The sequence below is a fragment of the Pseudomonas sp. 18.1.10 genome (assembly GCF_024655625.1).
Classification (GTDB): domain Bacteria; phylum Pseudomonadota; class Gammaproteobacteria; order Pseudomonadales; family Pseudomonadaceae; genus Aquipseudomonas.
Genome location: NZ_JANLGL010000025.1, coordinates 1 through 47,086, shown reverse-complemented (window position 1 = coordinate 47,086; position 47,086 = coordinate 1). Strand labels below are relative to the sequence as shown.

Genomic DNA, 47,086 nt, shown 5'->3' with positions numbered 1-47,086 from the left:
CGGATCAGGTGGTCAGGCGTATTTCAGCACATTTGAAAACTTGTTCGGAGATTCCCTAAAGCCTGGAGTGTTAAATGAACAATAAAAGCATTTATGGTCTTTCTCTAATTGCCCTTGGCATGAGCATGGGGCAAGTTGCAGTAGCTGTGGAGCAAAAGCCTGAAGGGTTCATTGAGGGGAGCACCTTTAGTATTCTCAATCGGAATCTCTATCTCAATCGTGATTATCGAAAGGGCCAGTCAAGCCCCACGGGCAATGGTTACTCAGCCGAATGGGCTCATGGCATTATTGGCCGATTCGAATCAGGCTTTACTCAAGGTACCGTAGGCTTCGGCATTGATGCGTTTGCAATGGAAGGCCTCAAGCTCGATTCAGGTGATGGTCGCTCGGGAGCCCGAAGCTCAGTCGATGTCTTGCCGCACAATAGCAAAGGCCAACCTGAAGACTCCTACTCAAAAGTAGGCGGGGCCGCAAAAGTGCGTTTCCTGGATACAGTCGTCAAGGTAGGCGACGTATTTCCATCGACGCCTGTCGTTGCCTATGGGGATTCCCGACTTCTCCCGGAGAGTTTCCGTGGTGCAACGTTCACTAATACCAGCATCAAAGGCCTGACCCTTCAGGGGGGCCGGCTGCATGCGATGAGCCAACCCAATTCCAGTAGCATGCGTGACGGCTTTTCAACTTTTTACGCCGGTGCAGTAGATGCTCCATGGATCGCTTATCTAGGGGGCGATTACACGGTCAATGAGCACGTAGGTGTGAGTCTTTACACCAGCCAATTCAAGGATGTGTGGAACCAATACTACGCGGGCACCACATTGAGCTATCCACTCTCAGAAAGCGTATCGCTAATCGGCGGCTTTAATTACTACCGAGCGGTTGATGAGGGTAAAAAACTTCTGGGAAGCTTCGATAACAACATCTGGAGCGGCAAGACCGGGGTCAAATTCGGAGCGCACGCCGTGACCGTTGGTTACCAGCGCAATAATGGTAACGACGACTTTGACTACCTTCGCCAGTCCGACTCAATTTTCTTGGATAACTCTATCCAATACAGCGATTTCAACTCACCGAAAGAGCAATCCTTGCAGCTGCGCTACGATCTAGATATGCAGGCTTTCGGCATCCCCGGTCTCAGCTTCATGACCCGCTACGCTAAGGGCTGGGATGCGGACTATTCCAACGCGAACAGCGTGTACATGCGTCGCGGCGCGGATGGTGCCCCATTGCAGGACCAAAAGCGTTGGGAGCGAGACATAGAGGCCAAATACGTCATCCAGTCAGGCTCTCTGAAGGACATGTCTTTGCGTGTTCGCCAAGCAACGACACGAGCTACCGATTTCGAATCTGATTTGGACGAAGTCAGACTGATTGTCGAATACCCATTGCAACTGCTTTAACGGACGCTAGCCATCGGCATCAGGTGTCCAATTGCCAAATACACCCCCGTCTCTTTGTTTCTCCTTTGGTTTAGAGACGGCTTAGGCGCCCTAGTGGCGCCTTTTTTTGTGGATTGACATAAATGTTGGTATGACCCGGCAGTTATTACAATGCTGATACAGCCCCTCATGCGCTCTCGCACAATCTATTGCATAAACAGGTTCTGCACGAGCAGGTGGTGTTGCTAACTGTGGCGTCTGAAGACAGCTGCGCGTACCAGATGATCGGCGGTTTGAGGTCTAGGCTTATGACGAATAATTTTTCCGGGTTAACCCGCACTTTGGTCTTATCGGGGAGCCTGACCTAGCCGTAGCCTTGAGTTTCTTACACTTGAATGAGCTGGATTTCTGCACGAAGCAATCCACCTACTTCCTTAGCCGCGAGACGGATATCCCGATCAAGCGTATCGGAATGGCTCGTCGGCGAGAAAGCTTGTTCACTTTTTTACTGAAGCACGTCAACAGCAACCTCAAATACTTCCATTTGCCGCTGACCGAGTGGTCGAACTGGGTGCGCAGGTTGAGATATAGAAGCAAACAAGGCCGCAAATGCGGCCATGTTTTATTCAGGGTGTTACTCGTGTGAGTGTCCGTGCTCAGCGGTCTTGGATGTTGTTCCTTTCTCACCGCCACCGCATGCGGTCATCAGGCCAATAAAGCAAATCAGGAGCATCGAACGAATCAGCGTTGCTGGGGTTTTCATGGAATGACTCTTCAAAAAATGGATGAGATAAATGGTCTTTATCTAGGTTGATCGCTGCATTTTCGGCAATAGAACAGCCATCGCTGCTTCGGATTACTGTTTGACGCTCAAGTAATCGCCGGCCGTTCTCAGTGAGATGGTCACGTCGCTATTGCTGCGGTTACGCCAAAACCAACCATGGGTGCCGTCAAAAATGGCGGTGAATTCACCTTTGTCACTTTTGACTTGCTTGCCCTTGGTATAGCTGTGGAAGTAACCCTTTTCACCGTTGTAAGGCTCGCCATGGGTGTCGTAATTCACAGGCCCACCAGCCGCTGTCCATTCATAGCTGACCGTCTTGCCCTTCAGCACTTTCAGTTTGATTTCTGTCCCTTCACCTGGCTTGAGCGTGACGCTCATTTGATTTGTCTTCAGAGCTGGGGGAGGTGTCGCCACTGGCGGAGTAACAGGTGTCGCAACAGGTTCAGCCTGTGCAACCTGCGAAGCTGGAGCTGGAGCTAAAGTTGCTGGTTGAGGTGGTGCTGCATCCGCCAAAGCCTCCTGGGCCAGGATGATCTTCAGTTCGCCCATTTGGGTCAGCCCCAGTGCTCGGCCCACACCCGTTGGATCAACGGCATATTCCGAAGGCATGACAACGGTCACCAGCAGGACGACCGCAGTCAACAGTGCAATGACAGTCGAACGCACCAGTTTGCGAGTGCTGGGCAATTCATTAACAGTTGGAAGCGGAGTATTGAACATGGTCAGAATTCCTTACGCAGAGACAAACAGGCCGGTGATCTGGTAACCCATCAGCAGGAAACCGGCACTCATCATGGCGACGTTGGCGGCGTAGGCGTGGCGCCAGAAACCGCCGGTGCGCCGCCAATACCCCATCAAAATGAGAATCGCGCTAAGGGCCAGCAATTGGCCGATCTCAACACCTACGTTGAAGGCGATCAGGTTCGGAATCAGGCCATCAGACGAGATCTCGTACTCCTGAATCTTCGTTGCCAGCCCAAAACCGTGGAGTAGTCCGAAGATCAACGTGGCCACCTTGGTGTTGGGTTGGAAACCGAACCAGCGCTGGAATGCACCCAGGTTATCGAGCGCCTTGTACACCACCGAGAAACCGATGATGGCGTCGATGATGTAGGAGCTGATGCTGATCTCGGTCAGTACGCCAAGCAGCAGCGTGACCGAGTGGCCTACAGCGAACAGCGTGACGTAGAGCCCCACGTCTTTCAGGCGGTAGAGGAAGAAGATCACCCCGAACAGAAACAGCAGGTGGTCGTAGCCTGTCATCATGTGTTTGGCTCCCATGTAGATGAAGGGCAGCAACAAGACGCCGGAACTTTCCTGGATGAAGCCCTTGTCTCCTTCCGCGACGGCGTGAGCCATCGCCTCGGGCATCCCGAGGAAAAGTGCAGTGACAAGTAAAAAAAACAGCAGTAGCGGGCGGTGCGATGGCGCAGTGAATGCGACAACGCCGCTCATCGAGTGCGAATGCATAGATCAATCCTACGTTGCAGGGATCAAAGGCCGCGGTGCGGCCATGGTCAGGATGCGAACGAAGGACGGGGTGGACGCTCGATCAAGAAAATCGGCGGACGAGGAACGGAATATCGGCGTGCATCAACTCGTATGGACAGCTTCGGCTGTGCAGCCAAACTCAACGCGGACGTGAGCTGTGGCGTTTCGTGCTGATGGTCAGGGGTCAACGGCGAGTGGTAGTGATCCGAGTAGCTCGCGCTCGACATCTCTGCCTGCTGCTCATTGGAGTGATGGGCATCTTGCGCAATCTCCCAGGCTGGCTGTTTCGATGTCACCGACAACGTATAGGTATGCCCGGCCCAAGCCACAAACATGGCCAGAGCAAGTGCGATTACCACCGTCATTGTCAGTGTTCTACTGAACATAGTGTTCGGCTTTCAACTCGTTTTGTGGGGCTTTGATGCGTTTGACCGCATCCCCCTAGGGGGGATAGGATGCCAGCCTAATTCATTGAGGCCTGAGGCTCAAGTCATGAGTGAGCAAGAACACGAACACAGCCATGCGCATACCCACCAAAGTCATGAAGCAATCATCAAGCGGCTCAAGCGGGCGGACGGCCATTTACGCGGCATCATCACCATGATCGAAGAGGGTCGTCAGTGCGTGGACATCGCCCAGCAGCTGCATGCTGTTGAAAAAGCGGTGTGCCAAGCGAAGCGCACGCTCATCCAGGATCACATTGATCACTGCCTGGAGGACACCGTCTCGGCGTTGAACAATGGCGAGCGCGCACCACTGGAAGCCTTCAAGCAAATCACCAAGTACCTTTAGGTCTGACATGCCCAACTTCGCTGAACTCTTGCAGCAGGTGGTTCACACGCCTGGCTGTATTTTCCGAGCGCTATTCTGCTCGGTGCCTTACATGGCCTGGAGCCGGGCCATTCAAAAACCATGATGGCGGCCTTCATCGTGGCTATCCGTGGCTCGGTCAAACAGGCCGTTTTGTTGGGCTTGGCCGCGACGCTTTCGCACACCGCAGTGGTGTGGTTGGTTGCAATCGGCGGAATGTACCTGGGCAAAGGTCTGGATGCTCAAACCACAGAACCTTACTTCCAGCTCGCGTCCTCCGCGCTGATCATTGTGATTGCGCTCTGGATGTTGTGGCGTACCTGGCGTGGTGAGCAGATGTTCAAGTTCGAGCAAGGTGATGATCACCACCACGACGAGCATGACCATGGTCATCATGATGAGACCCACCGAATCGATACCAGCCATGGCCGTGTTGAGCTGTCAATCTTCGAAGAAGGCATGCCACCGCACTGGCGCCTGAAGACATTGACCGGACACGCCTGGGCAGCCTCAGATGTTCGCCTGATGACTACCCGTCCGGACGGCAGCACTCAATCGTTCTCTTTCGTCGAGCGCGAAGGCTTCCTGGAGTCGGCAGTCGATATCCCGGAGCCTCATGAGTTCAGTGCCCGCTTGAGTCTGGGCCATGCGGGTCATTCCCATGATTATGACCTAGAATACCAAGAGCATGATCACGGGCACGCGCATTCCGAACTGGAAGGCCTGGAGTTGTCGATTGATGGCTATCAGGATGCGCATGAGCGCGCCCATGCCAACGATATCCGCAAGCGCTTTACCAACCGTGAGGTCACCACGGGACAGATCATTATGTTCGGCTTGACGGGGGGGCTCATTCCTTGCCCTGCGGCCATCACCGTTCTACTGCTCTGCCTTCAGATCAAAGAAGTCGCCTTGGGTGGCGTGCTCGTCCTGTGCTTCAGCATTGGTCTGGCGCTCACACTGGTTACCGTCGGTGCAGCAGCCGCTATTGGCGCCAAGCAGGCCTCGAATCGCTGGCCTTGGATGGGCGCCGTTGCGCGTCGTGCACCTTACCTGTCCAGCGTGTTGATCATCGGTGTTGGTCTGTACGTCGGCTTTCATGGCTGGATCGGCCTGAACGCATGAGGCGACGTCCGAGTGTTTGAACTCACCAGCTACGTTGGTCTGTTCCTGGCGGCATTCGGTGCCGCCACGTTACTGCCAATGCAATCTGAAGCTGTGCTGGTCGGGATGCTGCTTTCCGACCAGTACGTCGTTTCTACGCTTTTGGCGGTCGCCACCTTCGGCAACGTGCTCGGATCGGCGCTGAACTGGATTCTAGGTCGCTCTATTGAGCGATTGCGCCACAAGCGCTGGTTCCCGGTGAGCGAGAGCAAGCTTGAAAAGGCCCGGAACTCCTACCTGCGCTACGGGCGCTGGTCGTTGCTGCTGAGCTGGGTGCCGATCATTGGCGATCCGCTGACAGTCGTCGCCGGAGTCATGCGCGAGCCACTTTGGAGTTTTCTGCTGATTGTCACCCTGGCCAAGGGCGTGCGTTATCTCGTGCTGACCGCCGTCACACTGGGGTGGGTATGACGACTGCTCATACAGCCCAGAATTCCTTACTCAAGAGCCGAAGCAGTAGTCTGGATCTGATCAAGTGGCTGGCGATGCTGACCATGGTTATCGATCACTTACGCTTGGTGTGGCCGGAGATGAGTAATCTGTTCATTCTGGGGCGGCTGTCTTTTCCGCTGTTCTGTCTCGCCATTGCGGCCAACGTGGCGCGCTCCAAACCGGGTGAGTGGCTGACTGCTGCGAACGGACGCTACCTCGCCTTGATGCTGTTGTTCGCCGCCATTTCAGAAGTGCCTTATCGCTACATCAGCACCTCGGGATCATTCAACGTGTTGGTTACCCTGGCGTTAGGGCTGGTGATTGCCTGGGGGTGGCAACATCGCACTTTGTTGAGCGGCGCTATGGCGTTGATGGCCGCTGCAGTTGCCTACGTGCTGGATGATCCTCTGATGTACGGCTTCTACGGTGCACTTGTTCCAGCGGCTGTCTTAGTAGCAATAAAGAACCCAGGTGTTCTTTGGCTGCTGCCAGCGGCTCTATGCCTGTTGAGCAATACCCGCAGTAGCATCGTAACCAGGGCGTTGGACTTGGAAATCTATTCAATGCTGGCTTTGAGCACCGCATTCGCGGCCCCCTTGATCGGACTTTGGCTTCTGCGTCAGACCTTCTCCTTCAAGATCTGGCCGGTCGGGCAATGGGGCTACTGGTTCTATCCGGGGCACCTTGCCGCTCTGCAAGCCCTACGGCTCCTAGTCTGAATGTCCGACAGCTAGCCTTAGCAAATCTTAGGAACTTACAATCATTTGTTGGGCCATCGGCGATGTTGATCATCGATCACGTATGGATGTTCGTGATCCGCACCTTCCTGGCCGTCGACGTGCGTGTGATCGCCCGGCAGATTCTCATGGGTGTGCTTGATAGAGTCTTGGTCATGAGCTGGACGCCAGATCACGATGCTGACCACCAGCGCACTACCTGCCACGACAGCGAGCCCAACAAACGACGCAGTGAGGCTGATGTTCGCACCCAACCATCCCGCCAATGGGTAGGTAATCAACCAGCAAGCATGGGATAGCGCAAATTGGGCGGCAAACAACGCTGGGCGATCTTCGGCATGTGCCGAGCGACGCAACAGTCGACCGCTCGGGGTTTGAGCCAAGGAGTAGCCCACCCCAAGCACCACCCACAGCGGTAGCAGGAAGTTATAGGTGGTTAGGTTGATGCCAACTGCTAAGCCTGCGACCAATACTCCTCCACCAAACAACATGGCCGTTCGGTCTTTGATATTTTTCAACAGTCGAGGCAAGACCAGGGCCGCCACCATGGAACCGCCACCAAACGCGGCCAGCGCCAATGCCGTAGAACTCTGCGGCAGAGCGAAGCGCGACTGCACCAGCACCACCGTATTGACGATGACCATAGCACTGGCGGCCGCAACCGTAAGATTGAGAGCCAACAGCCCTCGCAAGCGAGGTGTGGCCAGAAATATGCGCATGCCACGGGTGGTTCGTTCGTAGATGCTGCGTCGTGGTATCTGCTTCGCCTTAGGCAGCAGCACTGTGGCGACTAGGGCCGCTGAGGCAAGGAACCCAATGACCGTGCCGGCGAACAGGCTATGGAAGCTGATCACCGTCAACAGTGCAGCGGCAAGCATCGGGCTCGCGACACTTTCAAGATCATAGGCCAGACGTGATAGCGACAAGGCACGGGTGTAGTCGTCTTCATCCACCAGTATGTCTGGAATGGTCGCCTGGAACGTCGGAGTGAACGCTGCCGAAGCGGACTGAAGGACGAAAATCAGCACGTAGATTTGCCAGACTTCCGTCACAAACGGAAGAGCCAGTGCGACCAGTGCTCGCACCAGATCCAGAGAGACCAGCATTGCCCGGCGGGGTAAACGCTCTGCAAAAGCGGCTGCGATTGGCGCAACGCCAATGTAGGCCGTCATTTTGATCGCCAACGCCGTACCGAGCACAGCGCCCGCATTGGCACCTGCAAGGTCGAACGCTAATAGGCCTAATGCAACAGTGGCAAGACCCGTCCCAATGAGCGCAATCACTTGAGCCAAGAAGAGGTGGCGGTAGGTACGGTTGGCTAGGATTTTCAGCATGAAATATCTCAAATAGCGAAGTGCGTAACCATGTGGTTACCGAACTTTCCACGAAGAGACGCAATCAGCTGGTTTCGTCTCTGTTGATTGCTGCATCCTCCCAGGGGGGATGTGGTTCGATCCTAAACCATAGACCTAGGCAGCTCAAGAGATAGGCGCTACGCCATCTATCGAATTATTGAAGTGCCGGGCCGCCCATACGGCTTGTATTGGTACTGCGCGGCGAGGCGACGTGCTGAATGTTTCGAATGCAGCATTCAGATGCTGCAACGCTGCTGGTCGGATGGATTCCCTCCCTGGGTTGTATGGCCAATTGGAACGTGTGATTATATTGTTCTAATAGGTAGGGGGGGTATGGTATGAGTCACATGAGATCAAGCAAAGACAATCTTCTTAAGCGCGTAAAGCGAATCGCTGGGCAAGTCCAGGCGATTGAGCGAGCACTCGACTCTGATGATGACTGCTCGAAAACCCTGCTTTTGGTCGCTTCTGCCCGTGGCGCTATCAATGGGCTGATGGATGAAATTATCGAAGACCACGCTCGTGAACACGTCGCGAATCCGACACTCAGCAATGACGAAAGAGCGAAAGGTGTCGACGAGCTGCTCGAAGCCATTCGCCGCTATTCCAAATAGGATTTGCCCAGATGAGTAATTCGTACGCCGAGTATTCCCACGACCATATGTTCCTTGGGAAATCACATGAAGAAAACGCCAAGCGAACCTTGTGGGTGGTGGCCCTGACCGTCGTAATGATGGTTGCTGAAATCACCGCAGGTTATCTCACTGGCTCAATGGCGTTGCTTGCCGATGGTTTTCACATGGCAACGCATGCAGGAGCACTCGGCATAGCCGCAGCTGCTTACGCTTACGCTAAAAGACATGCCTCAAGTGCTCGCTACAGTTTTGGAACTGGCAAGGTGGGAGACTTGGGTGGCTTCGCTTCTGCTCTGATTTTGGGACTGGTTTCCTTGGGAATTGCTGGAGAGTCGCTGTTTCGTCTCTTTCAACCGACTCAAGTGCAATTCGGGACAGCGACTCTAATCGCGATTGTCGGACTAGCAGTGAATGTGGTGAGCGCGCTTTTGCTGTCTGGCGGTCATGATCATCACCATGGGCATGACCACGATCACGATGAATCTCACCATGCGCATGGCCACGACAATAATTTGCGCTCTGCTTACGTTCACGTCATTGCAGATGCACTGACATCAGTTCTGGCCATCGCAGCCCTTCTTGCTGGTCGATACCTTGGTTGGGTATGGCTCGACCCTGCAATGGGGATTGTGGGTGCCGTTGTGATTGCACGCTGGGCTTGGTCGTTGATGCGGGTGACTTCGGGTGTATTGCTCGACCAGACAGATGATCATGTCGCTGAAGAGATTCGTGAACTGGTTGAGCGACCGGGAGATGCTTCGATCATTGATCTTCATGTCTGGCAGGTTGGGCCGCAAGCCCGCGCCGCGATTGTGAGTGTTCTGGGCAGCCCAGCAGTCAATGCAGAAAACATACGAGAACGGCTTGCGACGGTTCATGAGATCACTCATCTGACAGTTGAGTACCGCACGAAGTTGGGCGCTGACGCACCCGATCAGATCGCCGTTCTGGCTTAGCAATGAAACCGCAGCACGCATAAGTTCGACGAGGAATTGAACAATGGCAAAGGACATCGAAAATCCCTGTATTTCTGTTTGCCAGCTGAACAGCGAACTGTGCGTTAGCTGCGGTCGCACCAAGGAAGACATCAGAAAATGGAAACGAATGAAGCGTCCAGAAAAAATGGCCGCTGTACAACGCGCGACCCTGCGTCTGAAGAGCCTTCAAAAAAAGAACTCTTAAGCCACCGTCATTTACGTTTTCTACTGTTTCAGCCGAGACAGATGTCCTGATTCGGGAAGGTACGCTGAGGGTGCAACGCCATCTCCGAACTTAACACTATCGCGATCAACTGCGCAGTGCTTGTCAGCATGCGGAGGATGGGGTCATCTCAAATTCTTATTGAGGACTGCGGTTCGGGGTTATCTGATTAGGCACAAGCATGCCTTTACGACGGCTGTTGATCGTCTTTAGCCATGGCTTGAGAATGAAATCGAAGGAGCATGTCCCGCTGCATGGTCATGAACGCTGACCATGCTGTGACGGGAGGGATGGGGTGGGATTAGTTTTGAGGGTACTCAGCAATGACCTGATCTGTGCCAGCTTTGGTCAGGCCGATTATCTGGTAGGCCTCATGCACTCCGTCGACTTCCATTCCTGGAGAACCAGGTGGCATGCCAGGAGCAGCGATCCCGAGAAGGTCGTCGCGTTTACTCATCGCAATTATTTGCTCAGCTGGCACGTGGCCTTCAACAAACTTCCCGTTGATCATCGCGGTGTGACAAGACGAGAGTCGTGGAGCGACACCCAGATCTAGTTTGAGAGCACTCATGTTGGTTTCTTCATGATCGATGACGGTGAAGCCATTGGCCTCAAGATGCTGAATCCATTTTTTGCAACATCCGCAGTTTGCATCACGATGCACATCGATGGTGAGGGCCTGCGCCGCTTGAGCCGTTGAGCCAATGAACAGCGCGGCGAATGTTGCGATACGCAGAAATCGACTTGAAAGTCGGAAGCTACCTGTCATGAATATTTCCTTTTCCCTCGGAGACGGCGAGATGTTCCATGAAGCAATAGAACCCCACTCAAGCGTTTATGCCGCTGCAAAGGTTACATTGAAGGATCTACTTTAGAGTCGGGGAGCCAACTCCCCGATCATTTGAATCCGTAGGGCTAGTGCTCAAATCGCTCAGAACCACATCCGAATACCAGCTACAAATCGGGCCTCGTTTGTTTTTTCCCCTTCATCGCTGGCCAGGTCAGCCGTTTTACCGTATGAGCGATTCCAGCTAACACCAATGTAGGGTGCGAATTGACGAGTAATTTCGTAGCGCAACCGCAGGCCTAGTTCGGTGTTGGCCAATCCAGATCCTATGCCGCGCTGAGGATCATTTTTCCCGTACAAGTTTACTTCGGCGGTCGGCTGCAAGATCAGGCGATTGGTCAACAGGATGTCGTAATCGCCTTCAAATCGAGCAGCGGTTTGACCGTTCTCACCAATATAAGCAGTCGCTTCAGCTTCAAAGTTATAGAGGGCCATGCCCTGAATACCGAGCGCTCCCCAGGTTTGAGGTGACCCGGGTTTGAAATCTTGTCGAATACCGGTGACGACATCCCACCATGGACCGATGGCGTGTCCCCACAGAGCCTGAAGTTCAGCGTTTTCGGTTACGCCATTTGTACGTTCACCTTCCGAACGCAACCAGAGGCGGTCGACGTCACCGCCGATCCACCCTTTTGCATCCCAAGCCAGCGCACTGCCGTTGTCAGCGTCTTGGTACTCAAATTTATCCAGGAGGATGAACGAGTTAATTTTTTTATCGTGCACACCATGGCCTGGTACGTCTGGAAAAGCGGCGGCCCGGTCAGCGTCGGTAAGTACGGGGATCGGGGTTCGGCTTGTGGTAGTCGCCCCTCCATCCATGCTTTGCATACCGTCCATTTGCCCGTTATCCATGCTCATCTTGCTGTGATCCATCGCGGCATCTTTCGCTTTGGCTGGTTTGGATTTTTGTGCAGTTGAAGGCTTTGCGTCCGCACTTGATGGCATCGCCATCGACGGATCCATCTCTTCAGCGGCTTGAGCCATAAAAAAGAATGCTGGACCGGTGGAGACTGCAAGTGCCATCAGCGTTGGGCGTAAAAACTTACTGGTCATGATCTCAATCTGCCTTTTTGGTTTTTTGGTCATGATCCATCGACTCATGGCTCATCTTGCTATGGTCCATTGACCCGTGATCTAGCTTCGAATCGTTTGCCGCTGCTGGCTTGTCCGTTGCTGTAGCAGGAACAGTGGTTGAATGATCGCTGCCATTTTCCTCTGCCAGCACCGTGGACGAGAGTCCACTCAGCAGGACAGCGGCAAAGAGGCAACCCACGAGGGAATTACGATTTAGGTATGTGCTCACAGATCGTCTCCTTTACTCATCAACCCGTACTTCACGGAACATGCCCATTTCCATATGGAAAAGCAGATGGCAGTGATATGCCCAGCGGCCTAAGGCATCAGCGGTGACTCGATAGCTGCGTTTGGTACCTGGTGGCATATCAATCGTGTGCTTGCGCACCATGAACTTGCCGTTCTCATCCTCGAGGTCACTCCACATGCCGTGAAGGTGGATGGGGTGGGTCATCATGGTGTCGTTCACCAAGGTGATGCGCAGACGCTCGCCATACTTCAGGCGCAGCGGTTCGGCGTCAGAGAATTTGATGCCGTTGAACGACCACGAAAACTTCTCCATGTGACCGGTCAGGTGAAGCTCGATGGTACGATTTGGCTCGCGGCCGTCAGGATCTTGGAAAGTGCTTTTCAAGTCGGAGTAAGTGAGCACTCGACGACCATTGTTCCGCAAGCCTATGCCAGGATCGTTCAGCTTTGGCGTTGGACTCATGGCTTGCATGTCAACCAAGGGATTGTTGGTTTCAGAGGCTGGGTGAGTCTGCATTTCTCCACCCATACCGCCCATGCCAGCCATCCCTGACATATCGCCACTGCCCATTCCTGCCATCTTGCTGTGGTCCATGCCAGCCATGTTGGACATGTCGCCTTTGTCCATGCCAGCCATCTTGCTGTGGTCCATGCCAGCCATGTTAGTCATGTCACCGCTGTCCATGCCGGTCATCCCGGTCATGTCACCTTGGTTCATCCCTGCCATCTTGCTGTGATCCATGCCGGCCATGTCGCCGCCGCCCATTCCACCCGAGCTGCCATGGTCCATACCAGCCATACCGCCCATCCCCATGTCATCCATAGTTACTATAGGACGTGGGTCAATCGCAGGTATCGGTGCCTTTAGGCCGTCACGCACTGCAAGTGTTCCGCTGGCGTAACCTGTGCGATCCATAGACTGAGCGAAGATGGTGTAAGCCTCATCAGTAGCAGTCTCCACAATAACGTCATATGTTTCAGCTACCGCAATACGAAACTCGTCGACGCTCACCGGCTTGACATGTTGACCGTCTGCGGCAACCACGGTCATCTTCAACCCAGGAATGCGGACGTCGAAATAGCTCATGGCGGAGCCGTTGATAAAGCGCAGACGGAGTTTCTCACCCGGTTTGAAAATACCAGTCCAGTTACCGTTGGGTGCCTGGCCATTCATGAGATAGGTATAGGTATCCGCGCTGACATCGCCGAGGTCAGTAGGACTCATGTTCATCTCAGCCCACATCTTTCGATCTGCTACCGTCGAAGACCAACCTTTGCTGCTGACATCGTCTATGAAGTCTCCGACGGTGCGCTTGTGATGGTTGTAATAGCCCGATTGTTTCTTGAGCTTCGCCATAACGCGACTGGGATCTTCGTCGGTCCAGTCAGTCAACATCACCACGTAGTCGCGATCGTATTGAAACGGTTCAGGTTCTTTCGAATCGATGACGATTGGACCGTAAACGCCTGCCTGCTCCTGCAAACCCGAGTGGCTGTGATACCAGTAGGTTCCGTTCTGATGAAGCTTGAATTTGTATTCGTACATGCCATCGGGTGCGATGCCATGGAAGCTCAAGCCAGGCACACCGTCCATGTTGGCGGGTAGGATGATCCCGTGCCAATGGATTGATGTGTCTTGGTCTAGACGGTTTTTTACACGCAGAGTGACGGTCTCCCCCTCACGCCAACGCAGCAAAGGTCCGGGCAATGATCCGTTGATGGTCATAGCTGTGCGAGGCGAGCCTGTGATGTTTACAGGGCTTTCACCAATAAACAGATCAAATTCGTTACCGGAGAGTACGCTCGGCATACCAGGACTTGTCACCGCCCATACAGGAGTGCGCCAAAGGCCAAGGCCGCCGAGAATGCCACCAGCGGCCAAGCCTTTCACGAATGTCCGCCTAGAGGTTTTGGAGTGCATGCCGTTATGTCCAATCAGTCAAAAGGGAAGCCGCGCGAAACAACAAATGAATTGTCTGGATGAGACTCACTCACCGTTACAAAAGACGAACTCAAACGGTAAGCGAGCTCAGAAGTTGCCACATTTAAACCACCACAGTGATTACATTTCTGTCAGCTTGTGAGCGTAGCTCAAATATTTAGCAATTTTTGTGGTCCATCGCCCTGGCTTTGCTTTCCGCGACAGGAGGCTGGGCATTTTTCGTTTGGGCTACTTGGTACGATTCCATCGAGTTACTCCTGGCCGCTTCCATACGTTCGAAAGTGCGGTCACCTCCGCCTTCAGCCATAGCAAAAGAAGATACGGTCAGAGCAGCGATGACGAACAAGGTTTTGATAGGGTTCATTTGGGTTTCCTCTGATAGATGGTAGCCCCTGAATCCACAACAAAGTTGATGCTCAGGGAAGAGCTTAAGGCTCAATAAGACTATAAGACTGATTCCCTGTCAGGCAGCTTAGGCCAATATTACAGTTGTGTCAGGTTCCGATATTTCTCTTGAGGTGCGATGTACTTAATCCGTATGGTCTATCCACTGTCGGAGTTCGCTGAAACCAATCTCCTAAAATTTAGCCGTTCGGTGTTCTGTGCTTTCGGTCACTTTCACAGGGCTTGACGTTTTTTGAATTTGCACCGGAGTTATAAGTCGACTTAGACGCACCACATTCAACACATAAGTGTTTGATATAGGTGAAAATTGGAAATAGTAGCGTAACGGAAGGTGGCCGCTTGTGAGCATTAATTTTGAAAAAGCGCTTGGCTCCGCCGAAAGAGCGTTAGTTTATCGCAGCCAAAGAGCCGAGGTACTTAGCAATAATATCGCTAACGCCGATACTCCTAACTTTAAGGCTAGAGATTTGGAGTTTTCTGCTGTGCTCGCCAGCCAGACAACACGAGGCTTGAATTCTCCATTCTCTTTGAAAACAACAAACATAAAACATATTGCCATTAACGAATCAGCAAGTGATGGTCAACGTGATGCTTTGTTTTACAGCACGCCTTACCAACCTTCAATTGATCAAAATACTGTGGATGCACAGCTTGAAGTTGCAAAGTTTACTGAGAACGAAATTCATTTTGAAAGCGCTTTTAATAGATTGAACGGAGCATTTAAGGGGCTGCTTAAAGCTCTGCGAGGTGATTAGTAAAATTTACCCAACAATGAAATCAGCGCCTTAAGCGCTGATTTGCGATGGGAAACCGAGTGATTCGACAGCTTTACGAACTTGCTCTGGGTTTTCGCTACTTTCAACGCTTACCTTACCTGCCGCGCGATCCACGGAAACTTTAGCCTCGCTGTCCAACGATTGAATCGCTTTAGTGATTTTGCTGACGCAGCTACCGCAACCAATGCCTGATACGTTTAAGACGAACATGGTTATTCCTCTTGTGCTGAGCGGTCTCTTTTCACCGCGATGACAGCATCAACGTTGACACCGCGGTAAGGTCAAGAGTTATGTTTTGTGGGGTGCGAGCAACGGTTTCGCTCAAGCTATATGGGTATTCCTCAGTCTCAAAGCATTGAAAACTACAGACGCAGAACTGACGCTCATGGCTAACGCAGCGATCATTGGCGACAGAAGGTGCCCCGTCAGCGGATAGAGTAGGCCTGCGGCCAAGGGAATACCCATTGAGTTGTAAAGGAAGGCGAAACCCAAGTTTTGCCGCATGTTTTTTACTGTCGCAACCGAAAGTGCCCGTGCCCGTAGAATCCCCATCAGGTCGCCTTTTACCAGCGTGAGCTGAGCGCTATTCATCGCGACATCAGTCCCTGTACCCATGGCAATGCCCACATCTGCACGCGCCAAGGCCGGTGCGTCGTTGATACCGTCGCCGGCCATGGCAACCTTTCGACCGTATCGCTGGAGGTCCGCCACCAGGCGCTCTTTGTCCTGAGGTTTAACTTCTCCATGAACCTCTTCAATACCCATCTCCTTGGCGACAGCACGTGCGGTGGTGAGCCCGTCTCCGGTGGCCATGATGATTTTTACGTTATCAGCTTTAAGCTTGGTGACTGCTTCTTTGGAGGTCGGTTTTATCGGATCTGAGACCGCCAGTAATCCTGCCAGAACCCCGTCAACTGCTAGATAGATGATGCTGATGCCTTCAAGGCGCAACAACTCTGCACGGTACTGTAAGACCTTAGTGCTTACACCGGCAGCGTCCATCAGTGCTGTGTTGCCCAGCTGTACCTTCTTGCCATCAACAAGGCCACTGACTCCAATCCCAGACCCGGACTCAAACGATTCAGGCTTGGTGAGCGCGATATTTTCAGTTCGGGCGTGATCGACGATGGCGTGCGCCAAAGGATGTTCGCTGCCTTGATCAAGGCTAGCGGCCAGTTGAAGAACATCGTGTGGGTTGAAATCTGGTGTGGCCTCCACACTGTGAAATACCGGCCGTCCCTCTGTCAGGGTCCCCGTTTTATCGACAATCAGCGTGTCGATCTTGCAAAGGTTTTCAATAGCACTGGCGTCCCTGAACAGCACACCCATACTGGCCGCTTTACCCGTCGAAACCATGATCGACATGGGCGTTGCGAGACCAAGTGCACAGGGGCAAGCGATGATAAGTACGGCGACAGCGTTGATCAGGCCGAAGACCCAGCTGGGTTCCGGGCCGAATAGTCCCCAGCCTAAGAATGTCAGCAACGCAATCGCGATAACCCCCATCACAAAGTAGCCGGCGATCGAGTCGGCCATTCTTTGCATTGGCGCTTTGGAGCGTTGGGCTAGAGCAACCATTTGCACTATCTGCGATAGCATGGTGTCGGCGCCGACCTTTTGCGCCTCCATCACCAAGCTCCCGTGAGTATTAAGCGTGGCGCCGATCAAACTATCCCCTGGTCTTTTCATTACCGGCACAGGTTCACCAGTGAGCATGGACTCATCCACCGCACTTTCTCCCTCGAGCACAGAGCCATCAACTGGCACCTTTTCACCAGGTCTGACCCGCAAATGGTCGCCCAAGTGAACATGGGTAAGAGGAATGTCTTCCTCCTGACCATCGGCGTTGATCTTGCGTGCAGTTTTGGGAGATAGGCCTAGAAGGGACTTAATGGCGGCGGAGGTTTGTGACCGTGCTTTTAGCTCAAGAATCTGCCCAAGCAAGGTGAGCGAGATGATGACTGCAGCGGCTTCGAAGTAAACGCCGATGCGTCCATCTTGCATGAAGGTGGTGGGAAAACTTTGGGGAAAGAGGGTTGCTGCGACGCTGTAAAGATAAGCTGCGGAAGTACCCAAACCTATCAGAGTCCACATATTTGGACTGCGATTTCTAACAGATGCTATGCCCCTTACAAAAAAGGGCCACCCTGCCCATAAGGTGACCGGTGTCGCAAGAGCAAACTCGATCCAGTTTTGAACCGAGCCATGGAAGAGTTGTAATGAATGGCCCGCCATGGCTAGAACGGTCACTATCACGGTTAAAGGCAGAGACCACCAAAAGCGGCGCGCGAAATCACGGAGCTCGGTTTTGTCATCGTCATCTAGCGCCGGAATGACAGGTTCTAATGTCATGCCACATTTTGGGCAATTGCCGGGCCCTGGCTGTTTTATTTCCGGGTGCATCGGGCAGGTAAATTCAGTGGCTACTTGGAGCGCGGGCTCTGTAGCCGCGATGCTGGGTTCAGTGCTGGGATGAATACCGCTGTAGTGCTCTGGAGCTGCCCGAAATTTCTCTTGGCATTTCTGGCTGCAAAACTGATAAATCTGTCCCTGATAAGACTCGCCAAATTTACTTGGAGGCGTAATCGTCATGCCGCACACCGGGTCACGTAGATCAGCGTCAGGGGGCGAGGCTGCGTGGGTAGGACCGTGATCGTGGTGGCTCGGTTTATTGGGCATAGCTATTTCTCTTCCTTGTTGGCTTGCGCCTGATTGCCATGGTCATGTGCGCCATGTCCATGCCCAAAAAAATGCATCAATGGACAGATCAACAGAATGAGATAGGGCAAGTATGGATAGACGTGGCTGAAATGCTCCCGCACCACGTAGAAGGCGCCGATCACAATGAACATAATCAGCACAACGCCTGTTTTGCGCGTCCAAAATGGGGTGGTGATGCTTCCAGCCGGATGCTGATGGTTATTCATGATCTAGACCCCAGCGTGTGAGCGAATTGCTCTGATGTCTGCCTCAGAGCGTAGCCAACTCTTGAGGAGACGCGGGTTTAGCGGTCAGTTCAGGCTCACTTCAGGTCAAATTGACCGACCATCCCAGACTGGTAATGACCTGGCACGTTGCAGGCAAATTGAAGTCCAGTTGTATTGTTGAAGGTCCAGATCAATTCCTTTGTTGCTCCTGGCTCGATCAGCATGCTGTTCGGGTCGTTGTGTTCCATTCCAACCATCTTCATCCCTCCCATGCTGTGACCCATGCTGCCCGTCATTTTCCCTGACCCGGTGGGTGTAAGCGTTCCATTCTGGAACATGCTCGCCATTTCTTTTTGGTGCGCCGCATGAGCGGCGGCTTGGCCGATATTGAATTCGTGCAGCAGTGCGCCCTTATTACGAAGGACAAAACGAATAGTCTCACCAGGCTTCACATCGATGTTTTTAGGCATGAAGAAAATATCACCCATCTCCACATCTACCGTACGGGTCACCGCAGAAGCGACGCCAGGCTGGCCGATGTCCTCTTTGCCATGACCTACGTCTGCCATGGCCGTCGCACCGAAGAATAAGGTGATCGCCGCAATAACTGGGGTAACGAGCTTAGCTTTCATGATGACCTCAAGAGCAAATGGAAAACACTAGCTATGCTAAACGGATAGAGCTGCCAGCTAACTGACGTGAACACTACATTTCTGTCAGTTTCCAAGAGTAGTACGGCGCGCATATGACGCCGTACCAACCGAGCGGATCAAACAGCCCATCGGAGGTACCCGGTTACTGATGGTTCTCAGAAAGCATCAGTTTGTGTTCGCGCTGCATTTGGTTCAAAACGTCATCAACCATAGCGTCGTGCTTTTCCATCCAGGAAAGATGTTCCTGAGGCGACATTGATGCTTTTGGGTGATCCTGATGGAGTTGGTTCATGATTTCGCCCAGCAGTTTCATATGCTCGGCCATGTGTACATGGCGCTCTCCCTCTGGGGCTTTTTCAGCTTGCACCAAGGTCGCTTCTGCTTTGTCGCGTAGGCTTTCCATACGCTCCGCAATCCGATCTGCGCCACCTTCAGCCAAAGCAGACGCTGAGATGAGTATCGAACCCACAAAGAAAAGGATTTTTAGATGATTCATGAGGAAGCTCCTTTTTGATCTGTTTTCCGGCTCCCCCAAGGTTTCATGCGGAGGCGTCGGTCGAGTACTAGGGAGTACCCATGCTCGAACCCTAGACAGCACTCGCTGACATCTACCTGAAGCCAATATTACTTTTCTGTCAGTTGCTGGTTGGCAGAAGCATTTCCTTGCAGACTCATCATCACAATCATTCGAGAGCCACCCCCATGAGACTTCTGGTTGCGGAAGACGAACCCAAAATAGGCATTTATTTGCAGCAAGGTCTTGCTGAGGCAGGGTTCAATGTTGATCGCTTTACCAATGGTAAGGAGGCGCTTCAACACGCGTTGAGCGAGGCTTATGACCTGCTGATTCTCGATGTGATGATGCCTGGGCTGGACGGATGGGAAGTACTTCAGAAGGTGCGGGCATCCGGAAAAAATGTCCCCGTGCTTTTTCTCACGGCGCGAGACCGCGTCGAGGATCGCGTCAAAGGACTTGAGCTGGGGGCAGACGATTACCTCATAAAACCCTTCGCTTTTTCTGAATTGCTTGCCCGCGTCAGAACGCTGCTGCGAAGAGGGAGTACAGCCCCCTCCCAAACTCATATGAAATTGGCTGATCTTGAGGTTGACCTGCTCAAGCGCAGGGTTGTCCGTGGAGGCAAACGTATATATCTCACGGCCAAAGAGTTTGCGTTACTCGAATTGCTGCTCCGTCGTCGAGGTGAGGTGCTGCCTAAGTCGCTTATCGCTTCCCAGGTGTGGGACATGAACTTCGACAGCGATACGAACGTCATCGAGGTCGCCGTAAGGCGGCTCAGAGCAAAGATTGATGATGATTTTGAGGTCAAGCTTATCCACACCTCCCGAGGCATGGGCTACATGCTAGATGCGCCGGATTCTGGGACGGGGCTGGAATGAAGCGAATGTCTCTGACTACCCGCATGAGCCTGATGTTCATGCTAGCTGTAACGGCGGTGCTCACCGTCGCTGGACTCAGTTTTAACAGCCTTAGCCGGCATCATTTCAAAATGCTAGATCAGCAGGCGCTAAACGAGAAGCTACACTCGACCCAAAGAATTTTGACGGGATTGAGTAGCATTGACCAGTTCAGTGATGTTAAGCCTGAGTTGGAGGCGCTGCTGGGTGCTCACCGAGATTTGACAGCCCTGATCTTCGATGGTCACGGCAAGACCCTTTTTGCTGATCCAGGTCCAATCGATATTCCTGAAGACTTTCGCACGACCTCAAACAACAACGTTTGGGAGTGGCGTGATGATGAGCAAACGTTCCGGGGAATAACGGCGCAGGCGATTGTGACTGGACAAGAAAAACCGCTGACCGTTATGTTGATCTTTGACGTTACGCAACATATGGCGTTCTTTGAGACGCTTGAACGCTGGTTTTTGATAGGGTTGTTTATAAGCGCGCTGGTCAGTGCGGCGCTGGGCTGGATGGTCGCGAGCAGTGGACTAAGACCTATTCGCCAGGTTACTCAAGTCGCTGCGTCAATGTCTGCTAAATCGCTCAAAGAACGGATTCCTTTAGCGGCCGTGCCTAAAGAGCTTCAGCAGATGGTGCTTTCTTTCAATGCAATGTTATCTAGACTTGACGATGCATTTGTTCGCTTATCAAACTTCTCTGCGGACATTGCTCACGAACTACGAACACCAGTCAGCAATTTGATGACACACACCGAAGTGGTGCTTTCTCGAAAAAGGAATATTGAAGATTACGAAGACAACTTGTATTCGAATCTTGATGACCTGAAGCGTATGGGGCGGATGATCGATGACATGCTTTTTCTAGCGAAATCAGATAATGGTCTGATTACTCATGAAAACAAACCGATAGACTTGGTAGCGCTAGTAGAAAAATTACTCGAGTACTACCGCTTGTTGGCTGATGAGCAAGGCATCGACCTTAAGGTGACAGGGAGGGGCAGCGTCCGAGGTGACGTTCTTATGCTCGACAGGGCTATCTCTAATCTGCTCTCGAATGCCCTCCGGTACACCCCCGCAGGGAAATGTATCAGCGTCGATATAAGGCAGGAAGGGACGTCAATCTCTGTCTCCGTGGAAAACCCTGGAGAACCTATCGCTCCTGAGCACCTTGAAAAACTGTTTGATCGATTTTATCGAGTGGACCCCGCTCGTAGAGAAGGAAACCCAAGTAATGCGGGGCTAGGCTTATCAATCACTCGATCCATTATCGAGTCGCATGGCGGCAAGATATGGTGCACGTCGTCAGATGGAAAAACAGCCTTTCATATACAGCTCCCATGTGCGAGTGCAGAAAATGCCTAATCAACGACACCATATACACCCGAGCAGCTATGTGGTCTTGCGAACGGTTTTCACGGTGTGAACGTCGCAAAACGGAAGCCCGTTTTAACCATTTTTTCAAGAAATTCAGCGTCCCAAAGCAGGTCCAAGCTGACTGAAATGTAATCGAATAGTTTGCGTTCGTGTGGCATCGTGTACTTGCGCTGTGACGTTGGAATTCTTGTGATTATTCCTGTCCAGCCCGCCCTAGAACACGGAATTTGCTAGGTAGCTCGCCAGTGTTTTTAATAAGCGTAAAAGTAATAACTAGATACTCATCAAAAACCTAGAATCAACAGCTTTTGCTGTGAGGAGTCTTGCATGTCATTCCTTAAAACCACCACCGTAGCTGTAGCACTGACAGCGGGTTTGCTTTTGAGTGCAGTTGCTCAAGCACATCCAAAGCTGCTTTCTTCTACTCCAGCAGAAGGGTCGGATGTTGCTGCTCCTGCGAAAATTGAACTGCAATTTTCTGAGAATCTAACGACTCAGTTTTCCGGTGCTAAGCTGATCATGACCGATATGCCTGGCATGCCTAACTCCCCAATGGGCGTTAAAGCAGCCGTTGCAGGCGGTGGAGATCCTAAGACGATGGTTATTACGCCTGCATCGCCATTGACCACAGGTACTTATAAAGTTGAGTGGCGTGCCGTCTCGTCTGACACTCATCCAATCACCGGCAATTTTTCTTTCAAAGTGAAATGATTCATGAGCGACTCAATAAATATAGCTGTTCGCTTTGCTCTATATTTTGATCTGATGCTGTTATTTGGACTGGCAATATTTGGTCTTTATAGCCTGAGGGGAAAAGAGAGAGTATCGGGAGCGGTTTTAAATTTTGAGTCGCTTCTTTACAGTACATCTGTTTTAGGTGTAGCTCTGTCTCTAGCAGCCATGTTGTTGCTTGCGAAAGCTATGAGTGGTGTGTCGGGCTTCATGGAGCTACATCACCATATTTTTCAAATGGTTCTCATGGGGACTGACGTCGGTTTGACCTGGATGGTCCGGATAGTGGCGTTGCTGACGGCTGTTCTCGGCGTTGCTCTGAGCAAGCGCTTTCCGACACTCAGTCTTTGGATTGTCACTGTATGTGGCGCCATTGCGCTAGCGACGCTGGCATGGACAGGGCATGGTGCGATGGACGAAGGGAGCCGTCGTTACTGGCATTTTACTAGCGACATCTTCCATCTCTTGGCCGCAGGCGGTTGGTTGGGTGCGTTGGCAGCATTTGCACTGCTGCTGCGTTTAAAATCGCTGAAAGGTGATCAGGAAGTACGAGTTCTTGCTCGGGTACTGACAGGGTTTGAATCGGCCGGCGCGGTGATTGTAGTGATCATCAGTATAACGGGCGTGGTGAATTATCTATTTATCGTAGGACCGAGCCTCGATGAGGTGATGCTCAGCACTTATGGCCAGTTGCTATTTTTGAAAATCCTGCTATTTGCAGGGATGATCGTATTAGCCACGCTTAACCGTTTTCATCTAAGCCCCTTATTGGAGCGATCAGTTCGCAATGGCGAATACGCTGTCGCGGTGAATGCCTTGCGCCGTAGCATGAAACTTGAGTTTTCAATGGCGGTCATCATTATCTGTCTTGTCGCATGGTTAGGTACTTTAAGCCCTGTCATGGAAATGAGCGCAGCATAGACGTTGGTAACAGCCAATACAGGAGTCTTAAGGGTGAATTGTAAGGGCCATTTGCACCGTCTACACTTTAGCCCATGAAACGCTATGTGCGGTGTTGCCTGATTTTCCTAATTAGCTTGGCGCTTCCCCTTAGCGGGATGGCGGGTGTTCAGGCATCGACTGAACCATGCCCGATGAAAACCATGGGTATAGCGATGATGGATGGTATGGGTCAAGACTGCTGCCACGACATGAAAAGTACCGCTGAGCATGGCAAACCTTGTAAGTCGGGCCAGGAATGCAAAACGGGCGGCATGCTGCAAGTCTCGATCATCAAGCCTCCTATTACCTTGTCCAGTCCAATCGTTCTGCCCTTCTCCAGCCATTTCCCACTCGTACAAACCCCTTCTGGGTTATGGCGACCTCCCCGTACTTGATTCCTGTACCACACTGAGCCTCATTCCGCGTTAGCGGGATGGCATATCTGCGCGCATGTCTTATGAAGCGCGCGGTGGATCATCACAGGAATCGTGAACATGAACTCCAACTGCTTTTGCACAGGTTGGTCCCTCGTGGCCGGCCTGGCGGCAAGCGTACTGGCATTGCCGAGCCTTGCTGGTGCATTGACACTCGATGAAGCGCTGCGGCTGGCCGAAAACAATGCACCGTCGTTGACCGCACAAGACGCCAAAATTCAAGCAGCCACCAGTGCGGCCATTCCCGCCGGCGAACTACCCGATCCCAAGCTACTGCTGGGCTTGCAGAACTACCCCATTGGTGGTGCCGACAGATGGAGCATCGACCAGGACTTCATGACCATGCAAGTGGTCGGGATCAGACAGGAGATGCCCAACAGCGATAAGCGCAAAGCACGTATCGAGGTCGCGGATGCGGCTGTTGATCGAGCGTCCGCTGAGCGTCGAGTGGCGCGTCTGAACGTCCGACAGTCCACGGCATTGGCCTGGATCAGTAGCTACTCGGTTGAGCGTAAAGATGCGATGTTCCAGGACTTCTACAAAGAAAACCGTCTTCTGACCGATACCGTCAGATCTCAGATTGCGGGTGGCCGCGCCCAACCCGCCGATGCGGTGACACCTAAACAGGAAGCTGCCCAACTGGCGGAGCAGCAGGATGATTTAGTTCGCCAACGTGCACAGGCCCGGGCGGCCCTCAAGCGCTGGATTGGCCCAGCTGCCAATGACAAACCGGCGGGCAGCTTGCCTGATTGGCCCATTGAAACCTCTGGATACTCCCATAAGCTGCAACATCACCCTGAATTGGCGGCGTATGTGCCGATGACCCGTGAAGCACAAGCCAAGATCCGTGAAGCTGAGGCGGAAAAGCAATCTGACTGGAGCTGGGAATTCGACTATCAGCATCGAGGCAAACAATTCGGTGACATGGTTAGCGTCCAGTTTTCATGGGATCTCCCGCTGTTTCCTGACTCTCGGCAAAACCCCAAAATTGCGGCAAAGCACGCCGAACTCAACCAACTTGAAGCTGAGCGGGAAGCTCTGTCGCGCGAGCATACCCAGCAACTGGAGGATGAGTTGGCCGACTACGAGCGACTCAATCGTGCAGTCACCCGTAATCAGGAAAGCTTGTTGCCGCTGGCTAAAGAAAAGGTTGAACTCACCATGGCTAGCTACCGTTCCGGCAAAGGTGATTTGAACTCGGTTGTGGCCGCCCGACGCGAACTCATCGAAGCCCGTCTCAAGCAGATTGACGTTGAAGAGCAACGTGCTCTCACCAGCGCTCGCTTGTATTTCTCTTACGGGGAGCCCGCTCAATGAATTTCAAAGTATGGAAAGGGACTTTAGTTGTCGGCATCTCGATTGCCTTGGGTGTTGCCGGAGGTTACTGGTTAGCCCAACCGCGAATGAGCGAAGTAGCTGGTGTCGAGCCGGATCAGGAAGCCAAAGCCTCTCCCGATCGAAAGGTTCTGTATTGGTATGACCCCATGTACCCACAACAGAAATTCGATAAACCGGGTAAGTCACCCTTCATGGACATGCAGATGATCCCCCAATACGCAGATACCAAGGGGGACAGCGGCGGCATTCGAATTGATCCAAGCCTGACTCAGAACCTTGGTGTGCGACTGGCTAGTGTCAGTCGAGGGGTATTTGCCTCGACACTGAACGTGGTAGGTGTTCTGGCCTTCAACGAACGGGACGTTGCAGTCATTCAGGCCCGTACGGCGGGTTTTGTCGAGCGCGTGTACGCCCATGCACCTGGTGATGTGCTGAAAGTGAATGCAGCCTTGGCAGATATCTTGGTGCCGGATTGGGCAGCTGCTCAAGAGGAATTTCTCGCCCTCAAGCGTAGTGGCGATGCTGACTTGCTGACAGCGGCCCGCCAGCGATTGAGGCTCACCGGAATGCCAACTAAGTTAATTGCTCAAGTTGAGCGCAGTGGCAAAGTTCAACCGAACCTGACTCTGACCAGCCCTATTGGTGGTGTGCTTCAAGAGCTGAGTGTGCGTGAAGGTATGACGGTGGCCGCAGGCGAGACGCTCGCGCGTGTTAATGGTTTGAGCAGTGTCTGGCTGGCCGTGGCGGTACCAGAGTCGGAGGCTGGGTCAATCGTCGTAGGGCAAGCAGCCGAAGCGCGTTTGTCCGCGCTCCCTGGAGTTGTGCTCAAGGGCGTCGTCAGTGCGATTCTTCCGGAAACCAGTTCGGACAGTCGCACACTTCGCGTTCGAGTTGAGTTACCCAATCCGGATGGCCGACTCAGGCCAGGTTTGACCGCGCAGGTAAGTCTCAATCGTTCGACGGAGCAAAGTGTTTTGTGGGTGCCGAGCGAGGCCGTCATTCGTACCGGTCGACGTACGTTGGTCATGCTCTCTGAAGACGCTGGTCGATATCGCCCGGTGGAGGTGCAGTTAGGCCAAGATAACGATGGCAAAACGCTGATATTGAAAGGCTTGGAAGAGGGGCAAAAAGTGGTGACTTCTGGCCAGTTCCTTCTCGACTCGGAGGCCAGTCTCAAGGGCGTTGTCGCAAGCTCACTGGACGTTTCGCCATCTACTGTAACCGCAGGCGCTTTGCATGAGGCCGATGGTCAGATCGTTGAGATCAACGACAAAGAAGTCACGCTCGCCCACGGTCCCTTCAGAACATTGGGTATGTCAGGCATGACGATGACTTTCCCTCTCGCCGCTCCAGCTCTGATGAAGGGTCTTAAAACGGGCGACAAGGTTCGGATCGCTGTCAGCCAGACGGAAGATGGTCTGCGAGTTGAGCGTCTGGAACGCTTTGGGAGCCAGCCATGATCGCGGCCCTTATTCGCTGGTCGGTGGCTAACCGCTTTCTTGTGTTGCTGGCGACGCTGTTTGTCACGGCATGGGGGATCTGGGCGGTTCAAAGTACGCCCATTGACGCATTGCCAGACCTGTCGGATGTTCAGGTAATTATCCGTACACCATATCCAGGCCAAGCCCCACAGATCGTAGAAAACCAGGTCACCTATCCATTGGCAACCACTATGCTCTCTGTGCCTGGTGCCAAGACTGTGCGCGGTTATTCCTTCTTTGGCGACAGTTTCGTTTACGTACTATTCGAAGACGGAACTGACTTGTACTGGGCCCGCTCGCGCGTATTGGAATATCTGAGCCAGATACAAAGCCGGCTTCCGGCCAGTGCCAAGCCCGCATTAGGACCTGATGCCACTGGGGTTGGCTGGATTTTCCAGTACGCCCTGGTAGACCGAAGCGGCGGGCATGACTTGGCGCAGTTACGTGCCTTGCAGGACTGGTTCCTCAAATTCGAGCTTAAGACCCTACCGAACGTTGCGGAAGTGGCCACGGTGGGTGGCATGGTAAAGCAGTACCAGGTGCAGCTTGATCCGGTGAAGTTGGCCAGCTTGGGGATCACGCAGTCTGAAGTGACCGAGGCGATCGGCAAGGCCAATCAGGAAACTGGTGGGGCGGTGCTGGAGATGGCGGAGACCGAGTTTATTGTGCGGGCTTCCGGGTACTTGAAGACCCTCAATGACTTTCGTGCTATCCCACTCAAACTGGGCACGGGTGGTGTGCCGGTCACTCTGGGCGATGTTGCCACGATTCAGATGGGGCCTGAGATGCGTCGAGGCATCACCGAACTCGATGGCGAAGGTGAGACCGTCGGCGGCGTGGTAATTCTGCGCAGCGGTAAGAATGCTCGAGAAACCATTGCGGCGGTCAAGACCAAACTCGACGAGCTGAAAAGCAGTCTGCCGGCGGGGGTAGAAATCGTCACCACCTACGACCGCAGCAAGTTGATTGATCGTGCCGTGGAAAACCTCAGCCACAAGCTGATCGAAGAGTTCATCGTCGTCGCGTTGGTCTGCGGAATCTTTCTCTGGCACCTGCGTTCATCTCTGGTGGCAATCATCTCCCTGCCGGTTGGGGTGCTGATCGCCTTCATCGTAATGCGCTATCAGGGTATCAACGCCAACATCATGTCCCTTGGCGGGATTGCCATCGCCATCGGCGCCATGGTCGACGCTGCCGTGGTGATGATTGAAAACGCCCACAAGAAGGTCGAGGCTTGGCACGTGGCTAATCCTGGGGAGGAACTGAAAGGTGAACGTCATTGGCACGTGATGACTGAAGCGGCTGCCGAGGTAGGACCCGCATTGTTCTTCTGTCTGCTGATCATCACCCTGTCGTTCATTCCGGTGTTCACGCTGGAGGCTCAGGAAGGACGTCTATTCGGTCCATTGGCGTTCACCAAAACCTACGCTATGGCCGCAGCGGCTGGACTGTCGGTAACTCTAGTTCCGGTGTTGATGGGGTATTGGATTCGCGGACGAATTCCTAATGAGCAACAGAATCCGCTAAATCGCTGGTTGATCCGGATCTACGAGCCCGCTCTGGACGCCGTATTACGTCGACCTAAAGTAACGCTGCTGGTTGCATTGCTAGTCTTTGTCAGCGCGTTGTGGCCGATCTCTCGTCTGGGTGGTGAGTTTCTTCCCCCGTTGGACGAAGGGGACCTGCTCTATATGCCGTCAGCTCTGCCTGGATTATCGGCGCAGAAGGCCGCGCAACTGCTTCAGCAGACTGACCGTCTAATAAAGACAGTTCCAGAGGTCGAACACGTTTTCGGAAAAGCCGGCCGCGCTGAAACCGCGACTGACCCGGCACCGTTGGAAATGTTCGAGACCACCATTCAATTCAAACCACGCGAGCAGTGGCGCCCAGGCATGACCCAGGAAAAGCTCGTTGAGGAGCTAGAACAAGTGGTGCGTGTCCCAGGATTAACCAACATCTGGATACCGCCTATTCGTAACCGTATCGACATGCTGGCCACCGGCATAAAAAGCCCGATTGGCGTGAAGGTTGCCGGTACCAACCTGACGGAGATCGATGCCGTCACCCAAGCCATCGAGCGTGTTGCCAAGGACGTCTCAGGTGTCAGTTCAGCGTTAGCCGAACGACTGACCGGTGGCCGCTATATTGATGTAGATATCGATCGCAAAGCTGCGGCACGCTATGGGTTAAATATTGCCGATGTGCAATCAATCGTGGCCGGCGCAATCGGCGGTGAAAACGTCGGGGAGACGATTGAAGGGTTGGCTCGTTTCCCAATTAACGTACGTTACCCTCGTGAGTGGCGGGATTCGCTCGGCGCTTTGGAGCAGTTGCCGATCTACACCCCGCTAGGCAGCCAGATCACCCTTGGCACCGTGGCGAAGATCAAGGTCAACGACGGGCCGCCAATGCTCAAGAGTGAGAACGCACGGCCTTCAGGCTGGGTGTACATCGATGTGCGTGGCCGGGACATTGCCTCCGTAGTCGCCGATCTACGCCGGGTCGTCAGTGAGCAGGTCAAGTTGCAGCCCGGCATGAGCCTGAGCTACTCAGGTCAGTTCGAGTTTCTCGAAAGGGCCAACGCACGACTCAAACTGGTGGTGCCTGCCACGCTGTTGATCATCTTCGTGTTGCTCTACCTGACATTTGCACGCCTTGATGAGGCTTTGCTGATTATGGCCACGCTGCCATTCGCTCTCACGGGCGGGGCATGGTTTCTCTATCTGTTGGGATTCAACCTGTCGGTTGCCACCGGGGTCGGCTTTATCGCCTTGGCCGGTGTTTCTGCCGAATTTGGCGTGATCATGCTGCTCTACCTGAAAAATGCATGGACCGAGCGTCAAGACCTCGGTGACAACACAGAACGCGGGTTGATGGCCGCGATTTGTGAAGGCGCTGTCCAGCGCGTTCGACCTAAGGCTATGACCGTGGCAGTGGTTATCGCTGGTTTGTTACCTATACTTTTGGGAGGCGGTTCCGGTAGCGAGGTTATGAGCCGCATTGCCGCCCCGATGATTGGCGGTATGGTTACGGCACCCTTGCTATCGCTGTTTGTGATCCCGGCGGCCTATCACCTCATGCGTCGTCGACACTTGTCCGTTGAGCCTGGCAAGCACTGACGCGTAAAAACGCATACGAAAGGGGCTGCGCTTGCAGCCTCGTTTGAGCTGCACAGCTCGTTTTCATCAGTCTTACATGCGCTGTGGTCAGTGCCATTACCCACCAGCACTTGCCAGAAAACGAACGCCGCCACCACCGCCTTTCGATGAGCCAAAAAAGCATCCTGCTAAAAGGCGACTCAGCATTCGTCACCCTCAGATCTCTCTTGAAATCGGGACGAATGACCCTAATATGATCTTATCTTGCCATCATCGTTTTCAATCATGGATGTTTTTCGGGGGTCGGTCGAAATGGCAGAAAAAGAAGACGCTAAGCCCGCGAGCGGGCGCTTTAACACGAATGATGAGACGAAGCGGATCGTATGGACACAGACCGCTGGTCATTGTGAACTGTGCGGTACGGATCTAACGTTCGACTATCGTGCCGGCAAGCCAATGAAATGGGGCGAAGTGGCGCATATCTTACCCGCCAGTCCCAAGGGGCCTCGGGGACGCGCGGATCATGATGCTGAGGCGCACACTAACGATACTGCTAACCTGATGCTCCTGTGCCCAGGCTGTCATGACAAAATTGATCGTGACGCAGATGGCTACCCTGAAAATGATCTGAGCGGTTTGCACCAAGCGTACCTTGAACGCATCCGACTCGCCGCAACGACCCCCGATGGTGGCAGAGCCATTCCTCTCATCGTCCAGAGTCAGCACTTTCAGACGATCAACGATATCCCCGTTCGCGATCTGTTGGCTGCGATGTCCGCCGAGGGATTAACCGCCTTCGATCAAGGCATCAAAATCGCCTTCGCTGCGCCCGGACCACGTGGCAGGGACACTACCTATTGGCAGAACGTCAAAGACAGCGTCCAGTATGAGCTGGAGCAGCAACTCAAACGTCGCGGCGGCACTTATGGCGATTCGCCCGCGCTAGCAGTAGTCGGCTTGGCCGACATTCCGGCCTTGATGATGTTGGGCCAGAGTATCGGCGACCGTTCCAAACGCTTGATCTTCTCTTTTCATCGCGAGCATCTTTTGCGCTGGCCCGATCAGTCTGCTGAGCCGCCTAGTTTTCTGTTTACGCCTCCACCCAACGGCGATGGCCCACTGGCGTTGGTGCTCTCCATTTCTGCGCAAGTTCCAGTACGCGACGTGACCGACGCTCTACCCGGTGCACGTATTGCAGAGCTGTCGATCCCAGAACCAAGCTACGCGATGGTACAGAACCGTCGGGTGATTCATGCTTTTCGCGACGCACTTCAAATACGACTGAGCCAGCTTGAGGCTCTGACTCCTGACCCCATCCACGTCTTCGCCGCCATTCCTGCGGCATTGGCCATCGAGTTTGGCGCGTTGCTCACAACACAGCATCAACATACATACCTGATCTTCGATCGGGACAAAGAAAACCAAGATCGGTTTACGCAAACACTGCAATTGGGTCCCGTGGCCCAGGAGGCTATGTAATGCTTTTGAGCAACGAACAGACCAAGCGCAGCAGTTGGGAATATTTTCTGCTTCGCGCCGCGAGGGAGATCTCGCTGTCGGAAGCGCAGTACGAAAAAATCAATGACCGCTACTCCCAACTGGAAAAAATCCTCTCGGCTTCCGACAATCCGTTGCTCGCTGAGGCTCATATTTTCGTTCAGGGCTCAATGCGGCTGAAAACGACCATTAAGCCAATTCCCGGGGCGCCTGCGGATCTGGACACCATTGATGCGGACGCGATTATCTGGCTCCCTCACGCTCAAGGCGCTGGTGCGAAGGAAGTTCTAGAGGCGATTGAGCAGCGTTTTAGGGAAGGCTCCCGCGTTCAGGAAGAAGTTAAGCAACTACGTCGTGGTATTCGAATCGTTTATGCAGACGAAAATCCAGGTTTCCACATCGATGTCACACCTGCCCGGGCGATCAACGGAAATGGCGAAGCAAACGGCGAGGGTAAGCTTGAGGTTCCGGATCGAGTCACAGGATGGAAAGCGAGCAGCCCTATTCCTTACTCGAATTGGTTGCAGGTCGCTTCCGCCCAGGAAATCTCTCTGGAAAGCTTAGTGGTTGCCAAAAGCCAGCGGATGCTTGATGCCGCGACCCAAGATCCTTTGCCGCATTATCAGGATTACATCGATCAAGATCCCCTGCGTGCGACCATTAAGCTGCTCAAGCGGCATCGCGATGAATGGGCCATCAAGACAAGGAGCGCTGATACTCGCCCAATATCTGCGGTCATCACCACTCTAGCCACGCACGCATACCTGGATGTCGTAAAGGAGTCGCAGTCGAAGCCTCTGGCACCGCTCGATGCAATTTTGGAAATCGTTCGCAGAATGCCGCAGCACATCGCGCATAGAGGTAGCGACTGCTATGTCTGCAACCCTGCCGATAACGGCGAAAACTTTGCAGAGAAGTGGAATCGACCGGGCGAGGGGCAAGGCTACCGTCAGGCATTCGCCAAGTGGCATGCGGACGCCAGTGCATCTGTGTCATTAGGTTTGGAAAGTTTTGAATCCAATGACTCCTTTGCCGAGGCAGTGAAAAAGAACTTCGGTATTGCGCCGGCGTTCATCACGGCAGTGAACAATGAAATCCCTGCGAATTGGACGATGCCCGGTCGACCGGATGGCACTACTCGAAACTCTGCTTCGATGGGTTCGCTCTTCGGAGGGGCCAGCGGTGGCGGAACCTCTCAGTCGAGCGTAAAGCCAGTTGGACGCCTTGGCTGATCCTATTAAGACACCATTGCAGCGCGGAATCGCCGCACTGCGTAACACCCTAGGTCAGGATGCTGCCGATGCATTGCTCCAGCCCGCACCCATGCGGGCTGACGAAGCGGCGTGCTTTCACTTCCCCTTGCCCACCGATTACACGGGGCAGGAGCGGCGACTGCGTATAGGTTTCCCCTCCAACTTTCCCCGCGGGCTCTTGCGGCTGAACGTCGAACCCTCTCCATGGCTGGTTTGGCCGCATGCCACTAAGTCGGGGCTTTGCCTTCATGGCTTTCAGGAACGCCCCATCATGGGCTCCCCGGAGGTCGTGGTAGAGGACAGCCTTGCTCGCTTGGCCCAGATCGTTTCGTTGTCCAAGATGGGATCAAACCAGGCAACACGCGATATCGAATTTCAGAATGAGATCACTACCTACTGGTCGTTTCAGCACGGGCAGTCATTCCAGAACCTCTTACTGTTGGATCGACCTCAGGCTGCCTCGCAGTTGTTTGCGCTCAGCGATCCGCGCCGAGCTGTGCCATCCGGTCAGGAAACGGTTTGGTTAGCATCGAATGTAGCTGCACTCAAAGGGCATTACCGACGGGTCGTCGGGCGCTCTGCTGTCATTCGTGCGGCCGAAACTCCCGGTTTTTACGTCAAGCTTCAGACTTATCCGGATATCCGCACCCCGGATCCAGAAGATTTATTGCTGTGGCTAAAGCCACACCTTCAACCAGACGATGCCGAGCAATTGCTGGCATGGTTTGAGCTGCATGGAACGTTGGCGAGTCGATGGATTGTTCTGGAGCTTCCAGGAGGCGCAGATGCTCCAACATATTGTCTCAATGTGCGTTCGCTCGGTGTACAGCAGGAGCGGGGGGCAAAGTTTGGCTTGCGTACAGCTCGCCGGCGGCCAGCTATCGCAAATGCTCATCCTCCGGCGCTCGTCCGAGCAACTGCCCTGGATGTGCTTGATCGAGCGTCTATCCTGTCCCGCGATATAAGCGGCACTGCACAGCACCTTGAAAATGCTCGAGTCGTTTGTGTTGGCGTTGGCTCATTAGGCAGTACGGTGGCAATACAATTGGCACGATCCGGTGTCGGCCACCTTACCCTCATCGATCCTGACACTTTGGTGTCAGCCAATCTGGGGAGGCACGTTCTGGGAGCGGATAGCCTAGGGAGGCTGAAAGCCTCAGCGTTGAGGGACAAGATTCTGTTAGATCTTCCGACGACAGAATGCACCGCTTATTCGACTTTTGCCGAAGTAGTGATGAGTAGCAAACCAGAAGTGTTCGATAACGCAGATCTGGTGGTGATCACGACAGCAGACTGGCAGTCGGAGGTCACTGTATGGCGAACCAAATCCAGCGGCGCTCCTTGGGGGCTTTTACAAGCCTGGAGCGAACCGTATACCCAGGTCGGCCATGCTCTATTCGCACCAGGCGGCACCTTTGATGGCCGTCAGTTGTTCACGGACGTCGGCGATTTTTTGCATAGATTTACAGAGTGGCCGGGAGGCGGTGTTGTTCCACTGCCCGCGTGTGGCGAGAGCTTTATCCCAGGCGGCTCGCTGGGAATGACCAATATCGCCTCTATGGTGTCGCACACGGCCTTACGCGCATTGACCGGCAAGATCGCCACTGCATCTTGGGTCAGCAGCATTTATAGGCCTGAAGATGTGCTGAGCCTAGGAGGCCAATACCATGGGCCCAAACTGCCAGAGGGGACGCAGCAAATCCTACTCGAACGCGGATGGCCGGAAGATAAGGACGAAATGGTATGACGGATATCGCATGGCGCTGGCGATGGCCGGAGGTGGACTCCGAGCTATTGGTGTCCCAGGCGGTCGCGGACATCTTGGATAGTCATCGGCAGGGCCTTTTTGGCGTGGAGCGAGGTGGACAGTTATTCGTCAACCCTGTTGATCCGAAAGGTTTGCTGCTGGCCTTGGCCACGTTGCCTCATCGCGCCGATCGGTCAGGCTGGTCTTGGCTAGAGTTGGATGCGGCGCGGTGCCGTCAGGAGATCCAGGCTGCCAACGAACAAGGGTTACGCCTGGTGGGCTATTGGCATACGCATCCCCAATCCGTTCCGGTGATCTCTCCGGCAGACATCGGTAGTTTCTCCAAATTTGCTGCACGTTACACGCAGGATCTGCCGCACCCAATAGCCATTATTGTCGGCAAGTCCGAAAAACCAGAAGGTATCAAGGCGTGGTCGTTCAGGGACGGCAGATATGTTGAGGCAACCTGGGTCAGATGAACTTCAAGTCAGTGCGGTGGAAGGCAGGTCAGCGTTTATAGTTACCCGCTAGCATTAGGGCGAAGAGCTCTGCCTGAAAGCGGGCATCATCCAATGCGTTATGGTTCGGTTCGCTGAGTGGCTTCAGCGCAGCGGTCATTTTGGATGATTTTGTTTCCTTCCAGCTGCAACCTACAGCGCCCATAAAGTAGGCCTTCATGTCGATAGCGGTAAAACCAAAGGGGTTGGTTTCCAGGTATTTGTGGAAGTAGTAATTGACGAATGACCAGTCAAACGGTGCATTGAGTCCTACGAAAATGACCTTTTGCCCCGTTTGGCAGGACGATCTCAGCCACTGATCAAATGTCAGCATCGCCTGTTGCGGAGCGAGACCCTCGCGCTCCAGCTTCTCCAGACTCAGCCCCGATACTGCCAGCGCTTCGGGGTCGTGTTTCGGACTGTCAGGCCGTAGTTCAAGATATATGGACGTTTCAGGTTGGGCTACAAGACAAGCTCCAATGGAAAGCAGACTGTAATCGCCTGGTATAGGCCCAGAAGTCTCGACGTCGACGGAAACATAAAGCTCATTAGGGTGCATGTCATATCCTTTCGTGTAGTTAACTGATCACGCTCAGGCTCTTAGCCATGTGAAGGTGGAAAGGCAGGTATATCCATTGCCCCATTTTTTGCTGTTTCACTCGCTATCCGGCGTTCGAGCAGCGGCAGTGCCTGTCTACCAGCGGATTGCGCGTTCCTTTGGTCAGCTCTGGGCCCAACCATGATGATGTGTGTCATTCTCTGATGGCGGATGAGGGCCGGACGATCATGAGTGAAACTGAGCGTTGGATAGTAAAATCCCAGAAAACTGAGGACGGAACTGGCGACATCATCATTGATCTGCCTCAAGAGTTGCTTGACCAAATGAGGTTAGGTGTTGGGGACGACTTGGAGCTAACGGTATTGAATGGCACATTAGTCCTGACGCCCGTCCGCAACGCAACATCAGTGCGGCCCATGTTTGCTGGCGTCCTGCGTCAGGATGCCAGTCATGCTTACCGCATGCGTCTGGAGACGCTTCTTCATATTTCTGTCAATGCTTCGGATCTGGACATTCACGACATGATAGTAGCTGGCTTCTCGGCCAGCCTGATCAAAATGCTTTGTGATGATGGAACCCTCAGCGACGAAGAACGCGACAGAATCATTCAACCCAAAACGCTCAAAACAAAACTGTCAGCCAATCAGCTTTTAACGTCGCATGAGAGCGATCGCCTGTTCCGTTTTGCACATATTACCGCTATGGCCGAGGTGGTCTTCGGTGACAAAGGGAAGGCCAAACATTGGCTTTCCAAACCCAAAGCCCGTTTTTTAGGAGAAAGCCCATTGGCGATGGTCACTACAACCTTTGGCACACATCTAGTCGAAGAAATGCTGATTCAAGTGTCTGAGGGCATGTCATTTTGATTCAGTCGCAGCCAAACGGACTCTACCGCTCCTTGAGTAACATGGATTTCATGCACCAATACCGGCGTCGCATAGCCGAATACGGCATGCACGGGCATCCATGAAGCACTAGGTTTCACCCGCATCGGCACCTACCGCTAGGTAGGGTTCACGCACGGCAATGGTATAGCTGTGTACTGGCGCAAACCACTTTATCCGGTGACAACTCGATAGAAATCATCCCGTTCAGTGAGATGAAGGGAGAAGACGGAACAGCCATGAGATCACCCTGCTGCTATCCGTCGGCATCGGAACCTGGTGATCCGCTGGGAGCTAAGCTGAATGATGCTTCTCGTTCGAATCGGTTTTTTGGATCGGCAGGAGGTACAAATGAATTTGGCAGATTATGTTTCAGTGCTTTCTGCAGGCGAGAAAATAGACGGATGCCAACTCGCCCCCTCAGATGCAGTGGCTTTCGCCAGTCTGCATTTTCCTTCCCGTGCCTATTGTCTTGTTGCTGATTGGGCAATATTGGATCTCGACATTACAACACGTCAGCGAAAAGCCATTACGGATAGACAGCTAATTCCTGCTCTCGTTTACGCTTTGACCGTTATCCAAGACAGTAAAGGCCGCTTCCCGCCTGGTGATTGGGTCCGATCAACGCTGGGTGTTTCCTTCACCAATGACTGCTTATTTCGAACAAAAAACACAGTGTATGTGCTGATGGGGACCGGTCGAAGGTTGCGCACGGATTTAGACATCGCACTGAGCCTGTGTTGAAAAAAGACTATTTCCGCACAGGTGATTGACCGGTCGCGCTCACATGGTGTTTCGGCATAAATGATTGCTCTCGCTGTTGTGTCAAACTATGTTGTTACCAATCGAGCCCCGTATTTGAAGTGCGACCCGTCTGTGTCAGTCTATGTTGCTGTTGTGTGGCCCCCGGATCATCCTACAGGCCCCGATTTACGAGAGGGGCTGTGTCAAACTATGTTGTTGGTAACCACGCCGGGTCTCCAGAACCCTCACGACGAATGGATTCGACATCGATGCCCACCTCTTTTTCCCCAATCGGCGAGCGTTTGCACAATCGCCGGTTTGCGGTCGCCAACAACAGCCAAGGGCTCTCCGGCGCTGGTACGGTGTTCCATTATCAAGTCGAAGGCGACGCCATCTCCAGCACCTACCAAGGTGGGCGGATTCGCACCGGCCGGCAGGTTGGGCGAGTAACCGGCGCGGACACTGTCGAGCTGCTCTTTCAATGCCTGACCACGGAAGGGGAGTTGCTGGCGGGTTGGTCGCGGGGCACGGTGGGTGTTGATGATGCCGGGCGTACCACGCTGGCGTTTGTGTGGGGTTGGTTGTCGGGTGCGACCGGAGGCGGCGAGTCCAATTATGTAGAGCTTTCGGTGTAGCGAAAAAGATCGGAAACAAAATCGGAAAATAGGTTAACAAAAGTTTGTATAGATAAGCCGATTCATCCAGCTACTATTGGTCCTTGACGGAAAAATAGATCCGAAAATAAATCGGAAAAAGGTGAGGTAAATGGCGCAGCTATTTATATCTGGAAACCACTGGCTGGAACCTGTTTGGCCCTCTCCGGGTTTCCCTGCGTCTATTTTACGTACGGCAGAAACACTGTCCTTTCGCGCCGGCAAGCTCACTGGCTTGCTCCACGAAAATACCGCTGCCCGCATCGGCGGCTTGATGCGAATCACCAATAGCTATTACAGCAACCTGATTGAAGGCCAATTCACCGAACCTGTCACATTGTCGGCGCGACTACCCAAGCGCGATGCCAAGGCGTTGCGGGAGCTGGCTGAAAGTCATATCGGTGTTCAGGCGTTGCTAGAGCGGGCACTACGTCGACCTAAAACCGCAGAGGTTCCTTGGAGCCTCTTCTTCGAGCCCGAATTCATATCTGTCATTCATCGTCGTCTTTTTGCGGATGCGAGCGATGACGACCTGCGACTAAGCGATGGCCGACTGCTTATACCGGGCCAATTGCGTGATACCGCACAACGCAATGTGTTGGTCGGTGACCACGCCGCGCCAGCATGGGAGTCTGTCACTCCGATGCTCACACGCCTTCAACACGTATACGGCGGGCAGCCAGACCTGACCTCACGCGTTCTCGGTGCCCTTGCTTATCACCATCGCCTAGCGTTTGTTCACCCGTTCGAAGATGGCAACGGGCGAGTTGTGCGTATGGTTACGCACTTGCAGCTCATGCGCCTGGGACTTGCGTCCCCCTTATGGTCACTTTCTCGAGGGCTGGCGCGAAAGCAGGACGAGTACTACGCACGTTTGCGATCTGCCGATCAGCCTCGGCGAGGAGACTTGGACGGTCGCGGCCAGTTGACGCAAAGCGGGTTGTTCGAATTTGTAGAGTTCATGCTGCAGGTCTGTATTGATCAGATGGAGTACGTAGAGCAAGCGATGGACCTGGTTAGCCTGCGCCAGCGACTTGAGCGAGTAATCGGTCTTGAGCGTCGCTTCGTCGAAGCTGGTGTAAAACAGGAAATGGCCAAGGCCATTCACATATTGCTGACTCAAGGCGAAGTTGCTCGTGCGGACTTTAAAACGTTTTCCGGCCTCCATGACCGAGTGGCGAGCGAGCAGCTTAGAAAACTGATCGAGATGGGGGTGGTTGAAGCACCGTCCGCTAAGTCTCGCTCGGTCTTTCCCGGTCTACCGGTCTGGTTTGCGCAGATGGTATTTCCAGATCTGCATCGGCGCTTTCACTGACGGTAGAAGTACATACACAGGTTTGTACGCCCGATCACGGCACAAACTCCACCCGCAACCCCCGCCCCGCACTGCGTCCCTGGTCATCCGTAACCCGCAACCGATACTCCCCCGATTTGCCCGGCCGCCAGTTCAGCGTGGCTTGCGGCGGCCCCTGGCCGATCAGCGTTTGGTCGGCAAACCAGTACAGCGTCGCCGCATCGCTGGCCGCGTTGGCATTCAGCGGGATGCTTTCCTGGGGTTGGGACAGTCGCAACTGATAACTCACCTGGGTCAACGGCGAACGGATTTGCGGCGCTTCGCTTTGGTCGCCGATGCGGTTGTGCTGGCAGTTTTTCATCACGTTGGGCGGCGTGCGTCGGGGCAGGCCGGCGGCGCGGTACAGGCGCTGCACGTCGCTGGGCCAGAACTCGAAGACTTCTTCACGGGTGTGCTGCGCCTCGAACGGCGGGCAGGCGGCTTTGCCGGTGCGTGTGTCGATCAGCACCGGGCGGTGCAGGTTGGACACGCGAATCGGTGAGACACCGGGGATGTACCAGGTCTTGCGGGTTTGCGGGCACCAGCGGTTGGGCAATTCGCCGGACGCCGCGCAGACCTCGATGCGCACCAGCCCGGGCGACGCCTTGTCGGGTTTTATCACCACGTTGGGCAAGGCCAGGGGCAGGGCGTCGGCGATGCGGAAGAACAGCGGCGCGGCGGTCTTGGCGCCGATAAACGCCGGGTTCGGCCGGCCGTCGAAGTTGCCCACCCACACCACCAGCACGTAAGGGCCCACCAGCCCGGCGCTCCAGGCATCGTGGAAACCCCACGATGTGCCGGTCTTCCACGCCGTGCGCCAATGGCGGCCGGGCAAGCCGTCCGGGCGCGGGTTGCGGCGCAGCATGTCGCGCACCATGAACGCGGCTTGCGGTGTGAGCAACTGTGCCCCGGTGGATGGCGGCTGCTCCCGCAAATAGCGCAATGGCCGCAGATGCCCATCACCGGCCAGCATCACATACAGGCGCGCCAGCTCTTCCGGGGTCATCTCGCCGCCGCCGAGGGCCAGGGCCAGGCCGTAATGGCTTTCATCGCGCAGGCCCTTGATGCCGGCGCGTTGCAGCAACCCATACAAGGACGGCGATTTCACCTGGCTGGCCAGCCACACCGCCGGGATATTGCGACTACGGATCAAGGCATCGCGCGCCGTCAGCGGGCCGACAAAACTGCCGTCGAAATTTTCCGGCTGGAAGTAGCCGAAGTTACTGGGCAAATCCTTGAGGATGCTCATGGGGTGGATCACCCCCTGGTCCAGCGCCAGCCCATACAGGAAGGGCTTGAGCGTGGAGCCCGGCGAGCGTCGCGACAGCACGCCATTGACCTGGCCGTGAATGCCTGTGGATAAGTAGTCCGCCGAACCCACCAGCGCCTTGACGCTCTGATCGCGGCTGTCGATCAGGATCGCCGTGGCGTTCTCCACCCCGGTGCTGCGCCGTTCGGCGATAAAGCCTGTAATCAGCCGTTCGAGCAATTGCTGCAAGGGTAGGTTGAGTGTGCTGTTCAGCTCATTGCCGGGCTGGGACGCCAGCAACTGTTCGCTCAAATGTGGCGCCAGAAACGGGATCTGCTGGCGGTTGCGCGCCTCCAGGGGCAGCTCCAGCAAACTGTCGTTACGCGGGTCTTGTGGATAAGCCGCGCGCCAGTCGGCCATCAAGCGCAGCCGCGCGTTTTGCAGCGACGGCCCGAAGCGCGCACGCCGGCCCGGCTGCTGTGGAATCACCGCCAGCGCCAGCGCTTCGGACAACGACAACTGCGCCGCTGCCTTGGCAAAGTAGATGCGGCTGGCGGCCTCGGCGCCTTCGATATTGCCACCCATGGGCGCCAGGTTCAGGTAGGCCTCAAGGATGTCGTGCTTGCTGTAGCGCGCTTCCAGCCACAACGCCAAGGCCATCTGCTGCAACTTGCCCGGCACCTGCCGTGTGTTCAGATCCCACAGGCGCCGCGCCAACTGCATGCTCAAGGTCGAGCCGCCCTGGCGCTGGCCACCGCTGTAGGTGGCCATGGCCGCGCGCAGCAATGCCGGGGGATTGATCCCCGGATGCCAGTAGAAATTGCGGTCTTCCTTGAGCAGCAACGCCTCAACCAACGACGGCGAAATCCGCTCCAGCGGTAGCCATAAGCGGTATTGCCCGTCATCCGCCAAGGTCATGCGCAGCAGTGAGCCGTCGTCGGCCAGCACCACTCGCGATGAGGTCGCCGCTTGTTCCAGCGGGGCATGGGGCCACAGCCGCACCCCCACCAGGACCACCGCTGCTGCGAACAGCGGCAGTGTCAGGCGTTTAAGGCTTGGTAATTTCAAGCTCGCCTACTTTGCCGCGCCCTTGCAGGGTGGTTTCGTACATGCCTTCGGCGTAGGCCGGTGGCGTGTTGAACGTGCCGGCGTTGGTGGCGCGTACGCGGTACACGAATGTGCCTACATCGCGCAGCGCAGTGCCGTACAACACCACTCGATCATCGCGTACGTCCACATAGTCCGGCTGCCAGTTGCTCAGCTCGGTTTCGCCGATGGGCGCTTGCCAGGCCGGTTCTTCCTGGCTGTCTTCTTCGACGTATTCGGACTCTTCACCGTCCTCGGAACTGGCGGCTTCCGGCTCCGGTGGCAAGTTATACACAGGCTCGACGCCACCCGGCAGCAGATCGACCACGGCCACTTGCTGCACTTGGTCACGGTCGGTGGCCCGCAGGCGCAAGCGCACCAGGAACTCATCGCCCACCGCGACTTTGCTCACCGGCTCGCCCTTGAGGTCGAGGTACTCGTGGATGATTTCCAGGCCATTGCTGATCGGCTTGAGCTTGGCGCCCTTGTCGAAACCGGCCTCGCTGAGCATGTAGAAGGCGGCTGGGCCGTCGGTTTTTTCCATGACCAGTTTTTGCGTGGTTCCCGGCACCGCAGCACGCGGCGGCTGGCCGGCCATCTCCAGCAATTGCTGTTGTTTGTCACCCAACCAGGCGGTGGCCTTCAGGGTCATGTCGCTTTGCGCGCGCTGGCCATAGGTGTCCAGGGCCCGCAGCAACAGCGCCGCCGACAGCGAGTTGTAGCGCTGCTCGTTGAGACGCTTGCCGAGTTTATCCAGCAGCGCCACGGGCACATCATCGAGCAACTCGGGGAAGTGCCGCGCCAGCAGGTGCAGGTGTTCGGCATCGTGCACCAGCGGGTCGTAATACAGGCCGTCGCTGGCCCACTTATCCACAAGGGCACGCCACGGAACCTTGCGGAACAGCGCATCGGCCTGGCGATCCTGCTTGAGCAACTTGTAGCTGGCGGCCAGGTAAGCGGCGCCCAGGTCGTTCTGCCAGCTGTCCTTGAAGTAGCTCTCGTAGCGCTCGCGGATATCGCTCAAGGCACCGCTCACCAGAATCCCCTGACGGCTCAGCAGGTAACTGGCGTAGGCGCGATTGCGCAATTCCGACAGACCTTCACTCGGACCGTTGGCCAGGTCTGTCAGATACGCGTTCGAGCGCACCAGCAGGTCTTCCGGCACCGGCAACCCGCGCTCCTTGGCTTCGATCAGGAAGTCGGTGGCGTACAGGCTGGCGTACGGTGCCACGTCCGGGTTGGCCGCCCACAGACCAAAGCCACCGGCTTGGTTCTGGCGTTGACGCAACATGCGCACGGCACTGTTGAAGGCTTGCTCGGCTTGCGGCGCGTTGCCACCCCAAATCAATGCGGGCATGGCCTTGGACACCAATTGCTCGGTGCAGGCGTAGCCGTAGTCATCCAGGTAATGCTTCAGGCCGTTGGCCCACACCAGCGGCGAGGCCGCCACGCCCACTTGCACGTCGCGCAGTTGGCTGAACAGCTCGCGGGTCGGTTTCAACTCTTTGCTGGCGCTGTCGAAGCGGCCCAGGCTCAAGGCTACGCGGTGCTCGCTCAGCGGGCGGATCGACGTGGTCTCGGCCACCTGGATGCGCTTGCCATCCGGCAACACCGCGACAAAGCGCAGGTCCGCCGAACCGAGGGTGTCGCCCACCTTGATCTTGAACTCGGCGGTGCCTTCCTTGCGCGGTTGCAGGGCCAGGGTGCTGCCCTTGTCGCCCTGCACCTTGAGGCCGTCGCTGGTCTGCACTTCAAACTTCACGTCCGCCGCCGCATCGAGGTTGCTGAACACTCCGGCGCTGACGTTGAACACATCTCCCGGCGCGACAAAGGCCGGCACGTTTGGCGTGATCACAATCGGCCCGCGCACGTCGGTCGTGGCTTCGCTGACGCCCACGCTGTCGCTGTCCACCGCCACCGCAAACAGATGCAGCTTGCCGTTGAAGCTGTCCGGCACCTGGTAATGCAGCACGGTTTCACCGGCCGGCAAGTCCACCAAACCGGACCACCACGCCACGGGTGGCTGATGTTTACGCTTGAACGGGTTCAGGTGATTGGCCAGGGCGCCTTCCGTATCGCCTCCGGGCGCTGCCCCACTGAGCAGGCGGCTGAATTCCGGCAGGATCAGGTCAAGGATCTGACTGGTGCCGACCTCCAGCGCACGCTTCTGGAAGAAGAAGCCCAGCGGGTCCGGCGTCTGGTAGCGCGCCACTTGCAGGATGCCTTCGTCCACCGCGTACACCACCGCGCGGCCTGGACGGTCGGCGTTGACCTTGATGTCGAGCCGTTGCCCCGGCTCGATCTTCGCCGGGCCTTCGACCTTCAGCGCCATGCGCCGCGCATCCAGGTTGATGCTGAACGGCACCACGCCGTAGGACAGTGGGCTCATGTACACCTCGGCCGAGCCCATGTCCCGCACAAACTGCACGTTGACGTAGGCATTGCCTTCAAGCCCCGCAGGCACGCGGATATGTTGCACGCTGTTGGTGCTGTCGGCCTTGAACCACTGCTGGGTGTAGACCTTGTCGCGCTCGATGGTAATCAAGCCGGCACCGGTGTAGGGCGCACGGATGCTGATGGCAATCTCGTCACCGCTGGCGTAGCTGCGTTTATCCAGGCGCAGTTGCAGCTCGGCGTTGCGCTCCAGGGAGCGCGAGGTGTTGCCACGCCCGGCCACGCTGTAATCGATCTGGTTGAGCAGGTTGCCGTTGGCGTCTTTCAGTTGCAGGGTGAAATCCCCCGGCGTGCCTGTATTCAGGGCCTGCTTGGCGCCTTCTTTCGTCATCACCAGCGGTGAGGCCGGCTGGCTGATGTTCTTGATGCGCGACTCGTACTTGTAGGTGCCGTTGGACTGTTTCACCAGCACCGACACGTAGCGGTGTTCGACCACTTCGCTGGTCAGGCCGTCCACCGCCACCGGCGTCAGGTCTGGCGCGACGGCCAGCCATTGCACCTGGCGCGGCGCATCCTTGGCGACGTACGACAGCGAGTCCTGACTTTTCACACCAACCAGGTAAGGTGCGGACGACACCAGCAACGCACTTTGCGCCGCCACATTGCGACCGCCCTCGGCTTCGAACACTTGCGTCATCACCTGCAAGCGATAGGTGCTGTTGGCGAAGCGTTGCAGGTTGAGGTCAAGCACGGCCTGGCCGTTGTCATCCACGCTGGTTTCGGCCAGGTCTTCGGTAGTGGCGTCTTCCAAGCCATCGTTGAGGCGGAAGCGGTAGTCGGGGTAGCGCTCGAAAGCCGCGAGCGTCGGGCTCAAGGACATTTTTGCAGTCACTCGACGGCCCGCGGCCGGGGCGCCGAACAGGTGCATCGCGGTGACTTTGGCCACCACTTGGTCGGGTGGAATCCAACCCAGCACCGGCGTGTCGTGCAGGCTCAGGCCGACCTTCATGCGGTCCGGTTCGAAGTCGCGGACCTTGAAGCTCACGCTGCCCAGGTCGGTGCGGGTCTGCTTCTGGCCGATCAACTGCAAGGTCGCGGTGTAGTCCCCGGCGGGGGCGACTTCGCTGCTGGGGAAATCGAAGGTCTCAAAACCGCTGGCAGACAGCTTCAGCGGCTGGCGGATCACTTCCAGGCCGCGCGGGTCGGTGATTTGCAGCTCCACCGGCAGGCCTTGCAGGGCGCCTTGCCAGTTGCCGCTGCGCACGATCATGCCCAGGTGCGCGGTTTCGCCCGGGCGGTACAGGCCGCGATCGCTAAACAGGTAGGCGCTGAGGCGATCAGTCGCGCCGTCCTCTTCCAGACCGCCTACATCGAAGCGCGACAAATCCAGCTGCTGGGACTGACGGGCAATCGGCAGGAAGGATTGATCGTTGCCGCGAGTGACGACATACATCAGCGGCGTTTTCTCACGGCGCAGTTCATCCAGCTTGGCGAAATGCGCGTGGCCTTCGGCGTCGGTGCGCCCGCTGCTGACCGGCAAGCCGTTGCGGCCAATGATGTCGACTTGCGCATCGGATACTGGGGAGCCGTTGCCGATGGACTGCACATACACATCATGGCTGCCGTCGCTGGAGCGCTTGGCGATGATGCCCAGGTCCGTCACCACGATAAATCGCAGGTCGCTGGTGCTGCTGCGCTCGTACTCGAAGGTGCGTTCGACCGGCTCATCCTGTGGGCTGAGCTTGAGCACGAAGATGCCGCGCCGGCCGCCGTTGGCGGTGAGGTAGTGGCCGAGGTCGACGTTGTCGTACACGGTCTTCGCAGGGTCATTGGACGACAGTGGAATGTCCAGCGACTGACGCTCCACCATGCGGTCGAAGTACTCGTTGCCGAAATTCGGCCGGGCAAAGCTGCCGCTGCTCTGGTCCACCAGGTGTTGCAACTGGTTGGGCAGCAGGCGGGCGATTTCCACATGTGCGCCAGGCACGCCACGGGCCATGAAACCCAGGCGTTTTTCGCCATTGAGGCTGAGCAATGCGCCGTCAGACAGGAACTGCAATGTGCGCGGATACGCCGGCATGCTGATGAGCGACGCCGTAGGATTCTTCGCCAGATAGCCGCCGATGGCTTCCAGGTTGGCCGGCACACGCACATAGACAGCCCGACCGGCTGGCGCCTTGAACTTGAAGGCGTGCAGGGTGTTCAGCGGTTCGACGCTGGGCACGTGGGTCAGGTTGACCTTGCTGCTGCGGGCGAGCAGGGCGTCGTCGATGTCGTTGCTGGTGTAGGGGCGCGTGTCGTCTTCGGCTTTTTCCGGCAGCAGCCAGGCCTGCACCTTACCGGCGATGGTGTCATCGGCTACGGCGCTGGAGCTGCTGAACATCAGCACCGGCTCCGGTTCGCCGCGTTCGTTATCGACAAAGCTCACGTCGGCGCCGGTAAAGGTCAGGCGATAACGCCCGGGCACGGTGACTTCGGCCACCAGCGGCGCCGTGCTGGCGTTGCCGCCGTCGCGGGCCTTGAGGCCTTCGTCGAGCTTGGCGCTGACCGGGGTGCTTTCCAGCGGGGTGGCCAGGGCGGCGGAGCGCACGTAGGCGTTGAGTTTTTTCTCGTCGAAGGTGATTTCCGGGCGGTTGGGCAACTGGGCGTCGCGGTAGGCCAGGCCTTTACCGAGGGTCACGGTCACGCGTTTGCGTAGGCTGTCTTCATCCACCGGGTGGGAAAAATGGAAGGTTGCCACCAGCTGTTTCAGCGTCGGGTTAGACGGGTCCTGATACAGCTCGTTTTGCGCCAGTGTGGCGCGGAACGGCTGGGTGGAGAACTGGGCACTGTATTGGTCGAGCAATACGCCGTCGGCCAACAGGTTTTTCTTCGCCAGGTCCAGGGTGTAACCGGCGTCGATGGGCCAGTCTTTCTCCGGCACGAACAGCAATGTGCGGTCATCGGACCAGCGCCACGTGCCCGCCACGCTCGGTTTGAGGGTGATGCCTGCGCTCACCGGCTTGCCAATCGCCGCCAGCGGAGCCACGGACTCGGCGAAACGCACCTGCAGGTTATCCACAACCGGCGTCTGTTGGGTGTAGTCGGTGAGGTTGGGCTTGTGCAGCGAATAACTCACGGTATGCGGCTTGGGCAGATGGGAGTACCACTGCCAGCCATAGAACCCGGCAGCAGCCAGCAGCACCAGGCCCAACACGCCGGCCCCGGCCTGGCGCGGATAAGCGCGCGCCTTGTGGCCGAGCGCCAGCACGCCATCGCCGATGGCACGCAGCCAGAACGGCGGCTGCCATTGGCCGAACAGGGCACCCACCACCGTCGCTAATGCACCGAATAAACGGCGGCAGATCGTTTTGAACGAGTCGAACATGGTGAGCATCCCTGGCTAAGTGCGGCGTATCTTACAGCGTCTTTGATACAAAAGATGACGTGGAGGCGCCAGGTCATTTGTGGGAGCGGGCTTGCTCGCGAAGGCAATGTGTCAGCCAACCTATTAAGTGGCCGACACACCGC

41 protein-coding genes and 2 pseudogenes are annotated in these 47,086 nt (G+C 55.3%); 26 read left to right on the top strand and 17 right to left on the bottom strand.

The window, feature by feature from the left end; genetic code table 11:
• The first annotated feature begins 74 nt into the window (after positions 1–74).
• Together NUV89_RS07065 and NUV89_RS07060 are read left to right on the top strand one after the other, a co-directional pair.
• Positions 75–1,400: an OprD family porin gene (locus tag NUV89_RS07065; protein WP_019334884.1), complete on the top strand. Its 1,326-nt coding sequence runs from the start codon at positions 75–77 to the stop codon at positions 1,398–1,400.
• 155 nt (positions 1,401–1,555) lie between these two features.
• A pseudogene (locus tag NUV89_RS07060) lies at positions 1,556–1,970 on the top strand (potassium transporter Kup); the annotation flags it as partial.
• Positions 1,971–2,235: 265 nt separating this feature from the next.
• Here NUV89_RS07060 and NUV89_RS07055 read toward each other — a convergent pair.
• The 3 genes from NUV89_RS07055 to NUV89_RS07045 are packed head-to-tail and all read right to left on the bottom strand — an operon-like array spanning position 2,236 to position 4,019.
• Positions 2,236–2,883 (bottom strand): hypothetical protein, encoded by a 648-nt coding sequence (locus NUV89_RS07055; RefSeq protein ID WP_032856627.1) that lies wholly within the window; start codon positions 2,881–2,883, stop codon positions 2,236–2,238.
• A 12-nt stretch (positions 2,884–2,895) separates the two neighbouring features.
• Positions 2,896–3,633, bottom strand: a complete 738-nt coding sequence (locus tag NUV89_RS07050; protein WP_032856628.1) for a HupE/UreJ family protein — start codon at positions 3,631–3,633, stop codon at positions 2,896–2,898.
• A 47-nt stretch (positions 3,634–3,680) separates the two neighbouring features.
• Positions 3,681–4,019, bottom strand: coding sequence for a hypothetical protein (locus NUV89_RS07045; protein ID WP_229752137.1), 339 nt, complete (start codon positions 4,017–4,019; stop codon positions 3,681–3,683).
• 127 nt (positions 4,020–4,146) lie between these two features.
• Here NUV89_RS07045 and NUV89_RS07040 point away from each other — a divergent pair, with 127 nt between their 5' ends.
• The 4 genes and pseudogenes from NUV89_RS07040 (at position 4,147) to NUV89_RS07025 (ending at position 6,779) form a co-directional block, all read left to right on the top strand.
• Positions 4,147–4,446, top strand: a complete 300-nt coding sequence (locus NUV89_RS07040) for a metal-sensing transcriptional repressor (RefSeq protein ID WP_032856629.1) — start codon at positions 4,147–4,149, stop codon at positions 4,444–4,446.
• 7 nt (positions 4,447–4,453) lie between these two features.
• Positions 4,454–5,589, top strand: a pseudogene (locus NUV89_RS07035) (nickel/cobalt efflux protein RcnA).
• A 12-nt stretch (positions 5,590–5,601) separates the two neighbouring features.
• Positions 5,602–6,039: a YqaA family protein gene (locus NUV89_RS07030; protein ID WP_032856630.1), complete on the top strand. Its 438-nt coding sequence runs from the start codon at positions 5,602–5,604 to the stop codon at positions 6,037–6,039.
• Positions 6,036–6,779 carry a TraX family protein gene (locus NUV89_RS07025; RefSeq protein WP_050593284.1) on the top strand — a complete coding sequence of 248 codons (744 nt, stop codon included), beginning with the start codon at positions 6,036–6,038 and terminating at the stop codon, positions 6,777–6,779. Before NUV89_RS07030 ends, NUV89_RS07025 begins: the two co-directional genes overlap by 4 nt.
• Before the next feature lie 41 nt (positions 6,780–6,820).
• Here the strand turns inward: NUV89_RS07025 and NUV89_RS07020 are convergent, their stop codons facing one another.
• On the bottom strand, positions 6,821–8,131 hold the full coding sequence (locus NUV89_RS07020) for an MFS transporter (protein WP_032856631.1): 1,311 nt from the start codon (positions 8,129–8,131) through the stop codon (positions 6,821–6,823).
• A gap of 359 nt (positions 8,132–8,490) precedes the next feature.
• On the opposite strand from NUV89_RS07020, the gene NUV89_RS07015 reads away from it, so the two are divergent.
• From NUV89_RS07015 to NUV89_RS07005, 3 genes are read left to right on the top strand one after another with little or no spacing between them, the layout of a single operon-like run.
• Positions 8,491–8,766, top strand: a complete 276-nt coding sequence (locus tag NUV89_RS07015) for a metal/formaldehyde-sensitive transcriptional repressor (RefSeq protein ID WP_025992775.1) — start codon at positions 8,491–8,493, stop codon at positions 8,764–8,766.
• Between the two features lie 11 nt (positions 8,767–8,777).
• Positions 8,778–9,743 (top strand): CDF family Co(II)/Ni(II) efflux transporter DmeF, encoded by a 966-nt coding sequence (dmeF, locus tag NUV89_RS07010; RefSeq protein WP_032856632.1) that lies wholly within the window; start codon positions 8,778–8,780, stop codon positions 9,741–9,743.
• A 43-nt stretch (positions 9,744–9,786) separates the two neighbouring features.
• Positions 9,787–9,969: a DUF1289 domain-containing protein gene (locus NUV89_RS07005; RefSeq protein WP_017341650.1), complete on the top strand. Its 183-nt coding sequence runs from the start codon at positions 9,787–9,789 to the stop codon at positions 9,967–9,969.
• A 319-nt stretch (positions 9,970–10,288) separates the two neighbouring features.
• Here the strand turns inward: NUV89_RS07005 and NUV89_RS07000 are convergent, their stop codons facing one another.
• From NUV89_RS07000 to NUV89_RS06980, 5 genes are all read right to left on the bottom strand, one after another.
• A complete protein-coding gene (locus NUV89_RS07000) occupies positions 10,289–10,756 on the bottom strand; it encodes a DUF411 domain-containing protein (protein ID WP_032856633.1) in 468 nt (155 codons plus the stop codon).
• Between the two features lie 162 nt (positions 10,757–10,918).
• Complete coding sequence (locus NUV89_RS06995; protein WP_032856634.1) at positions 10,919–11,920, bottom strand: copper resistance protein B; 1,002 nt, start codon at positions 11,918–11,920, stop codon at positions 10,919–10,921.
• Entirely contained in the window at positions 11,892–12,137 is a 246-nt protein-coding gene (locus NUV89_RS06990) for a hypothetical protein (RefSeq protein WP_099170805.1), read from the bottom strand. The genes NUV89_RS06995 and NUV89_RS06990 overlap by 29 nt, the downstream gene beginning before the upstream one ends.
• 12 nt (positions 12,138–12,149) lie before the next feature.
• A complete protein-coding gene (locus NUV89_RS06985; protein WP_032856635.1) occupies positions 12,150–14,078 on the bottom strand; it encodes a copper resistance system multicopper oxidase in 1,929 nt (642 codons plus the stop codon).
• A 178-nt stretch (positions 14,079–14,256) separates the two neighbouring features.
• Positions 14,257–14,463 carry a co-regulatory protein PtrA N-terminal domain-containing protein gene (locus tag NUV89_RS06980; RefSeq protein ID WP_032856636.1) on the bottom strand — a complete coding sequence of 69 codons (207 nt, stop codon included), beginning with the start codon at positions 14,461–14,463 and terminating at the stop codon, positions 14,257–14,259.
• 382 nt (positions 14,464–14,845) lie between these two features.
• Here NUV89_RS06980 and flgB point away from each other — a divergent pair, with 382 nt between their 5' ends.
• Complete coding sequence (gene flgB, locus NUV89_RS06975) at positions 14,846–15,259, top strand: flagellar basal body rod protein FlgB (protein WP_080761982.1); 414 nt, start codon at positions 14,846–14,848, stop codon at positions 15,257–15,259.
• Positions 15,260–15,289: 30 nt separating this feature from the next.
• Here flgB and NUV89_RS06970 read toward each other — a convergent pair whose 3' ends face one another.
• The 5 genes from NUV89_RS06970 to NUV89_RS06950 form a co-directional block, all read right to left on the bottom strand.
• Positions 15,290–15,490, bottom strand: a complete 201-nt coding sequence (locus NUV89_RS06970) for a heavy-metal-associated domain-containing protein (RefSeq protein WP_074321237.1) — start codon at positions 15,488–15,490, stop codon at positions 15,290–15,292.
• Between the two features lie 111 nt (positions 15,491–15,601).
• Entirely contained in the window at positions 15,602–17,959 is a 2,358-nt protein-coding gene (locus NUV89_RS06965) for a heavy metal translocating P-type ATPase (RefSeq protein WP_080761981.1), read from the bottom strand.
• Between the two features lie 2 nt (positions 17,960–17,961).
• The gene (locus NUV89_RS06960) at positions 17,962–18,207 is read right to left on the bottom strand and encodes a DUF2933 domain-containing protein (RefSeq protein WP_050587200.1); all 246 of its coding nucleotides are present in this window, start codon (positions 18,205–18,207) and stop codon (positions 17,962–17,964) included.
• A 95-nt stretch (positions 18,208–18,302) separates the two neighbouring features.
• Entirely contained in the window at positions 18,303–18,839 is a 537-nt protein-coding gene (locus NUV89_RS06955) for a plastocyanin/azurin family copper-binding protein (RefSeq protein ID WP_019334911.1), read from the bottom strand.
• 163 nt (positions 18,840–19,002) lie between these two features.
• Positions 19,003–19,356 (bottom strand): co-regulatory protein PtrA N-terminal domain-containing protein, encoded by a 354-nt coding sequence (locus NUV89_RS06950; protein ID WP_019334912.1) that lies wholly within the window; start codon positions 19,354–19,356, stop codon positions 19,003–19,005.
• Positions 19,357–19,562: 206 nt separating this feature from the next.
• Here NUV89_RS06950 and NUV89_RS06945 point away from each other — a divergent pair, with 206 nt between their 5' ends.
• From NUV89_RS06945 to NUV89_RS06890, 12 genes are all read left to right on the top strand, one after another.
• On the top strand, positions 19,563–20,258 hold the full coding sequence (locus tag NUV89_RS06945; RefSeq protein WP_032856637.1) for a heavy metal response regulator transcription factor: 696 nt from the start codon (positions 19,563–19,565) through the stop codon (positions 20,256–20,258).
• Entirely contained in the window at positions 20,255–21,643 is a 1,389-nt protein-coding gene (copS, locus tag NUV89_RS06940) for a copper resistance membrane spanning protein CopS (RefSeq protein WP_032901844.1), read from the top strand. Before NUV89_RS06945 ends, copS begins: the two co-directional genes overlap by 4 nt.
• Before the next feature lie 339 nt (positions 21,644–21,982).
• Entirely contained in the window at positions 21,983–22,366 is a 384-nt protein-coding gene (gene copC / locus NUV89_RS06935; protein WP_017341635.1) for a copper homeostasis periplasmic binding protein CopC, read from the top strand.
• A gap of 3 nt (positions 22,367–22,369) precedes the next feature.
• Positions 22,370–23,308 carry a copper homeostasis membrane protein CopD gene (copD, locus tag NUV89_RS06930; protein WP_019334915.1) on the top strand — a complete coding sequence of 313 codons (939 nt, stop codon included), beginning with the start codon at positions 22,370–22,372 and terminating at the stop codon, positions 23,306–23,308.
• A gap of 74 nt (positions 23,309–23,382) precedes the next feature.
• Positions 23,383–23,724: a hypothetical protein gene (locus NUV89_RS06925; RefSeq protein WP_080761980.1), complete on the top strand. Its 342-nt coding sequence runs from the start codon at positions 23,383–23,385 to the stop codon at positions 23,722–23,724.
• 99 nt (positions 23,725–23,823) lie between these two features.
• Entirely contained in the window at positions 23,824–25,080 is a 1,257-nt protein-coding gene (locus NUV89_RS06920) for a TolC family protein (protein ID WP_032856639.1), read from the top strand.
• Complete coding sequence (locus tag NUV89_RS06915; protein ID WP_032856640.1) at positions 25,077–26,561, top strand: efflux RND transporter periplasmic adaptor subunit; 1,485 nt, start codon at positions 25,077–25,079, stop codon at positions 26,559–26,561. Before NUV89_RS06920 ends, NUV89_RS06915 begins: the two co-directional genes overlap by 4 nt.
• Complete coding sequence (locus NUV89_RS06910; protein WP_032856641.1) at positions 26,558–29,701, top strand: efflux RND transporter permease subunit; 3,144 nt, start codon at positions 26,558–26,560, stop codon at positions 29,699–29,701. Before NUV89_RS06915 ends, NUV89_RS06910 begins: the two co-directional genes overlap by 4 nt.
• Positions 29,702–29,992: 291 nt before the next feature.
• Entirely contained in the window at positions 29,993–31,159 is a 1,167-nt protein-coding gene (locus NUV89_RS06905; RefSeq protein WP_032856642.1) for an SAVED domain-containing protein, read from the top strand.
• A complete protein-coding gene (locus NUV89_RS06900; protein WP_019334920.1) occupies positions 31,159–32,409 on the top strand; it encodes a nucleotidyltransferase in 1,251 nt (416 codons plus the stop codon). The genes NUV89_RS06905 and NUV89_RS06900 overlap by 1 nt, the downstream gene beginning before the upstream one ends.
• On the top strand, positions 32,393–34,177 hold the full coding sequence (locus tag NUV89_RS06895) for a ThiF family adenylyltransferase (protein ID WP_032856643.1): 1,785 nt from the start codon (positions 32,393–32,395) through the stop codon (positions 34,175–34,177). Before NUV89_RS06900 ends, NUV89_RS06895 begins: the two co-directional genes overlap by 17 nt.
• Positions 34,174–34,656 (top strand): Mov34/MPN/PAD-1 family protein, encoded by a 483-nt coding sequence (locus tag NUV89_RS06890; protein WP_019334922.1) that lies wholly within the window; start codon positions 34,174–34,176, stop codon positions 34,654–34,656. Before NUV89_RS06895 ends, NUV89_RS06890 begins: the two co-directional genes overlap by 4 nt.
• A gap of 28 nt (positions 34,657–34,684) precedes the next feature.
• Here NUV89_RS06890 and NUV89_RS06885 read toward each other — a convergent pair whose 3' ends face one another.
• Positions 34,685–35,233: a 3'-5' exonuclease gene (locus tag NUV89_RS06885; protein WP_032856644.1), complete on the bottom strand. Its 549-nt coding sequence runs from the start codon at positions 35,231–35,233 to the stop codon at positions 34,685–34,687.
• Between the two features lie 227 nt (positions 35,234–35,460).
• Here NUV89_RS06885 and NUV89_RS06880 point away from each other — a divergent pair, with 227 nt between their 5' ends.
• The 4 genes from NUV89_RS06880 (at position 35,461) to NUV89_RS06865 (ending at position 38,829) form a co-directional block, all read left to right on the top strand.
• The gene (locus tag NUV89_RS06880; RefSeq protein ID WP_224793261.1) at positions 35,461–36,099 is read left to right on the top strand and encodes an antitoxin Xre/MbcA/ParS toxin-binding domain-containing protein; all 639 of its coding nucleotides are present in this window, start codon (positions 35,461–35,463) and stop codon (positions 36,097–36,099) included.
• A 321-nt stretch (positions 36,100–36,420) separates the two neighbouring features.
• Complete coding sequence (locus NUV89_RS06875; protein WP_150793904.1) at positions 36,421–36,861, top strand: hypothetical protein; 441 nt, start codon at positions 36,421–36,423, stop codon at positions 36,859–36,861.
• A 269-nt stretch (positions 36,862–37,130) separates the two neighbouring features.
• Complete coding sequence (locus NUV89_RS06870) at positions 37,131–37,496, top strand: hypothetical protein (RefSeq protein ID WP_257780737.1); 366 nt, start codon at positions 37,131–37,133, stop codon at positions 37,494–37,496.
• A gap of 130 nt (positions 37,497–37,626) precedes the next feature.
• A complete protein-coding gene (locus NUV89_RS06865; RefSeq protein ID WP_257780736.1) occupies positions 37,627–38,829 on the top strand; it encodes a Fic family protein in 1,203 nt (400 codons plus the stop codon).
• 34 nt (positions 38,830–38,863) lie between these two features.
• Here NUV89_RS06865 and pbpC read toward each other — a convergent pair whose 3' ends face one another.
• Positions 38,864–41,164 carry a penicillin-binding protein 1C gene (pbpC, locus tag NUV89_RS06860; RefSeq protein ID WP_257780735.1) on the bottom strand — a complete coding sequence of 767 codons (2,301 nt, stop codon included), beginning with the start codon at positions 41,162–41,164 and terminating at the stop codon, positions 38,864–38,866.
• Positions 41,145–46,943 (bottom strand): alpha-2-macroglobulin, encoded by a 5,799-nt coding sequence (locus NUV89_RS06855; RefSeq protein WP_257780734.1) that lies wholly within the window; start codon positions 46,941–46,943, stop codon positions 41,145–41,147. The genes pbpC and NUV89_RS06855 overlap by 20 nt, the downstream gene beginning before the upstream one ends.
• Between the last annotated feature and the right edge of the window lie 143 nt (positions 46,944–47,086).

What these genes read in the sequence shown, in the direction of transcription:
- NUV89_RS07065 (WP_019334884.1), top strand. Translation starts at nt 75, where the DNA reads ATGAACAATAAAAGCATTTATGGTCTTTCTCTAATTGCCCTTGGCATG.
- NUV89_RS07055 (WP_032856627.1), bottom strand. Translation starts at nt 2,883, where the DNA reads ATGTTCAATACTCCGCTTCCAACTGTTAATGAATTGCCCAGCACTCGC.
- NUV89_RS07050 (WP_032856628.1), bottom strand. Translation starts at nt 3,633, where the DNA reads ATGCATTCGCACTCGATGAGCGGCGTTGTCGCATTCACTGCGCCATCG.
- NUV89_RS07045 (WP_229752137.1), bottom strand. Translation starts at nt 4,019, where the DNA reads ATGACGGTGGTAATCGCACTTGCTCTGGCCATGTTTGTGGCTTGGGCC.
- NUV89_RS07040 (WP_032856629.1), top strand. Translation starts at nt 4,147, where the DNA reads ATGAGTGAGCAAGAACACGAACACAGCCATGCGCATACCCACCAAAGT.
- NUV89_RS07025 (WP_050593284.1), top strand. Translation starts at nt 6,036, where the DNA reads ATGACGACTGCTCATACAGCCCAGAATTCCTTACTCAAGAGCCGAAGC.
- NUV89_RS07020 (WP_032856631.1), bottom strand. Translation starts at nt 8,131, where the DNA reads ATGCTGAAAATCCTAGCCAACCGTACCTACCGCCACCTCTTCTTGGCT.
- NUV89_RS07015 (WP_025992775.1), top strand. Translation starts at nt 8,491, where the DNA reads ATGAGTCACATGAGATCAAGCAAAGACAATCTTCTTAAGCGCGTAAAG.
- dmeF (WP_032856632.1), top strand. Translation starts at nt 8,778, where the DNA reads ATGAGTAATTCGTACGCCGAGTATTCCCACGACCATATGTTCCTTGGG.
- NUV89_RS07005 (WP_017341650.1), top strand. Translation starts at nt 9,787, where the DNA reads ATGGCAAAGGACATCGAAAATCCCTGTATTTCTGTTTGCCAGCTGAAC.
- NUV89_RS07000 (WP_032856633.1), bottom strand. Translation starts at nt 10,756, where the DNA reads ATGACAGGTAGCTTCCGACTTTCAAGTCGATTTCTGCGTATCGCAACA.
- NUV89_RS06995 (WP_032856634.1), bottom strand. Translation starts at nt 11,920, where the DNA reads ATGACCAAAAAACCAAAAAGGCAGATTGAGATCATGACCAGTAAGTTT.
- NUV89_RS06985 (WP_032856635.1), bottom strand. Translation starts at nt 14,078, where the DNA reads ATGCACTCCAAAACCTCTAGGCGGACATTCGTGAAAGGCTTGGCCGCT.
- NUV89_RS06980 (WP_032856636.1), bottom strand. Translation starts at nt 14,463, where the DNA reads ATGAACCCTATCAAAACCTTGTTCGTCATCGCTGCTCTGACCGTATCT.
- NUV89_RS06970 (WP_074321237.1), bottom strand. Translation starts at nt 15,490, where the DNA reads ATGTTCGTCTTAAACGTATCAGGCATTGGTTGCGGTAGCTGCGTCAGC.
- NUV89_RS06965 (WP_080761981.1), bottom strand. Translation starts at nt 17,959, where the DNA reads ATGCCCAATAAACCGAGCCACCACGATCACGGTCCTACCCACGCAGCC.
- NUV89_RS06960 (WP_050587200.1), bottom strand. Translation starts at nt 18,207, where the DNA reads ATGAATAACCATCAGCATCCGGCTGGAAGCATCACCACCCCATTTTGG.
- NUV89_RS06955 (WP_019334911.1), bottom strand. Translation starts at nt 18,839, where the DNA reads ATGAAAGCTAAGCTCGTTACCCCAGTTATTGCGGCGATCACCTTATTC.
- NUV89_RS06950 (WP_019334912.1), bottom strand. Translation starts at nt 19,356, where the DNA reads ATGAATCATCTAAAAATCCTTTTCTTTGTGGGTTCGATACTCATCTCA.
- NUV89_RS06945 (WP_032856637.1), top strand. Translation starts at nt 19,563, where the DNA reads ATGAGACTTCTGGTTGCGGAAGACGAACCCAAAATAGGCATTTATTTG.
- copS (WP_032901844.1), top strand. Translation starts at nt 20,255, where the DNA reads ATGAAGCGAATGTCTCTGACTACCCGCATGAGCCTGATGTTCATGCTA.
- copC (WP_017341635.1), top strand. Translation starts at nt 21,983, where the DNA reads ATGTCATTCCTTAAAACCACCACCGTAGCTGTAGCACTGACAGCGGGT.
- copD (WP_019334915.1), top strand. Translation starts at nt 22,370, where the DNA reads ATGAGCGACTCAATAAATATAGCTGTTCGCTTTGCTCTATATTTTGAT.
- NUV89_RS06925 (WP_080761980.1), top strand. Translation starts at nt 23,383, where the DNA reads ATGAAACGCTATGTGCGGTGTTGCCTGATTTTCCTAATTAGCTTGGCG.
- NUV89_RS06920 (WP_032856639.1), top strand. Translation starts at nt 23,824, where the DNA reads ATGAACTCCAACTGCTTTTGCACAGGTTGGTCCCTCGTGGCCGGCCTG.
- NUV89_RS06915 (WP_032856640.1), top strand. Translation starts at nt 25,077, where the DNA reads ATGAATTTCAAAGTATGGAAAGGGACTTTAGTTGTCGGCATCTCGATT.
- NUV89_RS06910 (WP_032856641.1), top strand. Translation starts at nt 26,558, where the DNA reads ATGATCGCGGCCCTTATTCGCTGGTCGGTGGCTAACCGCTTTCTTGTG.
- NUV89_RS06905 (WP_032856642.1), top strand. Translation starts at nt 29,993, where the DNA reads ATGGCAGAAAAAGAAGACGCTAAGCCCGCGAGCGGGCGCTTTAACACG.
- NUV89_RS06900 (WP_019334920.1), top strand. Translation starts at nt 31,159, where the DNA reads ATGCTTTTGAGCAACGAACAGACCAAGCGCAGCAGTTGGGAATATTTT.
- NUV89_RS06890 (WP_019334922.1), top strand. Translation starts at nt 34,174, where the DNA reads ATGACGGATATCGCATGGCGCTGGCGATGGCCGGAGGTGGACTCCGAG.
- NUV89_RS06885 (WP_032856644.1), bottom strand. Translation starts at nt 35,233, where the DNA reads ATGCACCCTAATGAGCTTTATGTTTCCGTCGACGTCGAGACTTCTGGG.
- NUV89_RS06880 (WP_224793261.1), top strand. Translation starts at nt 35,461, where the DNA reads ATGAGTGAAACTGAGCGTTGGATAGTAAAATCCCAGAAAACTGAGGAC.
- NUV89_RS06875 (WP_150793904.1), top strand. Translation starts at nt 36,421, where the DNA reads ATGATGCTTCTCGTTCGAATCGGTTTTTTGGATCGGCAGGAGGTACAA.
- NUV89_RS06870 (WP_257780737.1), top strand. Translation starts at nt 37,131, where the DNA reads ATGCCCACCTCTTTTTCCCCAATCGGCGAGCGTTTGCACAATCGCCGG.
- NUV89_RS06865 (WP_257780736.1), top strand. Translation starts at nt 37,627, where the DNA reads ATGGCGCAGCTATTTATATCTGGAAACCACTGGCTGGAACCTGTTTGG.
- NUV89_RS06855 (WP_257780734.1), bottom strand. Translation starts at nt 46,943, where the DNA reads ATGTTCGACTCGTTCAAAACGATCTGCCGCCGTTTATTCGGTGCATTA.